Origin of the sequence: Enterobacter cloacae complex sp. 677-3DZ2D5B (assembly GCF_004136695.1) — a bacterium.
Taxonomy (GTDB): Bacteria; Pseudomonadota; Gammaproteobacteria; order Enterobacterales; family Enterobacteriaceae; genus Enterobacter; species Enterobacter hormaechei_C.
The window spans coordinates 229022-285321 of the sequence record NZ_QFLS01000007.1; the positions used below are offsets into that span (position 1 = coordinate 229022).

At 57.7% G+C, this 56300-nt stretch carries 54 protein-coding genes (2 of these 54 running past the window's edge); 19 read left to right on the forward strand and 35 right to left on the reverse strand.

The window, feature by feature from the left end; all coding sequences use genetic code 11:
• Together aldA and DD597_RS12310 are read right to left on the reverse strand one after the other, a co-directional pair.
• Positions 1–995 carry the 5' portion of an aldehyde dehydrogenase gene (aldA, locus tag DD597_RS12305; protein WP_032658358.1) on the reverse strand. It extends 445 nt beyond the left edge of the window, so only the first 995 of its 1440 coding nucleotides appear in the window; it begins with the start codon at positions 993–995; its stop codon lies off the left edge, out of view.
• Positions 996–1194: 199 nt separating this feature from the next.
• Positions 1195–1989 carry a YdcF family protein gene (locus tag DD597_RS12310; RefSeq protein WP_023314110.1) on the reverse strand — a complete coding sequence of 265 codons (795 nt, stop codon included), beginning with the start codon at positions 1987–1989 and terminating at the stop codon, positions 1195–1197.
• A gap of 214 nt (positions 1990–2203) precedes the next feature.
• Here DD597_RS12310 and DD597_RS12315 point away from each other — a divergent pair, with 214 nt between their 5' ends.
• Genes DD597_RS12315 through DD597_RS12325 form a run of 3 tightly spaced genes read left to right on the forward strand, consistent with a single transcriptional unit; the run spans position 2204 to position 6337 of the window.
• The gene (locus tag DD597_RS12315; RefSeq protein WP_003857293.1) at positions 2204–3856 is read left to right on the forward strand and encodes an MFS transporter; all 1653 of its coding nucleotides are present in this window, start codon (positions 2204–2206) and stop codon (positions 3854–3856) included.
• Between the two features lie 22 nt (positions 3857–3878).
• On the forward strand, positions 3879–4961 hold the full coding sequence (locus DD597_RS12320; RefSeq protein WP_003857294.1) for an HlyD family secretion protein: 1083 nt from the start codon (positions 3879–3881) through the stop codon (positions 4959–4961).
• Entirely contained in the window at positions 4958–6337 is a 1380-nt protein-coding gene (locus tag DD597_RS12325) for an efflux transporter outer membrane subunit (RefSeq protein ID WP_023324614.1), read from the forward strand. The genes DD597_RS12320 and DD597_RS12325 overlap by 4 nt, the downstream gene beginning before the upstream one ends.
• A gap of 84 nt (positions 6338–6421) precedes the next feature.
• On the opposite strand, the gene hrpA is transcribed toward DD597_RS12325, so the two are convergent.
• A complete protein-coding gene (gene hrpA, locus DD597_RS12330) occupies positions 6422–10324 on the reverse strand; it encodes an ATP-dependent RNA helicase HrpA (protein ID WP_129256233.1) in 3903 nt (1300 codons plus the stop codon).
• A gap of 203 nt (positions 10325–10527) precedes the next feature.
• Here hrpA and azoR point away from each other — a divergent pair, with 203 nt between their 5' ends.
• Both azoR and DD597_RS12340 read left to right on the forward strand, forming a co-directional pair.
• Entirely contained in the window at positions 10528–11133 is a 606-nt protein-coding gene (azoR, locus tag DD597_RS12335) for an FMN-dependent NADH-azoreductase (protein ID WP_023324612.1), read from the forward strand.
• A 90-nt stretch (positions 11134–11223) separates the two neighbouring features.
• On the forward strand, positions 11224–11910 hold the full coding sequence (locus tag DD597_RS12340) for an RluA family pseudouridine synthase (RefSeq protein WP_003857299.1): 687 nt from the start codon (positions 11224–11226) through the stop codon (positions 11908–11910).
• 7 nt (positions 11911–11917) lie between these two features.
• On the opposite strand, the gene DD597_RS12345 is transcribed toward DD597_RS12340, so the two are convergent.
• The gene (locus DD597_RS12345) at positions 11918–12457 is read right to left on the reverse strand and encodes a DUF2058 domain-containing protein (RefSeq protein WP_129256234.1); all 540 of its coding nucleotides are present in this window, start codon (positions 12455–12457) and stop codon (positions 11918–11920) included.
• A 168-nt stretch (positions 12458–12625) separates the two neighbouring features.
• On the opposite strand from DD597_RS12345, the gene DD597_RS12350 reads away from it, so the two are divergent.
• Positions 12626–13630: a DUF1852 domain-containing protein gene (locus DD597_RS12350; protein ID WP_032610219.1), complete on the forward strand. Its 1005-nt coding sequence runs from the start codon at positions 12626–12628 to the stop codon at positions 13628–13630.
• Complete coding sequence (locus DD597_RS12355) at positions 13627–14655, forward strand: methionine synthase (protein WP_003857302.1); 1029 nt, start codon at positions 13627–13629, stop codon at positions 14653–14655. Before DD597_RS12350 ends, DD597_RS12355 begins: the two co-directional genes overlap by 4 nt.
• 3 nt (positions 14656–14658) lie before the next feature.
• Here the strand turns inward: DD597_RS12355 and DD597_RS12360 are convergent, their stop codons facing one another.
• On the reverse strand, positions 14659–15591 hold the full coding sequence (locus tag DD597_RS12360; RefSeq protein ID WP_003857303.1) for a LysR family transcriptional regulator: 933 nt from the start codon (positions 15589–15591) through the stop codon (positions 14659–14661).
• A gap of 98 nt (positions 15592–15689) precedes the next feature.
• Between DD597_RS12360 and DD597_RS12365 the strand changes: the two genes are divergently transcribed.
• Together DD597_RS12365 and DD597_RS12370 are read left to right on the forward strand one after the other, a co-directional pair.
• Complete coding sequence (locus DD597_RS12365) at positions 15690–16124, forward strand: DMT family transporter (RefSeq protein WP_003857304.1); 435 nt, start codon at positions 15690–15692, stop codon at positions 16122–16124.
• A gap of 4 nt (positions 16125–16128) precedes the next feature.
• Complete coding sequence (locus DD597_RS12370) at positions 16129–16587, forward strand: DMT family transporter (protein WP_023314104.1); 459 nt, start codon at positions 16129–16131, stop codon at positions 16585–16587.
• Here DD597_RS12370 and DD597_RS12375 read toward each other — a convergent pair.
• Genes DD597_RS12375 through DD597_RS12410 form a run of 8 tightly spaced genes read right to left on the reverse strand, consistent with a single transcriptional unit; the run spans position 16584 to position 22464 of the window.
• Positions 16584–17117 (reverse strand): DUF3833 domain-containing protein, encoded by a 534-nt coding sequence (locus tag DD597_RS12375; RefSeq protein ID WP_023314103.1) that lies wholly within the window; start codon positions 17115–17117, stop codon positions 16584–16586. The genes DD597_RS12370 and DD597_RS12375 overlap by 4 nt on opposite strands.
• Positions 17114–17638 (reverse strand): hypothetical protein, encoded by a 525-nt coding sequence (locus DD597_RS12380; protein ID WP_023314102.1) that lies wholly within the window; start codon positions 17636–17638, stop codon positions 17114–17116. Before DD597_RS12380 ends, DD597_RS12375 begins: the two co-directional genes overlap by 4 nt.
• On the reverse strand, positions 17635–18120 hold the full coding sequence (locus DD597_RS12385) for a DUF2878 domain-containing protein (protein WP_003857308.1): 486 nt from the start codon (positions 18118–18120) through the stop codon (positions 17635–17637). The genes DD597_RS12380 and DD597_RS12385 overlap by 4 nt, the downstream gene beginning before the upstream one ends.
• Positions 18117–19337, reverse strand: a complete 1221-nt coding sequence (locus DD597_RS12390) for a cyclopropane-fatty-acyl-phospholipid synthase family protein (protein ID WP_003857310.1) — start codon at positions 19335–19337, stop codon at positions 18117–18119. The genes DD597_RS12385 and DD597_RS12390 overlap by 4 nt, the downstream gene beginning before the upstream one ends.
• Complete coding sequence (locus DD597_RS12395; protein ID WP_129256235.1) at positions 19334–20056, reverse strand: DUF1365 domain-containing protein; 723 nt, start codon at positions 20054–20056, stop codon at positions 19334–19336. Before DD597_RS12395 ends, DD597_RS12390 begins: the two co-directional genes overlap by 4 nt.
• A gap of 1 nt (position 20057) precedes the next feature.
• Positions 20058–21317 carry an NAD(P)/FAD-dependent oxidoreductase gene (locus tag DD597_RS12400; RefSeq protein WP_129256236.1) on the reverse strand — a complete coding sequence of 420 codons (1260 nt, stop codon included), beginning with the start codon at positions 21315–21317 and terminating at the stop codon, positions 20058–20060.
• On the reverse strand, positions 21314–22033 hold the full coding sequence (locus DD597_RS12405; RefSeq protein WP_129256237.1) for an SDR family NAD(P)-dependent oxidoreductase: 720 nt from the start codon (positions 22031–22033) through the stop codon (positions 21314–21316). The genes DD597_RS12400 and DD597_RS12405 overlap by 4 nt, the downstream gene beginning before the upstream one ends.
• A complete protein-coding gene (locus tag DD597_RS12410) occupies positions 22030–22464 on the reverse strand; it encodes a nuclear transport factor 2 family protein (RefSeq protein ID WP_129256238.1) in 435 nt (144 codons plus the stop codon). Before DD597_RS12410 ends, DD597_RS12405 begins: the two co-directional genes overlap by 4 nt.
• 259 nt (positions 22465–22723) lie before the next feature.
• Here DD597_RS12410 and DD597_RS12415 point away from each other — a divergent pair, with 259 nt between their 5' ends.
• Together DD597_RS12415 and DD597_RS12420 are read left to right on the forward strand one after the other, a co-directional pair.
• Positions 22724–22921 carry a hypothetical protein gene (locus DD597_RS12415; RefSeq protein WP_003857318.1) on the forward strand — a complete coding sequence of 66 codons (198 nt, stop codon included), beginning with the start codon at positions 22724–22726 and terminating at the stop codon, positions 22919–22921.
• Position 22922: 1 nt separating this feature from the next.
• Positions 22923–23675, forward strand: coding sequence for a hypothetical protein (locus DD597_RS12420; RefSeq protein ID WP_022651152.1), 753 nt, complete (start codon positions 22923–22925; stop codon positions 23673–23675).
• 56 nt (positions 23676–23731) lie between these two features.
• Here DD597_RS12420 and DD597_RS12425 read toward each other — a convergent pair whose 3' ends face one another.
• Positions 23732–25708 (reverse strand): alkyl/aryl-sulfatase, encoded by a 1977-nt coding sequence (locus DD597_RS12425; protein WP_032658347.1) that lies wholly within the window; start codon positions 25706–25708, stop codon positions 23732–23734.
• A gap of 202 nt (positions 25709–25910) precedes the next feature.
• Here DD597_RS12425 and DD597_RS12430 point away from each other — a divergent pair, with 202 nt between their 5' ends.
• Complete coding sequence (locus DD597_RS12430; protein ID WP_032658346.1) at positions 25911–26546, forward strand: helix-turn-helix domain-containing protein; 636 nt, start codon at positions 25911–25913, stop codon at positions 26544–26546.
• A gap of 42 nt (positions 26547–26588) precedes the next feature.
• Here DD597_RS12430 and paaY read toward each other — a convergent pair whose 3' ends face one another.
• The 13 genes from paaY to paaA form a co-directional block, all read right to left on the reverse strand.
• On the reverse strand, positions 26589–27194 hold the full coding sequence (gene paaY, locus DD597_RS12435; protein ID WP_129256239.1) for a phenylacetic acid degradation protein PaaY: 606 nt from the start codon (positions 27192–27194) through the stop codon (positions 26589–26591).
• Between the two features lie 9 nt (positions 27195–27203).
• Positions 27204–28139, reverse strand: coding sequence for a phenylacetic acid degradation operon negative regulatory protein PaaX (gene paaX, locus DD597_RS12440; RefSeq protein ID WP_003857327.1), 936 nt, complete (start codon positions 28137–28139; stop codon positions 27204–27206).
• Positions 28140–28272: 133 nt separating this feature from the next.
• Positions 28273–29589: a phenylacetate--CoA ligase PaaK gene (gene paaK / locus DD597_RS12445; protein ID WP_022648028.1), complete on the reverse strand. Its 1317-nt coding sequence runs from the start codon at positions 29587–29589 to the stop codon at positions 28273–28275.
• Between the two features lie 26 nt (positions 29590–29615).
• Positions 29616–30821, reverse strand: a complete 1206-nt coding sequence (gene pcaF, locus DD597_RS12450; protein ID WP_023314093.1) for a 3-oxoadipyl-CoA thiolase — start codon at positions 30819–30821, stop codon at positions 29616–29618.
• Complete coding sequence (gene paaI, locus DD597_RS12455) at positions 30821–31243, reverse strand: hydroxyphenylacetyl-CoA thioesterase PaaI (RefSeq protein WP_129256240.1); 423 nt, start codon at positions 31241–31243, stop codon at positions 30821–30823. Before paaI ends, pcaF begins: the two co-directional genes overlap by 1 nt.
• Positions 31233–32657, reverse strand: a complete 1425-nt coding sequence (paaH, locus tag DD597_RS12460; protein ID WP_127675283.1) for a 3-hydroxyacyl-CoA dehydrogenase PaaH — start codon at positions 32655–32657, stop codon at positions 31233–31235. The genes paaI and paaH overlap by 11 nt, the downstream gene beginning before the upstream one ends.
• Before the next feature lies 1 nt (position 32658).
• Positions 32659–33447, reverse strand: a complete 789-nt coding sequence (paaG, locus tag DD597_RS12465; RefSeq protein ID WP_026080707.1) for a 2-(1,2-epoxy-1,2-dihydrophenyl)acetyl-CoA isomerase PaaG — start codon at positions 33445–33447, stop codon at positions 32659–32661.
• Entirely contained in the window at positions 33447–34214 is a 768-nt protein-coding gene (gene paaF, locus DD597_RS12470) for a 2,3-dehydroadipyl-CoA hydratase PaaF (RefSeq protein WP_003857343.1), read from the reverse strand. Before paaF ends, paaG begins: the two co-directional genes overlap by 1 nt.
• Positions 34211–35281: a 1,2-phenylacetyl-CoA epoxidase subunit PaaE gene (paaE, locus tag DD597_RS12475; protein ID WP_003857345.1), complete on the reverse strand. Its 1071-nt coding sequence runs from the start codon at positions 35279–35281 to the stop codon at positions 34211–34213. Before paaE ends, paaF begins: the two co-directional genes overlap by 4 nt.
• A gap of 7 nt (positions 35282–35288) precedes the next feature.
• On the reverse strand, positions 35289–35786 hold the full coding sequence (paaD, locus tag DD597_RS12480; protein ID WP_003857347.1) for a 1,2-phenylacetyl-CoA epoxidase subunit PaaD: 498 nt from the start codon (positions 35784–35786) through the stop codon (positions 35289–35291).
• Between the two features lie 11 nt (positions 35787–35797).
• Positions 35798–36544 (reverse strand): 1,2-phenylacetyl-CoA epoxidase subunit PaaC, encoded by a 747-nt coding sequence (gene paaC / locus DD597_RS12485; RefSeq protein WP_023314089.1) that lies wholly within the window; start codon positions 36542–36544, stop codon positions 35798–35800.
• A gap of 8 nt (positions 36545–36552) precedes the next feature.
• Positions 36553–36840, reverse strand: a complete 288-nt coding sequence (gene paaB, locus DD597_RS12490) for a 1,2-phenylacetyl-CoA epoxidase subunit PaaB (RefSeq protein WP_003857353.1) — start codon at positions 36838–36840, stop codon at positions 36553–36555.
• A 12-nt stretch (positions 36841–36852) separates the two neighbouring features.
• Positions 36853–37782 carry a 1,2-phenylacetyl-CoA epoxidase subunit PaaA gene (gene paaA / locus DD597_RS12495; RefSeq protein ID WP_003857355.1) on the reverse strand — a complete coding sequence of 310 codons (930 nt, stop codon included), beginning with the start codon at positions 37780–37782 and terminating at the stop codon, positions 36853–36855.
• Positions 37783–38067: 285 nt separating this feature from the next.
• Between paaA and paaZ the strand changes: the two genes are divergently transcribed.
• The 3 genes from paaZ to DD597_RS12510 all read left to right on the forward strand — a co-directional run bounded on the left by paaZ (position 38068) and on the right by DD597_RS12510 (position 43807).
• The gene (gene paaZ, locus DD597_RS12500) at positions 38068–40107 is read left to right on the forward strand and encodes a phenylacetic acid degradation bifunctional protein PaaZ (protein WP_129256241.1); all 2040 of its coding nucleotides are present in this window, start codon (positions 38068–38070) and stop codon (positions 40105–40107) included.
• Positions 40108–40303: 196 nt separating this feature from the next.
• On the forward strand, positions 40304–42580 hold the full coding sequence (tynA, locus tag DD597_RS12505) for a primary-amine oxidase (RefSeq protein ID WP_129256242.1): 2277 nt from the start codon (positions 40304–40306) through the stop codon (positions 42578–42580).
• Positions 42581–42700: 120 nt separating this feature from the next.
• Entirely contained in the window at positions 42701–43807 is a 1107-nt protein-coding gene (locus DD597_RS12510) for a GGDEF domain-containing protein (protein WP_129256243.1), read from the forward strand.
• A gap of 39 nt (positions 43808–43846) precedes the next feature.
• Here the strand turns inward: DD597_RS12510 and DD597_RS12515 are convergent, their stop codons facing one another.
• On the reverse strand, positions 43847–45346 hold the full coding sequence (locus tag DD597_RS12515; protein ID WP_022651146.1) for an aldehyde dehydrogenase family protein: 1500 nt from the start codon (positions 45344–45346) through the stop codon (positions 43847–43849).
• Between the two features lie 241 nt (positions 45347–45587).
• Between DD597_RS12515 and feaR the strand changes: the two genes are divergently transcribed.
• A complete protein-coding gene (gene feaR / locus DD597_RS12520) occupies positions 45588–46496 on the forward strand; it encodes a transcriptional regulator FeaR (protein WP_058659954.1) in 909 nt (302 codons plus the stop codon).
• Here feaR and DD597_RS12525 read toward each other — a convergent pair whose 3' ends face one another.
• The 3 genes from DD597_RS12525 to DD597_RS12535 are packed head-to-tail and all read right to left on the reverse strand — an operon-like array spanning position 46497 to position 49649.
• Positions 46497–46814: a YdbL family protein gene (locus DD597_RS12525; RefSeq protein ID WP_023324590.1), complete on the reverse strand. Its 318-nt coding sequence runs from the start codon at positions 46812–46814 to the stop codon at positions 46497–46499.
• A gap of 7 nt (positions 46815–46821) precedes the next feature.
• Entirely contained in the window at positions 46822–47013 is a 192-nt protein-coding gene (locus DD597_RS12530) for a YnbE family lipoprotein (protein ID WP_003857369.1), read from the reverse strand.
• Positions 47010–49649 (reverse strand): YdbH family protein, encoded by a 2640-nt coding sequence (locus DD597_RS12535; RefSeq protein ID WP_045333007.1) that lies wholly within the window; start codon positions 49647–49649, stop codon positions 47010–47012. The genes DD597_RS12530 and DD597_RS12535 overlap by 4 nt, the downstream gene beginning before the upstream one ends.
• Before the next feature lie 210 nt (positions 49650–49859).
• Between DD597_RS12535 and DD597_RS12540 the strand changes: the two genes are divergently transcribed.
• Together DD597_RS12540 and DD597_RS12545 are read left to right on the forward strand one after the other, a co-directional pair.
• Positions 49860–50849 carry a 2-hydroxyacid dehydrogenase gene (locus tag DD597_RS12540; protein ID WP_003857375.1) on the forward strand — a complete coding sequence of 330 codons (990 nt, stop codon included), beginning with the start codon at positions 49860–49862 and terminating at the stop codon, positions 50847–50849.
• Positions 50850–51509: 660 nt separating this feature from the next.
• A complete protein-coding gene (locus tag DD597_RS12545) occupies positions 51510–52346 on the forward strand; it encodes an alpha/beta fold hydrolase (RefSeq protein ID WP_003857377.1) in 837 nt (278 codons plus the stop codon).
• Positions 52347–52433: 87 nt separating this feature from the next.
• Here the strand turns inward: DD597_RS12545 and DD597_RS12550 are convergent, their stop codons facing one another.
• The gene (locus DD597_RS12550; RefSeq protein ID WP_003857379.1) at positions 52434–52607 is read right to left on the reverse strand and encodes a GnsA/GnsB family addiction module toxin; all 174 of its coding nucleotides are present in this window, start codon (positions 52605–52607) and stop codon (positions 52434–52436) included.
• A 308-nt stretch (positions 52608–52915) separates the two neighbouring features.
• Positions 52916–53194, reverse strand: a complete 279-nt coding sequence (locus DD597_RS12555) for a DUF1471 domain-containing protein (RefSeq protein ID WP_003857380.1) — start codon at positions 53192–53194, stop codon at positions 52916–52918.
• A gap of 228 nt (positions 53195–53422) precedes the next feature.
• Here DD597_RS12555 and DD597_RS12560 point away from each other — a divergent pair, with 228 nt between their 5' ends.
• Positions 53423–54013 carry a DUF4142 domain-containing protein gene (locus tag DD597_RS12560; protein WP_045336194.1) on the forward strand — a complete coding sequence of 197 codons (591 nt, stop codon included), beginning with the start codon at positions 53423–53425 and terminating at the stop codon, positions 54011–54013.
• 74 nt (positions 54014–54087) lie between these two features.
• On the opposite strand, the gene DD597_RS12565 is transcribed toward DD597_RS12560, so the two are convergent.
• A complete protein-coding gene (locus DD597_RS12565; RefSeq protein ID WP_023314079.1) occupies positions 54088–56184 on the reverse strand; it encodes a pyrroloquinoline quinone-dependent dehydrogenase in 2097 nt (698 codons plus the stop codon).
• Positions 56185–56194: 10 nt separating this feature from the next.
• Positions 56195–56300, reverse strand: partial view of a hypothetical protein gene (locus DD597_RS12570; protein ID WP_022651139.1) — the 3' end only. 260 nt of this gene lie beyond the right edge of the window; only the last 106 of its 366 coding nucleotides appear in the window; its start codon lies beyond the right edge, outside the window; its stop codon occupies positions 56195–56197.

The following is a 56300-nucleotide window of genomic DNA, read 5'->3' on the forward strand; positions in this document are numbered from 1 at the left end:
GCGGCGTTGATCAGCGGCCCCATGGCAATATCCGTTCGCTCAGCCGGATTGCCAAACTGGACGGCTTTCATTGCCTCGCCCAGACGATTCACAAAGCGGTCGTAGATCCCCTTCTGGACATAGACACGTTCCGCGCAATTACACACCTGCCCGGTATTGATGACGCGTGAATCCACAATGGCCTTCACGGCCAGCTCAAGATCGGCATCGTCCATCACGATGGCCGGGGCTTTACCGCCCAGCTCCAGCCCCACTTTGGTGATGTTTTTCGCAGCCGCAGCCATGATCTTTTCACCTGCCCCGACGCTGCCGGTCATGCTGACCATCGCCACTTTCGGATTCCCGGCCAGCTCCTGTCCGACGGTTTCACCCCGGCCCAGCACCAGGTTAAAGACGCCTTTCGGCAGGCCAATCTCATCGACGATTTTGGCAAACGCAATGGCGTTGTTTGGGGTAAATTCGCTCGGTTTGATAACGATGGTGTTGCCGGTGATCAGCGCGGGAGCAAGCTTACGGGCAATCAGGAAGAATGGAAAGTTCCACGGCAGAATGCCGGTGGTGACGCCAAGGGCACGCTTAAACACCAGAATATTCTCGCCCGGACGGTCGCTCTGAATGATTTCCCCTTCATACCGGCGCGCCCACTCGGCCATATAGTCGATGTAGTCAGCGGTAAAGTTCACTTCCACTTCCGCCAGCTGCTGGATCTTGCCGCCTTCGGCCACAATCAACGCGCTGATTTCACTGACGCGCTCGCGGATCCCGGCGGAAATTTTGCGTAGCCAGCTGGCGCGTTCAATGGCTGGCAGCGCCTCCCAGCCAGCCTGCGCGCGCTCTGCCGCGTCAATGGCTTTGCGGGCGTCCTCGGCGGTGCCGTCGGGAATACGGGAAATGACCTCTTCCGTGGCCGGATTGATCACGTCAATCCATGCATCACCCTGCCAGGCAACAAACTGTCCATCAATATACATAGGATGTTGTACGGGTACTGTCATAACCTGCTCCTGTAATCACACTGTTTTTAACAAGTAAACTTATTGTTAAAAACTATAATTACCGGGGCAATTGCCTACTCTATGAATCTGTTTTTGTGAGATATCTCATAAAAGATACGGGTCAGCCCGTTTCCAAAATCACAAATCGGCAACAAAGGCTGCCCGTTTGCGTAAAAGATGGCGCAAACGGGCAAGAGCATTACAGCAGAGAACGGCTCACCAGCGCGTCGGTGAGAATGACGTCGTTTCGCAGGATCTGCCACGCGGCGTCCACGTCGGCAGGGATATCGACATGGGCAATGAAATCACGTCCCGCCGGACCGTAGCCGTTGATGTCGTCCCTGAGTCGCGGAAATTCACCCAGCACCAGCGACAGGTAACGTTCTACCGGCCATAACCCCTCGGCCGGGCCGCTAAACACCAGACCGTCGTCGCTGTTTTGCAGCACGGGCGTCAGGCCGGGATGACTCACCCATGCGGGCGCTGCGGCCTCGTCGCGGCATACGCGGGCAAACGTAGCCATTGTGCGCCGCTGCATCGTCGGGTCCTGCACCACCAGCACCCGGGCGGCGTTCAGTCCGGATTGTTTCATCAACGCCCGGCTGAAGCGGGCGTTTTCACCACAGTTGGTCGACTGATCCTCAACGTGAAGATGCTCAGCCGGAATGTTCCAGAATTCACGGGCGATGTCGGCCAGAATAGCTGCCTCAGCCCGCCCGGTGGTGGGTATCCTGTTATAGCGGGGGTGTTTCGCAATCGCGGCGTAGAGGAAGGTCGTCGAGTGACCGATCCCGCCGCTGATGATCAGAGGAACACCCTGTTCAGCCGCGTTTTTACAGGCAGCATCAATCGCGGGGACCACCGCATTACCCGCCAGAATCACCAGATCAACGGGCTGATTGTCCTGATAGTCGTCCTGAGCAAGCCACGCCCCAACGGTATTCACGGCGTCGAGGGTTGGGCCAGGCAGACAGGGGAAAAGTGCCATTGTCATCGTTACCTCCTTACAGCATACAGAGCCATCGATTATCCCCCTTTCTGCGCGTCATGCTATGGCATGAATGCTGAAAAAACGGGCTGGAACGTTCTCAAAAAGCACTCACATTTGATTAACTTGAGAAAATCGTATTCACTTGAATTATGATTTGCGTCAGCCTTAGAATCATTAGCCCGCTCACAATTCAACATTTTGAAAGGTAAACCACGTTATGCGCCTGCCCCAACGCGACCCTTATGCTCCTCGCGAGTGGCAGCCACACGAGAAACCCGCCCTGCTGGGTTCCCCTTCCACCCCGGAACATCCAACCCCAAAACGGATCGCCTATGGCGTGGTCGGCCTGCTGGTATGTCTGACCGGGGCGCTGGGTAACGCGGTCGTCACCGCTAATCTGCAAAATCTGCAAGGCACTTTTGGCGCCTGGTCGACTGAAATCGCCTGGTTGCCTGCCGTCTATGTCATGACCAACGTTTCCATCAACCTGCTGCTGGTAAAGTTTCGCCAGCAGTACGGTTTGCGCGCCTTTACGGAAGGCTTCCTGGTGCTGTATGTGCTGGTCACCTTTTTCCACCTGTTTGTGAACGATCTTAGCTCGGCGCTGATGGTAAGGGCGGCACACGGGATGGTCGCCGCCGCGCTCAGCTCGCTCGGCATTTATTACCAGATCCAGGCCTGGCCCGCAAAGCATCGACTGAAGGCGCTGACCATTGGCATTACCGGGTCGTCGCTGGCGATCCCGCTGGCGCGGCTGTTCTCCACCGAGCTGTTACAGCTTGATGAGTGGCGCGGGCTGTACTTCTTCGAGCTGGGTCTGGCCCTGATCTCCCTGGCCTGCGTGATGGTGCTAAAGCTGCCGCCGGGCGATCGGCGCAAAGTCTTCGAGAAGAAAGATTTCATTACCTTTTTTTTGCTTGCGCCCGGCATGGCGCTGCTGTGCGCGGTTCTGTCGTTAGGGCGTCTGGACTGGTGGTTTGAAGCGCCGTGGATCGGCTGGGCGCTGGCCCTCTCGCTGGTGCTGATTGTCTCTGCGATCGTGTTTGAACATAACCGCAGCAACCCGCTGCTTAATACCCGTTGGCTGTCCAGCGGCAGCATCGTACGCCTGGGGCTGATTATGCTGCTGATCCGCATCGTACTGGCGGAGCAGAACACGGGCGTCATCGGCTGGCTGCAATATGTGGGCCTACAGAATGAACAGATGACCCATCTGGCGTGGGCTATTTTCGCCGGGATCGTCTGCGGTATCGTCACCAGCTGTCTGACGATTAAGCCCACTAAACTGGCCTGGCCGATAATCACCTCGCTGGTGCTGATGATCGTCGCCTCGCTGCTGGACAGCCAGTCCAACAACCTGACCCGGCCGGATCAGCTTATTTTCAGCCAGTTCCTGCTGGGCTTCGGCAGCGCTTTCTTCCTCGCGCCTGCGATGCTGGCCGCCATTGGCGGGGTGATCGCCGACCCGCGCAACCTGGTCAGCTTTTCCGTGATGTTTGGCATGAGTCAGAACCTTGGGGGCCTGCTGGGTTCCGCGATCCTCGGCACCTTCCAGACCTGGCGCGAGAAGTACCATTCCAGCCTGCTGGCTGACCAGCTCACCACCCTTAACCCGCTGGTGAACGAACGCATTCAGCTTTACACCCAGATGTACAAAAGCCTGATTGGCGACAGTTCCCTGCTGGGAACCCAGGCCATTACCCAGCTCCAGACGGTGACGGCGCTTGAGGCAAATATTCTGGCTTACAACGATACTTATCTCCTGACGGCGAGCATTGCCACTGCCACGCTGGTCTGGATTTTATGGCGCTTGCTGCGCCTGCGCATCACCGCCCGTATGGCCCTTAAGAACGCCACTGGCAACAAGTAATGACTATTTTTCAGGAGAGGTTATGAGTCAGCAGGATGCCGCCAAAGAGCAGGCCAACACCCGTAAAAACGTGCGCGTCGTGTCCATTTTCACCGCCGCGGCTATCGGCATTGTCGGGGTACTGGTGATCCTTTATGCCTGGCAGCTGCCCCCGTTCACGCGTCATGCCCAGTTTACCGATAACGCCTACGTGCGCGGCCAGACTACGTTCATCAGTCCTCAGGTAAACGGCTACATTACCGAGGTCCATGTTCAGGATTTCGCGCAGGTTAAAAAAGGCGAGCTGCTGTTGCAGATAGATGACCGTATCTATCGCCAGCGCGTCCATCAGGCCGAGGCGCAGCTGGCAATGAAAATTGCAGCTCTTAATAACAACCTGCAACAGCGCAGAAGTGCGGAAGCGGTGATTGCCAAAAACGAGGCGGCGCTGAAAAACGCCCGTGCCCAAAGTCTGAAAACCCAGGCGGATTTGAAACGCGTGAAAGAGCTGACCGCGGACGGCTCCCTTTCCATTCGCGAGCGCGATTCGGCACTGGCCAGTGCCGCCCAGGGGAGCGCCGATATCGACCAGGCGAAAGCAACGCTTGAGATGTCGCGTCAGGATTTACAAACGGTTATCGTCAATCGCGGCTCGCTGGAGGCCGACGTTGAGAATGCAAAAGCCGCGCTGGAGCTGGCGCAGATCGATCTGCAAAACACCCGGATTGTCGCGCCGCGTGATGGTCAGCTCGGGCAGATTGCAGTGCGTCTGGGGGCGTACGTCGCCGCCGGGACGCACCTTACCACGCTGGTCCCGCCGCAGCACTGGGTGATCGCCAATATCAAAGAGACGCAGCTGGCGAATTTACGCGTCGGACAGCCGGTGAAATTCACCGTCGATGCCTTAAACGATAAAGCCTATCAGGGACGCGTGGAGAGCATATCCCCGGCCACAGGCGTCGAGTTCAGCGCTATCACCCCGGATAACGCCACGGGCAACTTTGTTAAAATCGCCCAGCGCATCCCGGTACGCATTGAAGTACTCGGTGAGCCGGAGGCGTACCGGCTGCTGCGCCCTGGCATGTCGGTGCAGGTGACCATCGACACGCGGGAGGCGAAACAATGACGCTTCGCCCGATAGCCGGCCTGCTGATGATGGCTATCCTGGCGGGATGCCAGTCGGTTGACGTTGAGCCCGCCAAATCGTCCCTGCACATACCGGCCCAGTGGCGCGCGACGTCGGGGCCAGCCAGCCCGACAGAGCAGCTCTGGTGGCGAAATTTTCACGACAGCAATCTGAACCGCTATGTGGATCAGGCGCTGAAGAACAACAGCGACGTGCTGATTGCACGCGAGCGGATTAACGAGTACCAGGCCCGGGTGTTCGCCGCCGACGGCAGTCTGTTCCCGTCGCTTGACGCGGGCGTGACCGGGACGCGCGCACGCTCGCAGTCCGCCGCCACGGGGCTTCCGGTATACGGTACGTTGTACAAAGGCAGCCTGACCGCCAGCTACGACGTGGATATCTGGGGCGTAAACCGTAGCACCTCCCGTGCCGCTGAAGCATCGCTGGAGGCACAAAAGGCGGCGGCAGCGGCGGCTGATCTTACCGTCGCATCATCGGTGGCCTCCGGGTATGTCACCCTGCTGTCGCTGGATGAACAGCTTCGCGTTACCCAATCCACGCTGAAGTCGCGTGAAGAGGCGTTCAATCTCGCCAAACGACAATTTGAGACGGGATACAGCTCTCGCCTTGAGCTGATGCAATCGGATTCTGAGCTGCGCGCCACCCGCGCCCAGGTTCCACTGCTTCAGCACCAGATTGCACAGCAGGAAAATGCGCTTAGCCTGCTGCTGGGCAGCAACCCGGGTGACGTTGCGCGCGGTGAAAGCTTTGATGCCCTGACGCCGCTGAAACTGCCCTCCCAGCTGCCGTCGACACTACTCAACCGGCGCCCGGATATCGTTCAGGCGGAACGTCAGCTGATTGCGGCAGACGCGACGCTGGCGGCATCGCGCGCCAGCCTGCTGCCGTCGATCAACCTCACGGCCACGGGATCGGTGCAGGATCGCACGCTGTCGGGATTGCTGGATAACCCCCTACAGCTCTGGAGCGTGGGCGGCAGTATTCTTGCGCCGCTGCTGAACCGTCAGGCGCTGAATGCGCAGGTGGATATCTCCCAGTCCCAGCGGAATCAGGCTCTGTATAGCTACGAAAAAACCGTGCGTAACGCGTTTGCTGAGGTGAATGACAGCCTTGATGCCATCACCCGCTATCAGGAACAGCTTACCGAGCTGCTGGCACAGCAGGCGGTCGCGCAGGAAACGCTGCGGATTGCGCAAAACCGCTACCGCAACGGGTACTCTTCTTATCTGGATGTGCTCGATGCGCAGCGCACGCTGTTCTCGGTGCAGACCAGCGTGGTACAGGTGAAAAACAACCTGTTGCTGGCGCAAATTGATTTGTATAAAGCGCTGGGCGGCGGTTGGAGCAGTGCGTGAAAACATGCCGGGTGGCGCTGCGCCTTACCCGGCCCACATGCTCTCCCGTAGGCCCGGTAAGCGCAGCGCCACCGGGCAACGGTTTTAGCCGGAGATCTGCTCCATCGCCTGCAAGATACGCTTATCCGAAATCGGATACGGCGTACCGAGCTGCTGGGCAAAGAAGCTGACGCGAAGCTCCTCGATCATCCAGCGGATCTCCCGCACGTCGTCGTCATCGCGACGCGCTGGCGGCAGTTTGTTGAGCCACTGCTGCCACGCCTGCTGCACGTTTTCGACTTTCAGCATCTGCGCGCGATCGCGATGCGGATCGACCGCCATTTTCTCCAGACGCTTCTCAATCGCCTGCAAATAACGCAGCGTATCGCCCAGACGCTTAAAGCCGTTGCCGGTCACAAAGCCGCGATACACCAGCCCCGCCATCTGCGCCTTCACGTCCGACAGCCCCAGGGCCATGGTCATATCCACCCGACCCTTCAGGCGCTTGTTGATATTGAACACGGCGGTAAGGATCTGCTCGACCTGTTTGGCAATCTCCACCACGGTGTCGTTCAGCTCCGCGCGCACCTTTTCATGAAGCTGAGCAAAGCCCTCTTCCGTCCAGACCGGACCGCCCGCCTCGTGGATCAGCTTATCCACACCGCAGGAGATGCAGTCGTCGATCAGATCCAGCACCTTACCGTACGGGTTAAAGTAGAGCCCCAGCTTGGCTTTGTTCGGCAGCTTCTCGTGCAGATACTTAATCGGCGACGGGATGTTAAGCAGAAGCAGTCGACGCAGCCCGCGCCACATCATCTGCTGTTGTTCCTGCGGATTGTCAAAGAGCTTAATCGCCACGCTATCGCGCTCGTCCACCAACGCAGGCCAGGCTTTAACCTTATAGTTTCCGCGCTTCTGCTCATAGCTTTCCGGAAGCTGACCAAAGCTCCAGATGTGCAGCCCGCTCTGCTCGATACCGTCGTCCGCCACGGCAGACAGGGTTTCCTGCACTTTGCCCTTCAGGGCGTCCTTCAGTTCCGAAAGCGAGCGGCCTTCCAGCAGCTTTTTGTTTTTATCGTCCACCACGCGGAAGGTGATTTTCAGGTGATCGGGCACCTGATCCCAGTTCCAGTCGTCGCGGTCGATGGTGGTCCCGGTCATGCGTCGGAACTCACGCTCCAGCGCGTCCAGCAGCGGCAGCTCCAGCGGCGTGACGCGGCCCAAAAACGCTTCGGCGTAGTTCGGCGCCGGCACAAAGTTACGCCGCACCGGTTTAGGCAGGGATTTGATTAATGCAATGACAAGCTCGCGGCGCAGGCCGGGAATTTGCCACTCAAACCCGCTCTCGTCGACCTGATTTAAAAGCGGCAGCGGAATATGAACGGTCACGCCGTCCGCGTCGGCCCCTGGCTCAAACTGATAGGTCAGACGCAGCTTGAGGTTGCGCTGATGCCAGAAGTTCGGGTAGTCGAGCTTGCTGACCGACTCCGCGCCCTCTTTGATCAGCATGCTCTTTTCGAAGTTGAGCAGGTCCGGGGTCTCTTTGCTGGCTTTCTTCCACCAGCTGTCGAAATGGCGCGCCGAGATCACATCGTGGCTGATGCGCTGGTCGTAAAACTCAAACAGCGTCTCGTCGTCCACCAGAATGTCGCGGCGGCGGGACTTGTGCTCAAGCTCTTCCACCTCGGCGCGCAGCTTCAGGTTTTCGCGGAAGAACGCATGACGCGTCTGCCAGTCGCCCTCCACCAGCGCATGGCGGATAAACAGCTCGCGACTCAGCGCCGGATCGATCTGGCTGTAGTTAACCTTACGCGCGGCCACCACCGGCAGGCCGTAGACGGTGACTTTTTCCGTCGCCATCACCGCGCCCTGCCCGCGCTCCCAGTGCGGCTCGCTGTATGAGCGTTTCAGCAGGTGCTGCGCCACCGGCTCAACCCACTCCGGATCGATACGCGCGGCGATACGCCCCCACAGACGGCTGGTTTCCACCAGCTCGGCGACCATGGTCCACTTCGGCGGCTTTTTAAACAACCCGGAGCCCGGGAAGATGGAGAAACGCGCGTTGCGTGCGCCGGTAAATTCCTGTTTATCCGCATCCTTCATCCCGATATGGGACAGCAGGCCGGTCAGCAAGGCGATATGAATTTCGCGGTACTCCGCCGGTTCACTGTTGACCGGAATGCCCAGCTCTTTTACCACCTGGCGCAGCTGGGTATAGATATCCTGCCACTCGCGCACGCGCAGGTAGTTGAGGAAATCCACCCGGCACTGACGGCGGAACTGATTTGAAGAGAGCGTTTTTTGCTGCTCGCCCAGGTAGTTCCACAGATTCACAAAGGCCAGGAAATCAGACTCTTTATCGTGGAAGCGACGGTGTTTTTCATCCGACGCCTGCTGTTTGTCCATTGGGCGCTCGCGCGGATCCTGAATGGAGAGCGCCGAGGTGATGATCATCGCCTCGCGCACGCAGCCGTGTTTTTGCGCCTCCAGCACCATGCGCGCCAGACGCGGGTCGACCGGCAACTGGCTAAGCTGGCGGCCCAATGGCGTTAGCTTGTAGGCCGTCGCCTGCTCGTTGGTGGTGATGGCCCCCAGCTCTTCCAGCAGGCGCACCCCGTCCTGAATATTGCGTTTATCCGGCGCTTCCACAAACGGGAAGGCGGCGATATCGCCCAGCCCCAGCGCGGTCATTTGCAGGATAACGGATGCCAGGTTGGTCCGCAGAATTTCCGGATCGGTAAACTCCGGGCGCGACAGGAAATCGTCTTCCGAATAAAGACGAATACAGATCCCTTCCGACACGCGGCCGCAGCGGCCCTTACGCTGATTAGCCGACGCCTGGGAAACCGGCTCAATCGGCAGGCGCTGAACTTTGGTTCGGTAGCTGTAGCGGCTGATGCGCGCCGTACCCGGGTCGATCACGTATTTAATGCCCGGCACGGTGAGCGAGGTTTCGGCCACGTTGGTCGCCAGCACGATGCGGCGTCCGCTGTGCGGCTGGAACACGCGGTTCTGCTCACTGTTCGACAGGCGCGCGTACAGCGGCAGGATCTCGGTATGGCGCAGATCGCGTTTGCTGAGCGCATCGGCGGTATCGCGGATCTCGCGCTCGCCGCTCATGAAGATCAGAATGTCGCCAGAACTCTCGTTGCCCAGCTCGTCGACGGCATCGAAGATGGCCTGAAGCTGGTCGCGCTCGGTATCGTCCGCCTCTTCCACAATCGGGCGATAGCGCACTTCAACCGGGTAGGTTCGGCCTGAGACTTCAATGATCGGCGCATTGTTGAAATGTTTTGAGAAACGCTCCGGGTCAATGGTCGCAGAGGTGATGATGATTTTCAGATCCGGACGCCGGGGCAGCAGCTCTTTCAGGTAGCCGAGCAGGAAGTCGATGTTCAGGCTGCGCTCGTGCGCTTCATCGATGATGATGGTGTCGTACTGCATCAGCAGACGATCCTGCTGGATTTCCGCCAGCAGGATACCGTCGGTCATCAGCTTAACCATGGTGTTATCGCTGACGTGGTCGCTGAATCGCACCTTGTAGCCGATGCAGCCGCCCGGCTCCGTTTGCAGCTCTTCCGCAATACGGTTCGCCACGGTGCGCGCCGCCAGACGACGCGGCTGGGTGTGACCGATCAGCCCTTTCAACCCGCGGCCCAGCTCCATGCAGATTTTCGGCAACTGGGTGGTTTTACCTGAACCGGTTTCCCCCGCGACGATCACCACCTGGTGGTCGCGTACGGCCTCAAGAATGTCCTGTTTCTTCTGGCTGACGGGCAGGTTTTCCGGATAGGTAATCTCCGGGCGTGCGGCTTCACGCAGCACAACTTTCCCTGCCGCCTGTTCAATCTCTTTGGCCATTTCCTGGTAAATGGCCTGTTGTGCATCAGGATTTTTAACCTTCTTAACGCCGTGCAGACGGCGCGCAAACCGCTGTTTATCGCGCAGCATCAGTGAATCAAGCTTTTGCATCAGCATGGAGAAGGTCAATTTTTGGTGTTCTGTCATAGCGTTAACGGGCAGTGCACTGCCGGATAAAATCTCTTTTTAATGATTGCTATAGAGTACCACATCAGCGCTTTGCGCGCCTTATTCAAAAAATTCGAACATAGGCTTCGATATATTGCGCTATCCCTGTGGCAGGATTGTGAATAAAGTGTCAACAAGCAACGGGGCAACCCCCTCAATCAAATACAAAACAGGAATTTCCCATGAGCAAAGTATTAGTGTTGAAATCCAGTATTCTGGCAGGGTATTCACAGTCTGGTCAGCTGTCTGACTATTTCGTTGAACAGTGGCGTGAACAGCACAGCGCGGATGAAATCACCGTGCGTGACCTGGCGGCAAACCCAATTCCTGTGCTGGACGGCGAGCTGGTTGGCGCGCTGCGTCCGAGCGATGCGCCTCTTACCCCGCGTCAGCAGGAAGCCCTGGCGCTCTCCGACGAGCTGATTGCTGAGTTGCAGGCGCACGACGTTATCGTGATCAACGCCCCAATGTACAACTTCAACATTCCTACCCAGCTGAAGAACTACTTCGACCTGGTGGCGCGCGCTGGCGTAACCTTCCGTTACACCGAGAACGGCCCGGAAGGTCTGGTAAAAGGTAAACGCGCTATCGTCCTGACCAGCCGCGGCGGTATTCACAAAGATACCCCAACCGACCTGGTTGCGCCGTACATGACCCTGTTCCTCGGCTTCATCGGCATTACCGACGTGAACTTTGTGTTCGCTGAAGGTATCGCTTACGGCCCGGAAGTGGCTACCAAAGCGCAGTCCGACGCGAAAGCCGCTATCGACAGCCTGGTCGCTGCCTAAGATCTCCCCCTCTCACCGCCCGGTGGGAGGGTTTTTCTTTTCCTGCATATTTCGTTATCATCCGCACCCACTCTCCAGCCGGGCGGCCTGATGTCTGTCATTATCGATACGTTTATTGCACCACCCTGTCACGACGACATTGAGATCCTCTGGCAGGACGAGCATCTGCTGCTGATCAACAAACCTTCCGGCCTGCTCAGCCTGTCCGGGAAAAATCCGCAAAACCGCGATTCCGTCCACTACCGTCTGGTGCAAACCTTTCCCGGCTGCACGCTGGTGCATCGTCTTGATTTTGGCACTTCGGGTCTGATGGTCATTGCGCGTAACAAAGCGATTAACGCCGCGCTTTGCCACCAGTTCAGCCAGCGCGCCGTGAGCAAGGTTTACACCGCCCTGTTGTGCGGACATGTGGAACAGGACGAAGGGACCGTGGATGCCCCGATTGCCAAAGATCCGGCGCTGTTTCCGCTGATGACGATCTGTGCCCGCACAGGTAAGCCCGCTCGCTCCCGCTATCGGGTGATGGAACGTATTTATCAGGATACGACAATGCCATTGACGCGGGTAGAGCTTACCCCGGAGACCGGGCGCACCCACCAGCTGCGCATTCACTGCCAGCAGTTAGGCCACCCGATTCTGGGGTGCGATCTGTATGGTGGTCTGGAATGGCCGGGCGCGGAAGAAACGCCCCGGCTGATGCTGCATGCCAGCGTTCTGAATTTTATTCATCCGCTGAGCGGCGAGACGATAAACGCCTGTCACGCCGCGCCATTCTGAGCGGGGATTACCACATTAAATCGTCAGGGATTTTAAAGTCTGCGTACGGATCGTCTTCGTCCTGCTCTTCCTGACTCAGCGCGCTGTTAAGCACAATGCTGTCCGCATCGCGTTGGGCAATTTTATCCGCCACCACCGCCGGGATAATCGCGTAATCACAGTCGCCCTTCGCATTAATCACCAGTCGGGCAATCGCCAGACGGCCGTTGATCAGCTGGGTTTGCGTATGCTTATCGACCTCGATTTTTTTGATCAGGTTGCCGTCGGTAAAGTTAAAGGTAATGTTGCCCTTCGCCACGGTGATGCGGTTCATCTCAATCAGCTGCTTCACCTGCGCCCTGAACTCTTTTGCCAGCACCGCCTGTTTTTGCTGTTCGCTCAGCTGCTTATCACGCTCCAGCTGGGCTTTCTTGTTCTCTTCAACAGCCTCTCTCGCCTCGCGAGCCTGGACGCGGGATTTTTTCGCCGTGCGCTGGACCTTCGCCATCTTTTTACTGCTGACCAAGCCCGCTTTCAGCATCTGCTCTTGCAGGGTGAGTTTTGTCATGTTCGTTTAAACCGGTTGGAAATGTCGGGGGATTATACCTGAATCGCGCAGTTCATGAAGAACCCTCATGACGCAGTGAAATTAAGTCACTTCCCCTGCGCCAGTGGCTCAGGCATAAATTATGCATTGATAACGTTCCGGCAACATGAACTTAGGATGCATAACCAAATGAGTCAGGCTTTCACATTTACCCTTAAGCGCAGTTGCTTTGATGAAAATTATAACCCGTCAGAAAACACGCGTACCACCACCAACTTCGCCAACCTGGCGCGTGGCGAGAAGCGTCAGGAGAACCTGCGCAACACGCTGGTGATGATCAACAACCGCTTTAACGCGCTGGCGAGCTGGGATAACCCAAAGGCGGACCGCTATGCCGTCGAGCTGGAGATTATTTCAGTCGATATGAATATCGGCGGCGATTTTACCTTCCCGGCCATCGAAATTCTGCAAACGACGATTGTGGATAAAAAAACCCACGAGCGCATCGAAGGCATCGTCGGAAATAACTTCTCATCGTATGTTCGTGACTATGATTTCAGCGTCCTGCTGCTGGAGCATAATAAAGATCAACCCCGTTTTACCCTCCCCGAGAATTTTGGCGAGCTGCACGGCAATATCTTTAAAAGCTTCGTTCATTCTGCGGAATATCAGGCGAACTTCAAAAAAGCGCCGGTGATCTGCCTGAGCGTCTCCAGCAAAGACACCTATCGTCGTACCGGTAACCACCACCCGGTGCTGGGGTATGAGTACCAGCCGGACGGCGAGTCGCTAACGGAACAGTACTTCGCGAAGATGGGCCTGAAGGTTCGCTACTTCATGCCGGAAAACAGCGTCGCGCCTTTCGCCTTCTTCTTCACCGGCGATTTACTGCGTGATTACACCAATCTGGAGCTGATCGGCACCATCAGCACCATGGAGACGTTCCAGAAGATCTATCGACCGGAAATTTACAATGCCAATTCCGCTGCGGGACAGTGCTATCAGCCCGACCTGAATCAGCAGGATCACTCATTAACAAAAATCGTCTATGACCGCGAAGAGCGCAGCCGGCTGGCCATTGAACAGGGGAAATATACCGAAGAGCGGTTTATCAAACCCTACAAAACCCTTCTTGAGCAGTGGTCTCATCACTTCACGCTTTCATTTAATACGGATAAAAGGTTCTTCTCATGAAAACATTGCTCCCGACATCGACGGCTGGCAGCCTGCCGAAACCCACCTGGCTTGCGCAGCCGGAAACGCTCTGGTCGCCGTGGAAACTCCAGGACGAGGAATTACTTGCAGGGAAACAGGATGCGCTGCGTTTGTCTCTGGATGAACAGATTCGCGCCGGGATTGATATCGTCAGCGACGGGGAACAAACTCGCCAGCATTTCGTCACCACCTTTATTGAACATCTCAGCGGCGTGGATTTTGAGAACCGTCAGACGGTACGCATCCGTAACCGTTACGATGCGAGCGTGCCGACCGTGGTAGACGCGGTGGCGCGTCAGAAACCGGTGTTTGTTGACGACGCGAAATACCTGCGCCAGCTGACGGACAAGCCGATCAAGTGGGCGCTGCCCGGCCCGATGACCATGATCGACACGCTATACGATGCTCACTATAAAAGCCGTGAAAAGCTGGCCTGGGAGTTCGCAAAAATCCTTAATCAGGAAGCCCGCGAGCTGGAGGCGGCCGGTGTCGACATTATTCAGTTCGATGAACCTGCCTTTAACGTCTTTTTCGACGAGGTGAATGACTGGGGCATTGCCGCGCTGGAGCGCGCCATTGAAGGACTGAAATGCGAAACCGCGGTACATATCTGTTACGGGTACGGCATCAAAGCCAATACGGACTGGAAAAAGACGCTCGGCTCCGAGTGGCGCCAGTATGAAGAGGCGTTTCCTAAGTTGCAGACCTCAAAGATCGATATTATCTCGCTGGAGTGCCACAACTCACGCGTGCCGATGGATCTACTGGAGCTTATCCGTGGTAAAAAAGTGATGGTCGGGGCAATTGACGTCGCCACCCAGACCATCGAAACGCCTGAAGAGGTCGCCGATACGCTGCGCAAGGCGTTGCAGTTTGTTGATGCAGATAAGCTCTATCCGTCCACCAACTGCGGTATGGCTCCCCTTTCCCGCCAGGTCGCCAACGGTAAGCTGAAGGCGTTAAGCGCCGGGGCTGACATTATCCGTCGCGAGCTTGCCCGCTAACCTTCAGGTTTGCCAGTACAGCGGCGTACCGAATCGCTCAATATAGTAATCAATCACCGCCCTGACGTTCAGGGGCGGATGACGCGCGTTCGGGTAAATCGCCGCAATCGTCAATGGCTCCGTATTAATTGAACACTCCATTTCCGGCAGCAGTGCCACCAGCTCACCGCTTTTGAGTCGTTCGCTCACCATCCAGTCCGGGAAAAGCACAACGCCCATACCGCCCAGCGCCGCAATCAGGAGCGTTTCCGCGTTATTGGAAGTCATCAGCGGTACGATGGGATAGTGAACCCACGCCTCGCCCGGCTGTCGGATCAGCCAGCGGTTAGGCCCGGACGAGCCGCGGTAAACCAGACAGTGGTGAAGGCTGAGATCGTCCGGCCCCTCGGGCGCGCCATGTTTTTGCAGATAGTCCGGCGAGGCCGCCAGATGGTAGAACTGCTGACCAAACACCCGGGCGTGAAACGAGGAGTCCGTCAGCGCGCCGATGCGGAAGATAACGTCTGCGGCGTCACGGTGCGGATCGATAAAATCGTCGGTGAGGGTCAGTTCAATGGAGAGACGAGGGTAACGCGCCAGAAGCCCCGGCAGGCCAGGCGCGATGTGCCTCTGTCCGAAAAAGACCGGGCCATTGATACGCAGCGTGCCCGACGGCTCGCGGGCGCGTTCATCCAGCTCGCGTCGCGCGTCCTCCATATTCCCGGCCATCGCCCGGGCATAGCGCACAAAAAGATGCCCGCTCTCTGTGGGCATAATCGCCCGCGTGTTGCGGTAGAAAAGCTGTTGCCCGAGGGCGTCCTCAAGCTGGTGGATCACGCGTGAGACCTGCGACGCAGAAATCCCTTCCCGCCTCGCCACCACGGAGAAATTCTGCGTTTCATAAACATCGATGAAGATCAGCAGCGCGCGAATGCTGATATGTCCGGCATCTATCATTAATGCATTTCCTGCACAGGTGTTTCCTGCATTATGGCATTTTTCTCAATGATGTTCAGACGTAATCTTCACCGCCTGGAAAAAGGAGAAAAAGCATTATGCACATTATTTTAATTTTACTGGTGATTGCCGGTGGCATGGGGCTGTCCGTGGAAGCCGGGCTGCTGGGGCCGCTGGGCGCAGAGGTGGGCGACCTGTGGGCGGCGTTCAGCATATTTAGCGTGGGAACGGGGCTAACGTTTCTGCTGATGCTGTTTTTCAGCCCCCGCAACAGTCCCTCATTTTTTGCGCAGCCTTCATGGCACCTGTTGGGCGGCGTGCTCGGCCCGGTTTACGTCATCATTCTCACCATTGCCACGCCTGCGATCGGCATTGCCATGACGATGATCGGCATTCTGGCAGGCCAGGTTTTTAAAAGCCTGATTATTGACCACTATGGCCTGCTGGGTACGCCGCACCGCAGGATCGATACAAAACGCATTATTGCGCTGGGATTTATCATCGCCGCGCTCATTCTCGTGGCGCAGGGGTAACGTTATGACAGTGATTATGATTATTCTGGCGGTGATTGGCGGCGCAACGCTGAGCATTCAGGCTGCCATCAACGGGCAATTAGGCAGCAGCGTGGGGGTATTCAAAAGTGCGTTTCTGACGTTTTCCGTCGGCGCGCTGGTGACCGCCCTGCTGATCTTCTTTTTTGAGCCGAAACAGGCGGTCAGCCTGATGGATGTACCCAAATGGCAGCTTCTGGGCGCCCTGTGCGGCGTGCCCTATATCGTGATTATGGTGCTCGCGGTGCAGCGCATCGGGACCGCTGTTGCCACGGTAGCGGTTATCCTGGGCCAGCTGGCCATGAGCATGCTGATTGATAACTTTGGCTGGCTGAACAATGAAGCCATTCCGTTTTCAGTGAGCCGTTTCGGGGCCGTCGTCTGCCTGAGTATTGCGCTCTTCTTCATTTACTCAAGCAGTAAACTTCAGCCCGAAGAGAATTAACCGCCCTCTTTGCGGGTAAAGAACAGCGTCACCGTGGCGACGGTGACGCCAAATTTCTTCATCTCCGTTTTATTGAACAGACGGGTACTGTCCTGCAAATACATCCAGTCATCAAAGTGCAGCAGCCAGGTTTTGCCGTCCGCCTTCACGTTCATGCTGTAGCGCCAGTTAAGGGCATTGCCCGCCGCCTGGCCTGTCGCGACACCTTCTATGTCACCCGCCGTGCCTTCATAGCGATTCTGCCCAACGCGGCGGATATGCCAGACGCGCTGCTGCTTTTCGCCGTCATCGTAGACAAAATGCTCGTTCAGGGTCAGCGTATCGCCGATAACATCCCCGGCGATCTCGACGTGAAAACGGCGGATCTGCTTACCGCTGCGATCCTGCACCATCCCCCACGCCTCGGTTTTCCCCTGGAAGTAAGTAAAAATATCAAGCCGTGGCTGCTGCTGACGATACTCTGTCACCTCGGTGCTACATCCGGCCACCAGCATCGTCAGGGCAAGCGCCACTAGCAAGAAACGTTTCATTGTGCTCCTCCAGTTAACTGCTGACGCAGTTCAGGATATTCGGTGCGGGGATCGAGCCATATCGCCAGAAAGCGTGAGCTAAACGCTGCCGTCTGGCGTGGCCCGAGTGGCGTAAATTTTTTCTGCGACGCCGTGGGGCGATACCAGAATTGTCCCTGGCCGTTATTAACCACAAACGCGAGCTGCGTGCCGGGCGTGACGTCGGGCCAGAGCGTGGACAGCATGCGTAGCCAGGCTTCACTCTGCGGCTCCTGCTGCAAAATGCCCTGCGCCTGCCACTGGTCGCGGGTCGCCTCGACCAGGTCGTCACCATCGATGTCCCGGGCATAGGTGATAATCAGCGCATTATCGCCGTCTAATCCTGTATAGCTGCCGTCGGGCGTCAGAAGCTGAGAGGTATAGACGGTAAACGGCCCCCAGGTGAGGGTGGCGTCACCCACCTTGCGCCAGCTCAGCCAGTCTGCCGCCTGCACGGTACAGGTGAAGACGGATAACGCGAGCATCAGTACCAGATTTCTCATTGTTGTCTCCCCATCAACAGGTGGAAAAACAGCATCAGCACCAGCCAGCCGGGGAACATCCAGCTGACGACGATAAAGGTCGGCTCCTGAAACGTAATGGCCCCAAGATGCTCGCCGATCAGGTAGGCTACCGGTCCGCCCAGAGTCGCCAGCACCGTCAGCAACCATCCTGGCAAGGTGGTCGTGCGGGTCAGGTGCGTCCAGACGGTGGCAAACATTAGCCACAGCGCCACCATCCATAGCGGCATCAGGGACGCGCCTGTGAACGCAATCAGCCCCGTCAGCGCCCAGAGGGCGTCCAGCAGCGCACCCGACGCCGCCAGCACAAGGGCGTATACCCGGTGTGATGGCGGTAATAACAGCCAGGCAAGCACCGCCAGCGCGATCCAGATGACCAGCCCCTGCTCGCGAAACAGCACCACCAGCGTCCAGTAGAGATCAAAACCGATGGCCAACAGAAATACCTGCCCGTAACGCTTCATACGCGTTCCGCAGTCAACTGCACCACGCTGATGGTGCGGGCATTAAACCCGGCTTCACAGTAGCCGAGGTAGTACAGCCACATCCGCCGGAAACGGTCATCAAACCCGAGCTTTTCAATCTCCTGCCAGGCGTGAACGAAACGCTGACGCCAGTGCGCCAACGTGCGGGCGTAGTCCGGCCCCATATCGAAGAGATTACGCACCACAAAATCGGTATGGCGGGTCATCAGTTCATTCATGGCGGTGATGCTGGGCAAAAAGCCGCCGGGGAAGATGTAGCGCTGAATAAAATCGACGCTTTTGCTGTAGTCGCGATAGCGTTGATCCTGAATGGTGATGGCCTGAATCGCCATCCGCCCGCCTGGACGCAGACGCGCCTGACAGGTACGGAAAAACGTTGGCAGGTAGCGTTGGCCGACGGCTTCGATCATCTCAACCGAGACCAGTTTGTCGTAAACCCCGGTCAGATCGCGGTAGTCGCAAAGCAGCACCTCAACGCGATCCTGCAACCCTGCCCGGGCGATCCGCGCGGTGGCCCAGTGGTACTGCTCCTGCGACAGCGTGGTGGTGGTCACCCGACAGCCGTAGTGACGGGCGGCGTACTCCGCCATCGCCCCCCAGCCGGTGCCAATCTCCAGCAGATGATCGTTTGCCGTGAGCGCCAGCTGGTCGCACAGCCTGGCCATTTTCGCCTGCTGAGCCGCGTTCAAATCCTGCTCGTCCCCGTTAAACAGCGCGCTGGAGTACAGCAGGTCTTCATCAAGGAAATGGGCGTAGAAGGCGTTGCCCAGATCGTAATGGGCGGCAATATTTTCACGCGCCTGAGCGCGGGAGTTGCGCCGCATCCAGTGCCGTAGCCGCTCCACCGGTTTCCCGAGCAGGCGAAACCCTTTTTCCAGTTGCCCGAGGATTTGGCTATTACGTGCAATCAGCTCCAGCAGCGGCGTCAGATGGGGCGTCTCCCAGTCGCCATCCATCCACGCTTGTGCCGCGGCGAGGCTGCCCCCGGTTAAAATGCGCCAGTAGACGCCCGGAGCAAGTACCTGCACCTCAGCATGAAGCGCGGCGGAGGCGTCGCCGAACTGGAACGTCTGCGCGCCTTCACGCAGCGTCAGCGAGCCACCGCGCAGACCGTTCAGCAGGCGGAAGAGCAACCATCGCGCGACGCGGACGTTGCGCGGGATATCGGGTTCAAGCGCAAAGACGGGATCGGTCATGAGCGTTCACTCCTGCTGAGGGGATGGTTATGCAGCGGCACGCGCTTCAGCCACAGCCTGAGCGCCTGCCAGTAAATGGCGAAAACGGTTTTGAGGGTCATCAACGGGATCCGCGCCAGCAGCGAACGCAGCGCTGCGCGCGTCAGCGGCGCCCGGCGTAGCGTCAGGGTGGCATCAAACACCTTCGTCTCCTGATGGTTTTCGATATGCATGCGCAGCGTGCTGTCCGGGCTGTTGAAGCGCCAGTGGTAAACCATATCCATCGGATTAAAGGGCGAGACGTGAAACGCTTTCTGCGTCGGCGGGGCGTCCCGCCCCGCTACCGCGTAGTAATGTCGTTCATTCCACGGCGTGTTACGCACTTCGGCGAGAACCCAGCGCAGAGTGTCTTCGCCGTCATAGCAGTAGTAAAAATTGACCGGGTTGAAATGAAAACCGAAATAGCGCAGCTGAGTCAGAAGCATGACCCGCCCCGCCGGACGCTCGCCGGTCAGCTTTTCCAGACGCTCAAGGACGCGCTTTTTGAGCGGCGTGCCCAGCGGGTAGTCCGCATCATAAAATGCCGCGGGCGCAACGCGGTTACGACGCACGCCGACAGAGGGCAGCGCGTCCAGCTCATCGAGATCGAGCCACGCCATAAACACGCTATAGGTAAAATGGTGCGTTTTCGGCGCAAGCCGACGATGGCGCAATGTACCGTGGTAAAGGCAGCTGTTCATCTCAGTTGCCCTCCCCGGCCGCGATAGCGTTGACCACGTCCAGCGCACTGCGCACGCCATCTTCGTGGAAGCCGTTGTACCAGTACGCGCCGCAGAACCAGCTCCGATGGCGACCATTTATTTCGCCGCGCCGGGCCTGAGCTTGCCAGCTTTGCGGGTTAAAAAGCGGATGCTCATAGACAAAGCGGCGCAGCACATAGCGTTCTTCCACCGGCGTTTCCGGGTTGAGGGTGACGCAAAACAGCGGGCTACCCGGCGGCAGTCCCTGCAAGATATTCATGTTGTAGGTGACACAGGCGCTGGCCCGATCCTGCTCGCTGAGGCGGTAGTTCCAGCTGGCCCACGCGCGTTCGCGCACCGGCAGCCAGCGCGGATCGCGGTGAAGCACCACCTCGTTACGCTGCCAGCCGATATCACCCAGCACCTCACGTTCAGCCTGCGTTGGGCTGGCGAGCATCGCCAGCGCCTGAGCAGAGTGACAGGCGAAGATCACCTGATCGAAGGTATGAGTGACGCCTTCCCGCTCAATATCGACGCCACGATCGTGGCGAACAACCTTCTGAACCGGCGCGTTGAGGTGCAGCGTCAGGCGATCGCCAAGCTTGTCCATCATCGCGCGGATATACTCCCGGGAGCCGCCTGGCACGACGTACCACTGCGGACGATGGGTAATGTCCAGCAGACCGTGGTTTTCAAAAAAGCGTAAAAAGAGCGGCAGCGGAAAGCGTTTCATCTCCTGTATCGACGACGACCAGATAGCCGCCCCCATTGGCAGGATGTAGTGGCGCGCGAAAAAGGGCGTAAAGCGGTGCTGGCGCAGGAACGTTTCCAGCGTGGCGGATCCATCGACTTCGCCCCGGAGCGTCTGTTTCGCCAGCCGGTTAAAGCGCACGATCTCCTTCAGTAGCGTCCAGAAGGCAGGGTTCAGCAGATTACGACGCTGGGCGAACAGCGACGTCAGCGTGTGCCCGTTATACTCCAGCCCGCTCTGCGGGTTCTGCACCGAAAAGCTCATCTGCGTTTTTTGCCCGCTGATGCCCAGTTCGCTGAGCAGCCCCATGAAGCGCGGATAGGTGCGGTCGTTGTAGACGATAAAACCGGTATCGATGGCAAAGGTACCCTGGGGCGTGTCGACATCTACCGTTGCAGTATGGCCGCCCGGGGTGGCCTGCGCCTCAAACACCGTGATCTGATGATGTCCGGCGAGCCGCCAGGCACAGGTTAACCCGGCGATGCCGCTGCCGATAATTGCGATTTTCATGGTCGCACCATCCTGCGCAGCAGTGCGCGCTGAAGTACATCGGGCAGGCCGGAAAGCAGGCGCAGCGCCAGGCTGAACCCGGCGGGAAACGCGATGTGATCCTTCCCTTTTGCCAGACCGCGACGAATGGCGTGGACGGCGTCCCCCACGCTGACCCGGCCCGGCATCGGGAAATCGTTTTTGCGGGTCAGCGGCGTGTCGACAAAACCGGGTGAAACGACCGTGACGGCAATCCCTTTCGGTTCCCAGTCGAGGCGCAGCGTGTCGGCAAACCAGGTTAACGCCGCTTTAGAGGCCCCATAGGCTTCGGCTCGCGGGAAGTGAAGCCAGTGCGCCATCGAACTGACCAGCACCACGCGGTTGCCGGATACCAGTTGCGGCTGCAACGCCGCAAGGCAGTTTACCGGCCCCATGAAATTGGTGGTCATGACCCGCGCCACCAGCCCGGCATCCACCTCGCCGCGGTCGAGATACTCGCAGGTTCCGGCGCAGAGAATCACCGTGTCGGCAGCACAGTCCGCCAGCGCCTGGCGACAGGCGTCCCTGTCTGTCATATCGAACAGGCGCACCGTGATGTTGGGGCTGTGCTGATGCACAGCGGCCAGACGTTGCGCATCGCGCCCGCAGGCAATCACCCGGTAACCATCGTCGGCAAAAGATTTCGCCAGCCCCGCCCCGATGCCCGAGCTTGCGCCGGTGATCAGAACCGTTTTCATGATTTCACTCTCCGCTTCACGCCGCGTACGGCCCAGCCGAGTATCGGGAGATGTTCGTAAATCATCTCTCCGGCATCGTAGTAATCCCGCTGGCGAACAATGCGATCGTCGCGCATGCCTACCACGGAGCAGCCCGGCAGCTGTCGCACTGCACCCCGGGCAATACGCGGGTGCGACCAGTGCATCATCCAGGTGACCACAAAGCGATCGCCCTGCTGCAACGGCGCATCAACGGTAAAGCGACAGTGCTGGACGTTAGCCAGCAAGTGGGTGAAATAGCGCTGGATCGCGAACACCCCGCTATGTTCGCCAAAGGGATCGATAAGCGTGGCATCGGCGCGATAAATCCCCGCCAGCGCCGAAGGTGGCTGGGTATCCAGCGTGGCGTAGTAATCAACGAACCGACTGATGACGGACGGCAACGTGCTCATGGGTCACATCCTGGGTGTAAACAACGTAGCGAAATCGCATAATTTAAACTTACACAATTAACGTTATTTGTCCAAGTTTGCGCAGGTATATTTTTTATTCTTATTATTTTTCAAAGACCTGAAATGTTACCTCGCGCAACCATTTTGTGCATAAAGTTTAATTTCGCCGCCAGGCTGCCGTTTTTTTAGGGATAACCTTAAGGCAAAGGTGCCATTTATCTTCCAGACTTATCCTTTTAATTCATAAGGATGTCACGCGATGAAACATTTACTGATGACGCTCTTTTCCAGCCCGGAATCCTTGTTGCAGGTCATGAGTCACCAGGAAATTATCGAAGCCGTAGAGGATGGCGACCGCATCATCATCGATCAGGATGGAAACGCCTCGGTTAACTACAAAAGCCACGAGGTGCGGCAGGACTTTCTGCGCCATGTCAACGCGCTGAAGAGGGCCTGAAATGGGAACGGCAATATTCATGGTATTGATGGTATGCGGGTACTGGTACACCAGCCGCGACCTCTCAACACGGTTTAAAATCAAGCGCTCCTTTGGCTGGGACGTCTATTTTCTTGTGGCGCTGTATGGCTGTATTTTTGTTCTTCAGGGAGTGATCGCCACCGGCCTGTTGTGGCTGCTGTTGTTCGCCCTCTCCGCCGCCGATAACACGTTCCATTTCACGTCTGCAAAATATGCCGACTGGCAAATTGATTTTATGAACTGGAGCTTCCTGGGGATTCAGGCCCCGGTGGTGGTAATGCTGACCTTCGCGATCCTGTTCTGTCTCTACCGCTCGAACTGGGCCGGGAGCGCGCGGCTGGACGGCGAAGGCCGAAAAAAGCTCTACAAGCGGCTGGCGCAATCGAGCGGGATTGAACAGCTGCTCTATCAGTGCATGGAGGAAGGTGAACTGGCGCACGTCACGCTGAAATCGCGGCGGATCTATATTGGGATGATCCATACCGCCACGCTGGAGTATGAAAAAACGGCCAATATCGTGCTTATTCCGATGCTGAGCGGCTACCGTGACGGGAAAAACATGCAGCTCTGTATCGAACATAACTACAGCAAATGGTATGCCGAGCATGACATTACGCTCGATTCAGAGCCCAAAAGCGCCATGGATTTTCGCAAAGTGATCATGCTGGATCAGATCGAGAGTATTTCGCTGTTCGATCCGGCAAGCGCCAGCGCGCTGGCAATGCGTGAATAAAAAAATGGCGCCTTATCGCAACAAGGCGCCAGGATTAACCAGGATGAACGCTAAACTTATGGCGTCACAATATTGAACCAGAAGTCAAATGTGTCCATGTAGCTCAGCATCTCTTCCAGCTTCGCCCCGTTTCCGCTCACCTTCACGTCACCCTTATCCATCGCCTGCTTCAGCGTCTCTTTCTTAAGGATGATGTTGTTCAGCGTGGTACGGTCCAGCGTGATGGTTGCGTCAGCATCCTTCGCCTGCGCGTTGGCGGTATGGTTCAGCACGCCGTTTTCCAGCTCCAGCTTGTATTTGCCGCCATCCTTACCGAGATCGACATTGAAGATCGCCTTCGCGTTACCGGCCCGCACCCCGTTGATGTGCACACCCAGGTAGTCGAAGAACATTTCCGGGGTCATCGCCCGCACGGTATCCGGGCTGGCGGTGTTCGGCGTCGGTAGCTTCTTCACGCCATTACGCAGTTCTTGCGCGCCGGTCAGGTAGAAGTTACGCCAGGTGCCCGCTTCCGCCTGGTAACCTAACTGCTCCAGCGCGTCGGCTTCCAGATTACGGGCAGCCTGGTTGTTAGGATCGGCAAAGACCACTTTGCTTACCACCTGAGCAACCCAACGGTAATTACCCTGCTGATAATCCGCTTTGGCTTTCTGCATGATGGCATCAGCGCCGCCCATGTACTGCACGAACTTCTTCGCAGCCAGTTCAGGCGGCAGCTCGTCGAGGGTTGCCGGGTTGCCGTCGAACCAGCCGAGATAAAACACGTAGGTGGCTTTGACGTCGTGGCTAACGGAGCCGTAGTAACCGCGGCTTGCCCACTGTTTTTCCAGCGATTCCGGCAGTTTAAACTCGGCGGCGATCTCGTCGCGGGTGAGCCCCTTGTTTGCCATACGAAGGGTCTGGTCGTTGATGTAGCGGTACATATCGCGCTGACCTTTCATCAGCTTGACGATATTCTCGTTACCCCAGGTCGGCCAGTGGTGCTGCGCAATAATCACTTCCGCGTCCGCGCCCCAGCGCTCAATGGCGGCGTTAATGTACTTAGACCAGGCCAGCGGGTCGCGGATTTTCGCGCCGCGCAGGGAGTAGGTGTTGTGCAGAGTATGGGTCACGTCCTCTGCGGCCTCGATCATTTTCTTCTCTTTGACATACCACAGCATCTCCGACGGAGCTTCTGAACCCGGCGCCATCATAAAGTCGTAGGTCAAACCGTCGATCACTTCTTCCTGACCGGTATGGGTAATGTAGTCGGTCGGCGGGATGAGGGTGACAGTACCCGCAGAGGTGGTGGTGCCAAGGCCTGCACCCACCTGGCCTTTTGCATCCGGCTTCAGCAGGTTGCCGTACATATAGCTCGCACGGCGGCTCATCGCGTTTCCGGCCATAATGTTTTCGGAAACCGCCTCTTTCATAAAGCCATCCGGCGCGTAGATTTTCACTTTGCCAGACTTGACGTCAGCTTCGTCAACCACGCCGCGCAGGCCGCCATAGTGGTCAACGTGGCTGTGGGTGATCACCACAGCGACGACCGGTTTCTTGCCGCGGTTTGCATAGTAGAGATCCAGCGCTTCTTTCGCCGGTTCAGCGCTTAACAGCGGGTCGATAACGGTAATGCCCTTCTCGCCCTCAATGATGGTCATGTTGGAGAGATCGAGATTACGGATCTGATACACGCCGTCGGTGACCTTAAACAGCCCGCCAATGTTGATCAACTGTGACTGACGCCACAGGCTCGGGTTTACCGTATCCGGGGCTTTCTCACCCTCTTTCACGAAATCATATTTCGCCGGGTTCCAGATAACGTTCCCCTGCTCGCCTTTAATCATGTTTTGTGGCAGCGGGGCGATAAAACCTTTATGGGCGTTCTCAAAGTCGGTTTTATCGGCAAACGGTAATTTGTTATACAGGGCGTTATTTACCTGCCGGGTCGTGGCAGTGGCATCCTGCGGCTGCACTTCCGCAAACGCGGAAAGCGACAGCGACGTCAACACACCGGCAAGCGCCAGATGTTTAGCAATTAGGGTTAATTTCATTGAATGGCCTCATAGATTAATTGCGCCGCCTGGATATTTACTGTTGGCGGATAATTTTAATGCGAACTCATTGACGACCATTCTAAACAGAATACCTTTCCATCATAGTCCCATATGGGACTGGTTATTTATGGGTTCGTAATTCGGGGCCTATTGCTGCTATACTCGCTACCACGGCAAACGTTGCGGGGAGAGGCTTAGCGTGAATTTTCAGGATATCCATACCTATTATCAGCAACTCAATATTGGGCAATTTTTTCCGCACATGCTTTGTAAAGGCGAGACCTTAACCGTTGCCGCAAATAAAAAACTCACCGTCGAGCATGGCTATATCTATTTTTGCACTGAAGGGTCGCTGACGATATTAATGCCTGATGATGGCCTTAATATTGGCAATACTATCGAGTATATGCCGATAGGGTTAATGGAAAGGTATTGTCCACTGGCGAAGTATGAATATCGCAGCAGTGCGAAGGTGAAGCTGGTGAGAATATCCTGGGTCGACTTCGACCAGATATTTTTCCAGGGCGGGCCTGAGCGCATGCAGGCGCTGGCCACCATACTGACCTACATGTCCATATTTACCATCGACCTGCACAATGAACGCAGGCAGGTCACCAGCTACCAGACCATCAAACCAATGCTGTACCGCTATCTCTATCGGCAGGAGACCCACACGGGAGAGAATGAGGGCCTGGCGCTGTTTATCATCAAGCGCACTAACCTGTCACGAACGCATGTCTTTCGCGTGCTGGCAGATCTTAAAGCCGGGGGATATATCACCATGAAGCGCGGAAAGCTGGTGTCGATTGACCGGCCCCTGCCGGATGCGTATTGAGCTCATTTTCACGCCTTGATCAACGTGCGGGAGCGAACAGCCTTATTTATCCCGGCCAGCCGACTTGGGCCGTAAATTCTCATCGAAGACCAGCCGTTTGCGTCCTGGCTCTTCTTCCCGCAGCGGCTCCACCTGGTGCAGCGTCTGCTTACAACGGTCCACCAGCACCTGATACTCCCGCGTGCCCTGCTTTTCCCACTCTATTTCCTGCGCACTTAGCTCACGAATCGCTTTCGCCGGACTGCCAAGAATTAAGTGATTCGCAGGCATTTCCGCTTTGGCCTTCACAAACGCCGCCGCCCCAACGATGCTGTTTTCGCCGATCGTCGCCCCGTCCATCACGACCGCATTCATCCCCACCAGCGCATTACGGCGGATAATGCAGCCGTGCAGGATCGCGCTGTGGCCGATATGCCCGTCCTCTTCCACCACCGTGTCCTGCTCCGGAAAACCGTGCATCACGCAGTTATCCTGGATGTTCGCGCCGTCTTTCACCACGATCCGGCCAAAATCGCCGCGCAGGCTGGCGTTGGGCCCCACGTAAACGCCTTTGCCGAGGATCACGTCGCCAATCAGCACCGCGGTCGGGTGAACATAGCTCTCTTCAGGCACGACCGGCGTCAGACCATCAATTTGATAAACAGGCATACCCTCTCCTTATGTGATATTCAGACCACCAAAACGCTGGTGATAAAGCGTGCCGGGAGCGGGCAGCTCGCCCACGGAGGTTTCCCCCTTCTCACTGACAAACGCCAGGGCTCCCGCCGCCACGCGCTGGTAGATGTTAATGCACAGCTGTCGCGCGCTCTGTCCCGCCCAGTGCGCAGGAAGTAACTCCTCCGGCAACAGCGGATCTTTCAGCACCACGCGACGATAAAAATGAATGAGTAACAGCTGGATCTGGAAGCAGCGTTCCGGGGTCAAATCCTCAGGCGGCGCTTCTTTCAGCAGCGGCAACAGCGGACGGAACGAGCTGATAAACGTTTCGTACATCGCGTTTTGTTCGGTCAACTGCCAGCACTCTTCCACGCGGGCTCGTAACGCCGCACGTGATAAGGCCAGCGGTGAATGGGCCTCAAAGAAAATGACGTTTTCCGCCACGCCCGCGTCATGCAGCAGAGACTGCACGTCCGCCAGGTTCTGCGACGGCGAGGCCATCAGGCTCGGCGCCAGCGTGCCGAACCCTTGCCAGATGAGCTGTTTTTTCACGTCCGCGAGGGTGGTTTTATCCAGCCCCTCGGAGAGCAGCAGCAGCCATTTACCATCCCACGCCGGCAGTTCCGCACGGTAGATTTTATTTTCCGCGCGGCGGGTCAAACGCAGCCCCTTGTCGCTGAGACGGTAAAAGCTGCGGCGGCCAATGCGGGACACGTCCAGCCAGCCCTCTTTGTTGAGGCGAAACAGCGCGGTGCGCACAAAGCGCTCGCCAAATCCCATCCCTTCCAGCAGGGCCGCCAGGCTGCCGAGCCAGATCTCTCCGCCGCGGTGCGAAAGCGCGTCGCCATACAGTGAGGAGATAAGCGACGTTCCGCTGACGGGAACAGAGCTGACTGCATGCTGGATAAAGGCATCAAGTTTATTCATGTGATTCATTCTGTTGTTATTTTTTTCCTGGATGAATCATAGCATACGAATCTGGAGTGTACCCTCACCCTAACCCTCTCCCAAAGGGAGAGGGAAATTAATACACCCTCTCCCATGTGGGAGAGGGCTGGGGTGAGGGAATTCAACCGTTGGCTGCCACTTTACGCAAATCAAACACCCGGCAAGCTTTACCCTCGGAGCGCGGTATGCTGCCACAGTTAACGATCATCACGTCGGTCGAGATCCCCACCATCGATTTAATCCGATGACGCAGCTGATGGCAGACCTGACAGCGCTGCTCATGGGTCAGCGTTAAGCTGCTCTGTTTCAGCTCGACCTTCACCGAAAGTGAATCAAGATGCCCGCGGCGGTTCACCTCCAGCTGATAGTGTGGCGAAAGATGTTCGAACTTAACGATCTCCTCTTCCAGCTGTGACGGGAAGACGTTCACGCCGCGAATGATGAGCATGTCGTCGCTGCGCCCGCTGATGCGATCCATCCGGCGCATGGTGCGTGCAGTGCCCGGCAGCAGGCGCGTCAGGTCGCGGGTGCGGTAGCGGATCACCGGCAGCGCCTCTTTGGTCAGGGTGGTGAACAGCAGTTCGCCCTGCTCGCCGTCGGCCAGCGGCGTGCCGTCATTCGGGTTGACGATCTCCGGGTAGAAGTGATCTTCCCAGATGGTCGGGCCGTCAGCGGTTTCAAGACACTCCATCGCCACGCCCGGCCCCATCACTTCGGAGAGACCATAGATATCCAGCGCGGTAATGCCCAGCCGTTTTTCAATTTCGCGGCGCATCGCCTGCGTCCACGGCTCGGCGCCAAACACGCCGACACGCAGGGAACAGGCGCTGGCGTCACCGCCCATCTGACGCTCCAGCTCTTCAATTAAATTCAGGCAGTATGAGGGCGTCACCATGATCATATCCGGCTGAAAATCGCGGATCAGCTGCGCCTGCTTCTCCGTCTGGCCGCCGGACATCGGGATCACCGTCGCACCCAGACGCTCGGCACCGTAGTGCGCCCCCAGCCCGCCGGTGAATAGCCCGTAGCCGTAGGCCACGTGAATTTTATCCTTCGCGCTGCCCCCGGCGGCGCGCAGGGAACGGGCAACTATATTGGCCCAGTTGTCGATATCATTCTGGGTATATCCCACCACGGTCGGCTTTCCGGTGGTGCCCGACGAGGCGTGGATGCGCACCACCTGCTCCATCGGCACCGCAAAGGTATCGAACGGGTAGTTGTCGCGCAGATCCTGCTTGGTGGTGCACGGGAATTTTTGCAGGTCCGCCAGCTCGTTAAAATCGTCAGGGTGAACGCCCGCGGCGTCAAACTTGCGTTTGTACATCGGAACGTTGTTGTAGGCGTGGTTCAGCGTCCACTTCAGGCGCGCGGTCTGCAACGCCTGCAATTCATCAATGGACGCGGTTTCGATCGGATCAAGCTTTGTTGTATTTATCATCGCAGGGTACTCACATTATTGTTCGCTCAAACACGCTCAAGGATCATGGCAATGCCCTGACCCACACCGATGCACATCGTACACAGCGCGTAGCGCCCGCCGCGTCGGTGCAATTCATTGCTCGCGGCCAGCGCCAGTCTGGCACCGCTCATTCCCAGCGGATGACCTAACGCGATCGCCCCGCCATTCGGGTTCACATGCTCCGCGTCATCCGGCAAACCCAGCTGACGCAGCACGCCCAGCGCCTGTGCGGCGAAGGCTTCGTTAAGCTCAATGACGTCCATATCGGTGATACTGAGTCCGGCACGTTCCAGCACCTTACGGGTGGCGGGAACCGGGCCTAATCCCATCAGACGCGGCTCGACGCCCGCGGTCGCCATGGCCACAATGCGGGTGCGCGGGGTTAACCCCTGGGCAAGCGCCATCGGCTCGCTGGCGATAATCAGCGCCGCCGCCCCGTCGTTCACGCCAGAGGCGTTCCCCGCCGTCACCACACCGTTCTTGCGGAACGGAGCTTTCAGCGCGGCAAGCTGTTCAAGGGTGGTTTCGGCGCGCGGATGCTCGTCCACGCTCACTTCCGTTACGGCACCTTTTTTCCCCGCCACCTGTACCGGGATAATCTCCTGCGCCAGAACGCCATTCTGCTGCGCCCGCGCGGTGCGCTGCTGGCTGCGCAGGGCAAATGCATCCTGATCGGCACGGCTTATATTTAACAATTCCGCTACATTCTCTGCCGTTTCCGGCATGCTGTCAGTTCCGTATTGCTGATGCATGAGCGGATTCACAAATCGCCAGCCGATGGTGGTGTCGAAGATCTCCGCCTGACGCTGAAACGCCGCGGTGGCTTTGCCCATCACGAACGGCGCACGGGACATGGATTCGACGCCACCGGCGATCAGCAGATCGCCATCCCCGGCCCTGATGGCGCGCGCCGCGAAGCCAAGGGCATCCAGACCGGAGCCGCACAGGCGGTTAATGGTGGTACCGGAAACGGTCTGCGGCAGCCCGGCCAGCAGCGATGACATGCGCGCTACGTTGCGGTTATCCTCTCCGGCCTGATTTGCGCAGCCGAAGATCACATCATCTATGCGCTCCAGATCGAGCTGCGGGTAACGCGCCAGCAGCGCACGCAGCGGCACGGCCCCTAAGTCATCGGCACGCACGCTGGATAATCCTCCACCGTAGCGACCGACCGGGGTACGCACACCCTCACAAATAAATGCGTCACGCATCAGGCTTCTCCTGTCACACTGCCGCCAGTGCGGTGCGATTTCCCGCGAAAAAGAGCGACGGTTTTCTGGTGTTGGTTCTGAATTTCAATGTCGTATACGCCGGTCAGTTTGCCCTGATGCTTCACCCGCGCGGTAGCGGTCAGCTTATCGCCGGCAAAGCCCGGACGCAGAAAATCGATGGCGCAGCCTGAGGCCACCGCCGCCAGCCCCTGACTGTTGCAGGCGTAGGCAAAGGCGGTATCGGCCAGCGAGAACAGCTGTCCGCCGTGGCAGGTTTTATGCCCGTTGAGCATCTGCGGGGTGATGGTCATGGTCACCACCGCGTAGCCCTCGCCCATGTCGAGAATGTCCATCCCCATCGCCTGCGCGCAGGCGTCCCGGTCGTACATCGCGCGGGCGTTATGCCAGGCGTTATGACTCATAGCTACTCTCCAGAAGCGCACGCTGGCGCAGCAGTGAACAGGGGCGATAGCGTTCCTCGCCGTAGTGACGTTGCAGGTTCTCCAGCAGCGTTAACAGACGCTGCCAACCAAGGCGCTCGCCCCAGGCGATGGGCCCGCAGGGATAGTTGACCCCTAAGCGCATGGCGGTATCGATGTCTTGCTCGCTGGCGACCCCTTTTTGCAGGGCGTCCAGCGCTTCGTTGGCAATCATCGCTACCGTGCGCCAGACCAGCAGACCGGGGTAATCGGCAATCTGTACCACCCGTTTCTGCTGGTGCTGCAACCAGTAAATGGCTTTCTGCGTGGCGGCGTGCGGGTTGCCGGGTGCGGCGGCTATCACGGCCACATCCCGCTCGATGCGGTCGACCACCACCACCGGGCAGCCGTGGCGCAGCGCCAGCGACTGCGCGGTTTCACCCTGCGTTTCGATCAGCAACAGATCGTCAATTTCCGTGACACCGTCACTTCTTCGCTGTACGCGCATGGGGTTGAAGCTGTCGCTGACCGGGGCGAGCCAGCTGACGGTGGGTTTGTCCTCCAGCCAGCGGTAAACGCCCTGCCCGCTTTTCTTACCCAGACGCCCCGCCAGCACCAGCTCCTGCTGCACCAGCGACGGCAGAAAACGACGCTCCTGCCAGAAGGCATTAAACACGGAGCAGGTCACGGCAAAGTTGACGTCCTGACCAATCATGTCCGTCAGCTCAAGCGGCCCCATCGGGAAGCCTCCGCCGTCTCGCAGGGCGGCGTCAATCACCTCGGGCGTTGCCACCTGCTCTTCCAGCGCGCGCCAGGCTTCCGAGTAGAACGGGCGCGCCACGCGGTTGACGATAAACCCCGGCGTGGACTGGCAGCGTACCGGCTGCTTTCCCCAGCTCAGCGCCAGCTCGCACAGCGCATCGGCCACTTCTGGTGAAGTCGCCAGCCCGCTGACCACCTCCACCAGCTTCATCACCGGGGCAGGATTGAAGAAGTGCAGCCCGGCGACGCGTTCAGGGTGGTTTATCTCCGCCGCAATCGCGGTAACGGAAATGGACGAGGTATTGCTGGCGAGCAGCGTCTGCGGCGGGCAAACCTCTGCCAGCTGGGTAAACAGCGCCTTTTTCACTTCAAGCCGCTCGGAGGCCGCCTCGATCACCAGATCGGCTTTCGCCAGAGCACTGATATTCGTCACCGGCGTCAGGCGGGCGAGGATCTGCTCCCCGGCGTCGGCAGAGAGTTTTCCACGCGCAACGCGTGAGGACAGCCGCTGGCGAATGCCGTCGACGGCGCGGGAAATCGCCGCTGCGTCAATGTCGTACACCAGAACCGGATGACCGTGGCTGGCTGCCACTTCGGCAATCCCGGCGCCCATGGTGCCGCTGCCAATGACGGCGACCGTATGGATATTCACCATCTTATTTCCCCGTAAAGTTCGGCGCGCGTTTTGCCAGGAACGCGCTGACGCCTTCCCGGTAGTCGTCGCTGCGTCCGGCCAGGCGTTGATAGTCGCGCTCCAGATCAAGCTGGGCGTCGAGGGTGTTGGTTTCGGCGGCGTTGATCGCCTGCTTGATCAAGCCCAGGCCAAAGGTCGGCTGCGAGGCAAAATGCAGCGCCATCTGCTGTGCGGTGGCGGAGAGCTGCTCGTCGTCCACCACCTGCCAGATCATTCCCCAGGCCTGTGCCTGCTCAGCGCTGAGCTTATCGCCCAGCAATGCCAGCCCCATGGCGCGGGCGCGTCCGGCCACGCGCGGCAGCAGCCAGGTGCCGCCGCAGTCCGGGACGAGGCCGAGCTTGCTGAAGGCCATCACAAAACTGGCGGAGCGCGCCGCAATCACCATGTCGCAGCCGAGGGCCAGCGTCGCCCCCGCGCCCGCCGCCACGCCGTTAACCGCGCAAATCACCGGCTTCGGCAGTTTTGCCAGGCGGCGCACCAGCGGGTTGTAAAAAGTCTCAACGGACATGCCCAGATCGGGCGCCGGGCCGTTCGGGTCGACGTTACGGTCGTTGAGATCCTGCCCGGCGCAGAAACCGCGTCCTGCCCCGGTGATAAGCAGGCAGCGGATGGCGTCATCGCGCTCGGCCTGCTTCAGGCATTCGGAAAGCTGCTGGTGCATGACGTCGTTAAAGCTGTTCAGGCGCTCCGGGCGGTTCAGCGTAATGGTCATTACGCCCTGCTCAACATGGCTCAGAATAGATTCCACAATTAGCGTCCTTTAAAGTCTGGGGTGCGTTTTTGTAAAAAGGCGTTGATCCCTTCCCGGCGATCGTCGGTGGCCGCGAGCAGCGCAAACAGCTGACGCTCCTGCGCCAGCCCGGCCTGAAGCGGGACTTCCTGCGACTGGCGAAGCGCCTGCTTCGCCGCCTGTAGCGCCAGCGGCGAATGGCGCGCCATCAGCGCTGCCTGCTTCAGGGCGTACTCCAGCGTCAGCGAGGCCGGATAGACGTCGCTGACCAGCCCGGCGCTGTGCGCCTGCACCGCCGTGATGCTTTCGCCCGTCAGCACCATTTTGCTGGCCAGCGATTTGCCTACGCTGCGGATCAGCCGCTGGGTGCCGCCTGCGCCCGGCATGATCCCGAGGGTGATTTCCGGCAGGCCAAAACGGGCGTTATCGCCAGCAATCACGACATCGCAGAGCAGCGCCAGCTCACAGCCTGCCCCCAGCGCGAAGCCGTTTACGGCGGCAATCAGCGGTTTGGTGAAGGCGTTGATCCGCGCCCACAGCTGCGGACGGATATCGTTCAGGGTGGCGGGCAGGTCTTTCTCCGCCATTTCGTTGAGATCGGCCCCGGCGGCAAAGCAGCGTTCGTTGCCGTACATCACGCAGACGGCGATCTCAGCATCCGCGGCGGCGGCCTCAAGCTGCTCCGCGATTTGCAGGAGCAGCGCATTGTTGAGCGCGTTGCGCGCCGCCGGACGGTTAAGCGTTAGCTGCAACACGCGGCCATGACGGGTAACAATCAGTTCGCTCATGCCATCCCCTTCGCATCAAAATCGACGATAACGTCGGCGGTTAACGGCAGCGCCTGACAGCTCAGCACATAGCCTGCGGCCAGCTCGTCCGGCTCCAGGCTGTAGTTGGTCGCCATATCGACTTTCCCACGCAGCACTTTGCATTTGCAGGTGGCGCATACGCCGCCCTTGCAGGCGTAAGGCAGATCCGCCCCCTGACGCAGGGCCGCGTCAAGAATGCTCTCGTCGTCCGCCGTCAGGGTGATCTCCCTGTCGCGCCCGTCCTGACGGACGGTGACCTTCTGGCCATCGGCCTGCACGCTGGCAGTCCGTTTAACGGCGGTACCCGGCGTGTTAAAGCGCTCAAGATGGATCGCTTTTTCCGGCATACCCAGCGCTTGCAGCGCCGCTTCGGCCTCATCCATCATCGCCGACGGGCCGCAGATGAAGGCTTCATCGTACTGACGGAAATTCACCAGCGTTTTTGCCAGCGCCTGGAGCTTTTCCCCGTCAATGCGGCCATGGAGCAGATCGCTGTCGAGCGTCTCCTGGCTGAAGATGGCGATCAGCTGCAAACGCTGCGGGTATTTATCTTTCAGGTCCGCCAGCGCCCGGCGGAACATCATGCTCTGGCTGCTGCGGTTGCCGTAAATCAGGGTGAAGTGGCTGTGGGCTTCAGTGGCCAGCGTAGCGGACATAATCGCCAGCATCGGGGTGATCCCGGACCCGGCGGCAATCGCCAGATAATGGCCTTCGCGTTCGGCCTGCGGCTGGTAGCCAAAATGCCCCTGGGGCACCATCACCTCCAGCGCCATGCCCGGTTTGATCTCGTCCCGGGCATAGCGGGAAAAACGTCCGCCCTCGATGGCTTTGACCGCCACGCTGATCTCACCGCACGCGGTGCTCCGGCAGATGGAGTAGCAGCGGCGCAGTTCATCCCCGCCAGGGCTGGCTTTCAGGGTCAGATGCTGACCGGGACGGAAGCGGTACGCCTCCTGTAACGCCTGCGGCACCGCGAAGGTAATGGTCACCGCGTCGCGGGTTTCGGGCTCCACTTTTGCCACTGTTAATGAATGAAACGTTGTCATGGCAGCCTCAAATACATTTGAAATAGTCGAAGGGCTCACGGCAGGTATTGCAGCGGTAGAGCGCTTTGCAGGCCGTGGATCCAAATTCACTGATAAGCGAGGTATCGGTGCTCGCACAGCGCGGGCAGCTCACCTCCGCGGGAACGTGGGCATGGCAGCTATGGCCGACAGGCGGGCTGATGCCATATTCACGGAGGCGCCTGCGGGCATCGTCGGTCATCCAGTCGGTGGTCCAGGCGGGCTCCAGTTGCAGCACAATATGTACCGGGCTAAAGCCGTTTCCGGTCAGGGTTTCGCGGATCGCCCCCAGCAGATGCTCCGTTGCCGGACAGCCCGAATAGGTTGGCGTGAAGCCGATGACCCAGCCTTCCCCCTGTGCCTTCACGCTGCGCACCATGCCCAGGTCGGTGATGGTCAGCACCGGCACTTCCGGGTCGGGGATCTGGCTTAACAGCGCCCAAATCTGCGGGATTTGTGCAGGCGCGATGTCGACGAGGCGTTGCATGGCGTCCTCCTTTACCACTGCTGGCCGGGGTAAACGCGCTGGAGATACTGCATCTCTGCCAGCATCGGCCCGAGGTGTTCGGTATGTAGCCCCTTCTTACCGCCCGTGCGATACGCCACCTCTTCGGGCACGCGGAGGGTGGCTTCCGCCAGGCCAGCAAACACTTCGCGCTCCCACGGGTCCCGCAGGTCGCGCGGATCAACCGCCACGCCGTCATCAATTAGCGCCAGCTCGACCTCGTCAGCGTCGAACAGTTCAGCCGTAAAGCGCCACAGGCTATCCACCGCCTGCTGCATTTTTTGTGCGGAGGTTTCTGTTCCGTCCCCCAGCCGCACCAGCCAGCCGCGGCTAAAGCGCAGGTGATAGCGCGCCTCCTTAATGGCTTTTGCCGCGATGGCGGCAAGCTGACTGTCGCTGCTGTGGATCAGCCGCTCGTAGAGCGCCACGTTCCACGCATCCATCAGATACTGACGGGCAATGGTGTCGGCGAAGCTGCCGTTTGGCTGTTCCACCAGCAGCAAATTGCGGAACTGACGCTCATCGCGGCCATAGGCCAGGGTATCTTCATCACCCTTACCTTCCCGTTCAGCGGCGTAGGTCAGGAAATTGCGCGCCTGCCCGAGCAGATCAAGGCCGATATTGGCGAGCGCCAGGTCAATTTCCAGCTCCGGCGCGTGGCCGCACCAGGCGCCCAGACGCTGTGAGAGCACCAGACCGTTGTCGCCCAGACGCAGGGCATAAGCAGATACGTTGTTCATCCCCAACCTCACATATGCTCGATACCATCAGGGATGGTGTAAAACGTCGGATGGCGGTAGACCTTGCTTTCCGCCGGATCGAAAAACTCCCCGCTCTCTTCCGGCTGGGAAGCGACGATTTCACTCGCCTTCACCACCCAGATGGAACAGCCTTCGCTGCGGCGGGTATAGGCATCGCGCGCGTTTTCCAGCGCCATGCGGTCGTCGGCAGCGTGAAGGCTGCCCACATGCCGGTGCGACAGCCCCTGCTTCGAACGGACAAAAACTTCGTATAACGGCCAGTAAACGTTGCTCATGGTTGATTCCTCTTATGCGGCCTGGCGGGCGCGTTGTTTTTCCGCGTGGGCCAGAGCGGCTTCACGCACCCATGCGCCGTCGTCCCAGGCTTTACGTTTTGCGGCCAGACGTTCGTGGTTGCAGATCCCGCGCCCGTTGATCACCTCGTCAAATTCCTGCCAGTCGATTTCGCCGAAGCGGTAGTGACCGCTCTCTTCATCGAAACGCAGGTCGGGATCCGGCACGGTCATGCCGAGCATCTCCACCTGAGGCACCGTGTTGTCCACGAAGCGCTGGCGAAGCTCATCGTTGCCAAAGCGTTTGATCTTCCAGGCCAGACTGCGGGCGCTGTTTGGGGAGTTGTCGTCGTTGGGTCCGAACATCATCAGCGCGGGCCACCAGAAGCGGTTGATGGCGTCCTGCAACATCTGCCGCTGGGCTTCGCTACCCTGCGCCAGCGCCATGCAGGCCTCAAAACCCTGACGCTGGTGAAAGCTCTCTTCTTTACAAATCTTCACCATCGCCCGGGCATACGGGCCGTAAGACGTACGGCACAGCGCCACCTGGTTCACAATGGCCGCCCCGTCCACCAGCCAGCCAATGACCCCGATATCGGCCCAGCTCAGGGTTGGATAGTTGAAGATGGAGGAGTATTTCATCTTGCCGTCGAGCATCTTTTGATAGATGTCCTCCCGGGCGCAGCCCAGCGTTTCCGCCGCGCTGTAAAGGTACAGGCCATGTCCGGCTTCATCCTGCACCTTCGCCAGCAGAATGGCTTTCCGGCGCAGCGTCGGTGCGCGGGTGATCCAGTTCCCTTCCGGCAGCATGCCGACAATCTCAGAGTGGGCGTGCTGTCCAATCTGGCGGATCAGCGTCTTGCGGTAGGCATCCGGCATCCAGTCCTGCGGCTCGATGGCCGTCTCCTGTGCGATGCGTTGCTCAAAGCGTTGTTCTTGCGTCACATAACCACCTTTGTGATTCGTTAAATCACCACAAATAGCAAAATGGTGAATCATTTGGTTTCTTAAAAGTTACACAAAGGTTAAATATAACCCCAAGAAGCGTTTGTTTATTTTGTGACGACGCTCGCAAGCCTTTTCATGAAAGGCCGATGGCGCAAGGCTTTCTGTTGGTCAGGCCAAGCAATACAGATCACAACGTTAACAATTCATTAAAACTCAGCTTGATTTTTATGATTCGAGATCAAACTATTTATAGTGAAATCACGAAACATCTGGAGAGAAGAAATGCAGCAGTTAGCCAGCTTCTTGTCCGGCATCTGGCAATCAGGCCGGGGCCGCGAGCGCACCATCACCCACGCCATCAGCGGGGAAACGCTATATCAAGTCACCAGCGAAGGGCTGGATATGGCGGCCGCGCGCCGTTACGCCATTGAACACGGCGGAGAAGCGCTCCGCGCAATGAGCTTTATCGAGCGCGCCGCCATGCTGAAGGCGGTGGCCAAACATCTGCTGAGCCAGAAGGATCGGTTTTATGCCCTGTCAGCCCAGACCGGCGCGACGAAGGCTGACAGCTGGGTGGATATTGAAGGCGGTATCGGCACCCTCTTCACCTACGCAAGCCTCGGCAGCCGTGAGCTGCCGGACGATACCCTGTGGCCGGAGGATGAGCTGATCCCACTGTCGAAGGAAGGCGGCTTTGCGGCACGTCACGTGTTAACGTCGAAATCCGGCGTGGCGGTGCATATCAACGCGTTCAACTTCCCGTGCTGGGGGATGCTGGAAAAGCTCGCGCCCACCTGGCTTGCCGGGATGCCCGCCATCATCAAGCCCGCCACCGCCACCGCGCAGGTGACTCAGGCGATGGTGAAAGCGATCGTGGAGAGCGGACTGGTGCCGGACGGCGCCATCAGCCTGATCTGCGGTGGCGCGGGCGATCTGCTGAACCACCTCGACAGCCAGGACGTGGTGACGTTTACCGGGTCGGCCAGCACCGGGCAGAGCCTGCGCGTCCACCCGAATATCGTCGCACATTCCATTCCGTTTACCATGGAAGCAGATTCTCTTAACTGCTGCGTGCTGGGTGAGGACGTGACGCCGGAACAGCCGGAATTTACGCTGTTTATCCGCGAAGTGGTGCGCGAGATGACCGCCAAAGCCGGGCAAAAATGTACCGCCATCCGCCGCATCATCGTGCCGGAAGCGCAGGTTGAAGCCGTCAGCCAGGCGCTGATTGCGCGGCTGGAGAACGTGGTCGTCGGCGATCCGGCCCAGGAAGGGGTGAAGATGGGGCCCCTCGTCAACAGTGAGCAACGTGCTGACGTGCAGGATAAAGTCGATCATCTGCTGGCCTCGGGCTGCCAGATCCGTCTGGGTGGTAAAGCTGATTTGCAGGCGCCTGGCGCATTCTTCCCACCCACCCTGCTGTTCTGCCCGCAGCCGGACGAAACCCCGGCCGTTCACGCCACCGAAGCCTTTGGCCCCGTCGCAACCCTGATGCCCTGCCGTAACACCGAGCACGCCATGCAGCTGGCGCGGGCGGGCGGCGGCAGCCTGGCGGGAACGCTGGTTACGGCAGATACCCGCGTGGCGCGGCAGTTTATTGCTGGTGCCGCGCGCGCCCACGGACGCATTCAGATCCTCAACCAGGAATCCTCGAAAGAATCTACCGGCCACGGTTCACCGTTGCCGCAGCTGGTGCACGGTGGTCCGGGACGTGCGGGCGGCGGCGAAGAGCTGGGCGGCCTGCGCGCTGTGAAGCACTATCTTCAGCGCACGGCTATTCAGGGCAGCCCGTCCATGCTCGCCGCGATCGGTAAACAGTGGGTCCGTGGCGCGGAGGTGCAGGAAGATCGCGTTCATCCGTTCCGTAAATACTTCGAGGAGTTACAGCCGGGCGACAGCCTGCTGACCCCGCGTCGTACCCTGACGGAAGCGGATATCGTGAATTTTGCCTGCCTGAGCGGGGATCATTTCTACGCCCATATGGACAAAATTGGCGCGGCGGAGTCGATTTTTGGTGAGCGCGTGGTACACGGTTATTTCCTGATTTCCGCCGCGGCGGGGCTGTTTGTCGATGCCGGGGTTGGGCCGGTTATTGCCAACTATGGCATGGAAAACCTGCGCTTTATCGAGCCGGTCAAGCCGGGTGATACCATTCAGGTGCGCCTGACCTGTAAACGTAAAACGCTGAAGAAACAGCGCACTGCCGAGGAAAAACCCACCGGCGTGGTGGAATGGGCTGTGGAGATCTTCAACCAGCACCAGCAGGCCGTGGCGCTCTACTCCATCCTGACGCTGGTGGCGCGCCAGCAGGGTGACTTCTGACACACCTCTTTCTTGCCGGGTGTCGCTCCGCTTACCCGGCCTACAACTACCTGACCGGGGGTGTGATGCACCCCCGCTCTTTTTTAACCTGGCAAGACTGACAAACAACCTGGCAGATGCAGGCAAACGCTTTTCGTGCGCGCCTGTCAGGATAACGCTGACACAACACAATAAACACAACAAGATGAGGTCTGCGATGGGAAGCAATTCTTCTTTTTCTGCCCGTAGAACGGCACTGGCCATGGCCGTTGCGCTCTGTTGCGCCTGGCAATCCCCTGTTTACGCTCACGGCAGCGAGGCGCATATGGTCCCGATGGACAAAACGCTTCAGGCGTTTGGCGCGGACGTGCAGTGGGATGATTACGCCCAGATGTTCACCATCGTCAAAGACGGTGCCTTTGTGAAGGTCAAACCCGGCGCAAATACCGCCATCGTTAACGGCAAACCGCTGACGCTCCAGGTGCCCGTGGTGATGAAGAACAATAAGGCGTTTATCCCGGAGACCTTTATCAACGATGTCTTTCAGTCCGGTCTTGATCAGACATTCCAGGTTGAAAAAAGCCCCCACCCGTTAAACGCGCTGACGGCTGATGGAATCAACCAGGCCGTAGCAATCGTGAAAGCCTCAGCGGATTTTAAACCCAATACCCGCTTTACCCAGATTGCGCTGGCGGAGCCAGAAAAGGCCAAAGTCTGGGACTTTGTGCTTAACGGCACGGCGGTGGATGCGCCCCGCCAGGCCAATATCATCATGCTTGATGGTAAACACATCATCGAAAGCCGGGTGGATCTGAAGGAGAAAAAGATCCTCCGCTGGGAGCCGATCAACGACGCGCACGGCATGGTGCTGCTGGATGACTTCAATACCGTGCAGCAGATCATCAATGAAAGCCCGGAGTTTGCCGCCGTGCTGAAAAAGCGCGGCATTACCGACCCGAAGAAAGTGATCACCACCCCGCTTACCGTCGGCTTTTTTGACGGCAAGGATGGGCTGAAACAGGAAGACCGCCTGCTGAAAGTGATCAGCTATCTCGACGTGGGCGACGGTAACTACTGGGCGCACCCGATCGAAAACCTGGTTGCGGTGGTGGATCTCGAGCAGAAGAAAATCCAGAAGATTGAGGAAGGCCCGGTCGTGCCGGTGCCGCTCACGCCGCGCCCTTATGATGGCCGTGACCGCGTTGAAACGGTGAAAAAACCGCTGGAGATTATCGAGCCGGAAGGCAAGAACTACACCATCACCGGGGATAGGGTGCACTGGCAGAACTGGGATTTTCATCTGAGCCTGGACTCACGCGTCGGCCCGATAATCTCCACCGTGACCTATAACGACAACGGCAAAAAGCGACAGGTGATGTATCAGGGGTCGCTCGGCGGCATGATTGTGCCGTACGGCGACCCGGATATCGGCTGGTACTTTAAAGCCTACCTGGACTCCGGCGATTACGGCATGGGTACCCTGACCTCCCCGCTCGTGCGCGGCAAGGATGTTCCGTCTAACGCCGTGATGCTCAACGAAACCATCCCGGATTACACCGGCGCGCCAATGGAGATCCCCCGGGCGATCGCCATTTTCGAGCGTTACGCCGGGCCGGAATATAAGCATCAGGAATTAGGAAAACCCAACGTCAGCACCGAACGCCGCGAGCTGGTGGTGCGCTGGGTCAGCACCGTGGGTAACTACGATTACATCTTCGACTGGGTATTCCACGAAAACGGCACTATCGGCATTGATGCAGGGGCTACGGGCATTGAAGCGGTGAAAGGCGTGCAGACGAAAACCATGCATGATGTCACCGCGAAGGATGACACCCGATACGGAACGCTGATCGACCATAATATTGTCGGTACCACCCACCAGCACATCTACAACTTCCGTCTGGATATGGACGTGGACGGCATCAACAATAAGCTGGTGGCCATGGATCCGGACGTCAAACCGAACACCGCTGGCGGACCGCGCACCAGCACCATGCAGGTTAATCAGTATGATATTGATACCGAACAGCAGGCGGCGCAGAAGTTTGACCCGGGCACCATCCGCCTGCTGAGCAATACCAGCAAAGAGAACCGCATGGGCAACCCGGTCTCATATCAGATCATCCCTTACGCGGGCGGTACACACCCGGTAGCGTCCGGCGCGAAGTTTGCCCCGGACGAGTGGATTTATCACCGCCTGAGCTTTATGGATAAACAACTGTGGGTAACGCGTTACCATCCCGACGAGATGTACCCGGAGGGAAAATACCCGAACCGTTCCACGCACGATACCGGCCTCGGCCAGTACAGCAAAGATAACGAGTCGCTGAACGACCAGGATAACGTCATCTGGATGACCACCGGCACCACCCATGTCGCCCGTGCCGAGGAGTGGCCAATAATGCCGACGGAATGGGTGCACACGTTGCTCAAGCCGTGGAATTTCTTTGACGAGACGCCAACGCTCGGCAAGAAAAAAGCCGAGCAAAAATAAGCAAACGCCGGGCGCAATGCCCGGTTTTTTTGTGCAAACATTTGAGGAATAATCGAGCCTGCTTATAGTTAATACTACCTGGCTTTAGCGAGCTATCCACCGGACGGGAAGAAAACCATAATGGAAAAAAAACACAACGCAACGCCAGAACCTGCGACATGGCCTACCCGTAAATCAATGGTTGTTCACGGGCTGGCCGTGAACCTGCCGTGGCTCGCCTTTGTGAATGCCAGCTTTGCCCTTATGGTCCTGCTGCGCAATTCGCTTTTCGGCCATATCGATGCCCTCCTGCATATCAGCCCGCCTCTGCGGCAGATGATAGACGCCTCCATGCTGGGGGTAGTCATCCTTTCCGTGGCGCTGGTAATAATGGCCTGGCGCCACATCCGCGGCGTCAGCGCGGTGCTGTTAATGTGTAGCCTGCTATGGTCGATAAGTTGTTACTGGTTTATCAACGTGATACAGCTTCCTCATCCCTGGCCGATATTCGTTACCCTGCTGATGGCCGGTATGACCGCGCTCTATTTTCACCCGGTGGCACTGCTCTGCTTCACCGTTCCGCTATGGATAAGCCTGCCCGTTGCCAGCATGCTGCTGAATCAGGAAATTAATTATCGCTTCGCCGGGCTGTGGGTGGTGTTCACCTTCATTCTCGTGTGCGGGCGCTATATCCTGTTGAGCTGGTTTGAAGAGGCGTGGCGTCGCAACCAGCAGAATCAGCGTTTAATTTCGCGGCTGGATGCGCTGGCTCATCAGGATCCGCTGACGAAAACGGCCAACCGGCGGGCGATGGAGCTGGTGCTGGAAAACGCCGTGGAGCAAGGCAAACGCTTCGCGGTGCTGATGCTGGATGTCGATTACTTCAAACTGTATAACGACACCTATGGTCACCAGGCGGGAGACGCGTGTCTCGCGAGGGTGGCAGAGGTGCTGAACACCTCGGTGCGCACGCCAGAGGATGTGGTTTCGCGCTACGGTGGTGAGGAGTTTGTGGTGATCCTCTTTGACTGCGAAGAAAGCGTTGCTGAGAAAGTCGCCGCGCGGATCCAGGCTGGCCTGCGCACCGCAGCCATTCCGCACAGCGCGTCGAAGGTGAGTGAATGTGTGACGGCGAGTATGGGCATTGCAGGCTATACCCCAGGACTGGCCGGCCCGGAAATCATCGCCCGCGCCGATGCGGCGCTGTATCGGGCGAAGGAGGCCGGGCGGGATCGGTGGTCGCGTTAAATAATGCCGGGTGGCGGCTACGCCTTACCCGGCGTTTTATTAATACCGCACACACACCGACTTAGTTTCACACCAGCCATCCAGCCAGTCGGGGCCGAAATCGCGCCCGGTGCCAGACTGCTTCATGCCGCCGAACGGCAGGTTGGCGTCTATCAGCGTGTGGCTGTTCACCCACACGGTTCCGGCCTGTAACCTGTCGGTATACGCCAGCGCTTTACTGATGTTCTGCGTCCAGACGCTGGCCGTTAAGCCATATTCAGTGTCGTTCGCCAGCTGAAGCGCCTCTTCCCCGTCGTCCACACGAACCAGGTTCACCACCGGCCCGAAGACCTCTTCACGCGTCAGGCGCAGATGATTATCCGGGTTGACCACCAGCGTTGGCGAAACGTAATAGCCTTTACCGTCTGGCCCCCGGTTCCCGGCGATCAGCTCCGCATTGTGCGCCTTCGCCTCATCCAGGAACGCCTGAACCTTATCGCAATGGGCGCGCGACACCAGCGGGTTGATAAACGCATCCGGCGACATGCCCGGCCCGACGCTCAGAGATTTCACGGCCTGTTCAAAGCCGCTGACCAGCGTGTCGAACAGCGGAGCCTCAATATAAATACGCGAGCTGGCCGCGCAGACCTGCCCCTGATTCAGGAAGCTGCCGGTCATCAGCCCTTCAATTACCCACGCCGGATCGGCGTCTTTCAGCACGATGGCCGGGTTTTTGCCGCCCAGCTCCAGCGTCACGCCCGTTAGCGTATCCGCAGCCACGCGGGCAATCTGCTTGCCCGTCGCCGTCGAACCGGTAAAGCTTACTTTGGCAATGCGCGGGTGCGAGGTTAGCGCCGCGCCACAGACGGCGCCACTACCGGTCACCACGTTGAACACGCCATCCGGGATCCCCGCCTCGCTCGCCAGTTCCGCCACCCGTAACAGGGTGAGCGGCGTGGTTTCCGAGGGTTTGATCACGATGGAGCAACCTGCCGCCAGCGCGGGCATTACTTTCCACATGCCAATCATCAGCGGGAAGTTCCACGGCACAATCCCCGCCACGACTCCCACCGGCTCTTTACGCGTCCACGCCTGATAACGCGCGCCCTGCGGCAGTGGAATCGAGAGATCGAGGGTTTTACCGGCAATTTTGGTGGTCAACCCTGCCGTGTAGCGCATCCAGTTCAGGGTGCATCCCACCTCGAAGGCGCGGGAGATGTTAATGGATTTCCCCTGCTCCAGGGTTTCGAGCTGTGCCAGCTCTTCGCCATGCTGTTCCACCAAATCGGCAAACCGCAGCAGGATGCGTTCCCGCTCTGCCGGCAGACGCCCTGCCCAGCTTCGGGCGACAAAGGCGCGCCAGCCAGACATCACCGCACGATCGACATCATCGACGCTGGCATCGGCGGTGGAGGCAATAACCTCTCCGGTCGCCGGGTTGTAGACGTTCAGGCGCTTTTCGCTGTCGGATGCCGCCTGACGCCCTTCAATCCACAGGCCGTGCTGGCGATCTAAAAACTGCTGCACGCCTGGCAGGATGGCGACGTGTGATTCGGACATAGGATACTCCTTCGTTATGCTTCGCAGGGTGTGTATGCAGTCTAAGAGGGGAATCGCATTCCTGCTTTTGTCTGTGTGACATTCGCTTTGTCAGCTGTGACAGGCTCCGCAAATCGTGATAATTCCCGCTTATATCGCTATAACCGTTGAGTGTTCTTTCCTATAGTCAGCCTCGTAGCCCTGACAAAATGCAACATAAATGCAACAATGCGAAAACAGTGACGGTGCAGCGAGAACATCAATGGCGTGTGCAAGCGAACAGGACAATTTTCAGCAGTGGCTGGCGCAAATTAACCAGGTTTGTGGGCGCTTTGCGGCACGTCCGTTAGAGGGGGCGTTTCTCGGCGAACTGGAAACCAGCTATACCCAAAGTCTGAAGCTGAGCACGGTGACCGCCGCAGGCGTTAACCTTTTTCGCACCCGTCAGGAGATCAAAAACGGCAACGACGCCTGGTTCTACACCGTGTTTCAGCTGGAAGGCAGCGCCGGAATCGAACAGGACAACCAGCGCGCGATGCTGAAAGCCGGGGATATCACGCTGATTGACGCCTCCCGCCCGTGCTCCATTTACTGGCAGGAGCGTTCCCGCCAGATTTCGCTGCTGCTCCCGCGACAAATCATTGAGCAACACGCGCGTTTTCAGGAAGTGAGGTGCGCGCTGCCCCTCTCCAGCAGTCTGCCTACCGTACAGCTGAGCTACCGACTGCTACAGGAGAGCATGGGCAATGCCGATCTCAGCGCCAGCGAAAGCGAAGCGGCGCTGGAGGCGATGGTGTGTCTGCTGCGTCCGGCCTTCCAGCAGCAACACGAGGTGCTGCCGCGCAAGGAGCGTCAGTTCCGCCACGTTCTGTCCCTGATTGATGATCATATTCAGTCAGAGGCGTTAAGACCGGAGTGGATAGCTTCAGAGAGCGGCATGTCCGTGCGGAGCTTGTACCGCATGTTTGCCGGGAAAGGGCTGGTGGTGGCGCAGTATATTAAGAACCGTCGCCTCGATTTATGCGCTCAGGCGCTGCGTTCCATCAGCGATGACGAAAAGCTCGCGGGCATTGGCTACAGCTGGGGCTTTACCGACCATAGCCATTTTTCCACCGCCTTTAAGCAGCGTTTCGGGGTTTCGCCGGGCGAATACCGTAAGCGTTACCGCTAGTTACTTTTTTAGCCACTTGCCGTTAATCCCCTTCACGTATTCACCCGGCTGGGCGCGCGCCACCAGCTTTTGTCCCGCCATTTTCGCCACTTCGTCGACGGGCAAATTATTGCTGTCAGCTAACTGCTGGTAACTTTCCGTGCGTGCGGCGTTGATACGGCTCACCAGCGCCAGGGTTTCAGCGTCGTGCTGAACGGGCGCAAGATAGCCGCTCAGGGTTTCCCCTACGCGCCCCTGGACACGTGCATCGTTGAGCGTAAGCGTGGCGGCGTGAACGTTCATCCCCAGCGCCAGTAACATCAGAGCTAATCGTTTCATGGCATCCTCAGAACAGATCGCTGCGGGATTTCAGCAGGGCTTCAACGTCTTTATCCACCTTGATATGGATTTCATGCTCAATTTTCACGTTCATGTTGATAGTGATCGGCTCTTTGGGCGCCGCCACTTCAATGCGCGGCGTGCAGCCTGACAGCAGCGCGACGACGGCCACGGTGAGTACACCAGCCCTCTTTTTCATTGTTGTTCCTCACTTTCCTTGCCTGTCGAACCGCGGAGAAGGGGTATCGCCGCATGTTGCTCAAACCATGTTTGCAGATTGTCCCCAAAGCGCAGGCTGCGCCAGAGGGTAAAAATGTTCTCTTCATGGGTGTAATTCAGGTTTACGAAACTGCTTTTGCCCTCGACGCGGCTGGTGCCTTTAATGGCCGCCTGCATGGTTAACACGCCCAGATTATCCACATTGAGTTTTGTCCACGACTGCGAAATTTCCATATAGCGGAGCCAGTTGATCGCCGCCCCGGCAACCACGTTGTCTTTCACAATGGCATCCGCCGTGTCCTGGTCGATGCGCAGCGTCATCGGCCCCGGGTTGGTCAGCCAGCCATCTTTAATGATCCATTTTTCATTGTCCAGCCAGAACGGCAGCGCGCCGCTCACCGGGCCGGACATGGCAAACTGCTTCGGATTCACCGCGCTTATCAGTTCGCTGGAGGAAATATTATCCACGCGTAGTAAAGCCGGATCGTGCTGCGGCATTCTCAACTGCTGCATGGTGATTTTCCCGCCGAGCGCTTCCACCTTCACGTTGGTGAGCAGGAGCGGGTTCGCTTCGGTCCAGGGATAATCGCCCTGGAGATCCGCGGTGATATTTCGGGCTGTGACCAGGTTTTTTACCTCGTCGATTCGTAACGTTACCGGCCCGCGCGTGCCCAGCGACCAGGTACCCTGGCTTAAGCGGAACGGCAGAACAAAATCAACGCCGTTGATTTCGTTATCCGGCATCCACGCGCTGCCCGCTTTCAGCACCCCGTGCCCCCCGGCCTCAAACCCCTGATCGGAGGCCGCTGAGAAAGCCACCTGTGCGTACATTTCGCCGCCGCGCAGGGTCAGTTTCCAGTCTGGCGGGATCAGCGGCTGGAACACCGTAAGAGACTGTTTTGGCCACCAGGCCTGACCGCGAAGGCGTTCGCCATCCCAGCGTCCATTCACCTGGACCGGGCCGATGTCGTCCGCATGCAGGTTCCCTTTAAACTGGAACACCGTCGGGTCTGTCCCGTCAACGCTGAAGGTCAAAACGGACGGCGGCAGCACGCTTCCGCCCGAGAAGCTTGTTTGCCCGGCATTGAGCGCGAGCGCGCCGCTAAAGGTGGGGTTATCCGGGTCCCGCGACCAGCGCACCGGGTGATCCAGCACCAGGCGCGGCTTGCTGACCAGCATCGTACCGTACTGCAATTTGTCGAACCCCGTGGAAAGATCGGTCAGTTCGATAACGTTGTCGCGCCACTCCCCGGTTCCCCGGACATCCCAGCGCGCATTCATCGGCGTGAAATTCCCTTTACCCCAGTAGCGCCACTGCCACAAACCGTTGTCCGGTAAAAAGTCGTTAGCCTGGCCGTCCAGATGCAGCTCAAAATCGCCCATCTCGTTTTCATGCGCCCGCAGAATGGCTTGCAGGCGGCCGTCCACGCCCTTCTGCGTGAGCTTCACGCCTGCCAGCGGCCAGCGGATCTCATCGATATCCAGCGAGTCGATGATGCGCCCGCGCGAGCGCAATAATGCGCCGGGTTCAAACGTAAGCTGCGGATCGTAAAGGCTGCCGGTCAGCTTCGCCGGGAGTCTGGCATACAGGATCAGATCGTTTTGCTTGGCTTCCCCGCTCAGGTGCAACGGCATAGCGCTGTTTTCCATACTGAGCGAGCCGGGACCGATATTCAGCACCGCGTTGCCCTTCCCCGCATCCCCCTGGGTCAGCACGTTGAGCCGCCCCGTGAAGGTGGCTTTCTCCAGCCCCTGCTGCCAGTTATCCACTTTTAGCCCGACGCGACCGCTCATCGGCATACCGGAGGCTGACCAGTTCCAGCGTCCGTCGCTGATGGTTAACTGCTGAGCGGTGATCTGCCACGGTAAATCGAGCAGTGGATCGGGGTTGTCCCGCGCCATGACCACCAGCTGGCCCTGATTGTCCTCCCAGTCCAGATCGGCATCGACCAGCGAGGATAACTGTGGCACGTTAAAGGTCGCGACCGTATGCCCTTTCACCGGCACGCCGTCCGGTACCAACGGCAGGGTAAATTCACCGATCAGCTTCACGGGCTGCGGCTGATCCGGCAGTTGCACATCGAACTGGCTGATGGAGAGCGTCTGGCCGCGCAACTGCCCCTTAATGCTCACCTGCTCGCCGTTATAAGTGATGTCCTGGCGGGCTGGCGTGAGTGAAGCATGCAGCTCACCCTCCCACTGCTGCCAGGGAGAAAGGGTAAAGCGGTGGATGGTCAGCCAGGTGTTGGGCAGGATGGCCTGCCACTGCGCCAGCGTTTTCGGCGCCACCGTTGAGGACGCTGACTGCGGTAATTTGCTCAGGCAGACAGAGTTAAGTTCAAGTGCGCCAATATCAAGATCCCAACGGCTGGGGTGTGACAGGGTCACGTTTTCCACACGGGCAATTTCGCACTCTTCTACCAGATAGCGGAGATCGGGGATGATCAGGGCGTGGCGCGTGAGCCGTGGGCTTTCTTCAAACGCGATGCGTGTTCCAACAGGGAGCCAGATCCCGGCGAGCGTGGGTACCCACTGGGCGAGCGTCATCAGCAGCGTCAGCGGCACGAGTAATAGCAGCAGTAATAGCGCGATTGCGGCTTTGTATTTACCCTTCATGGGCAGTTAATATCCTGATTTTGCGAAAAAAATAAGCCGTTCTTGCCGCTCATTGTCGCATGTTTAGCCAGTCAGTTGAAGGTAATGCCATTTTTAAGAGTAGATGCTCTACAATAATTCATAGAACTTATTGATTTCAATGAATTTTGAAAAATTGTAAGATAATTTTAAACATGCTAACGTGGTTCCAAAATCACTGGAGAAAGTCTTATGAAACTCGCGGTATATAGCACAAAGCAGTACGACAAAAAGTATCTGCAACATGTTAACGAGACGTACGGTTTCGATCTTGAATTTTTCGACTTTCTGCTGACTGAAAAGACGGCTAAAACCGCTCACGGCTGCGAAGGCGTGTGTATCTTCGTTAACGACGACGGTAGCCGACCGGTGCTGGAAGAGTTGAAAAAACAGGGCGTGAAATACATTGCCCTGCGCTGCGCGGGCTTTAACAACGTCGATCTCGATGCCGCCAAAGAGCTGGGTCTGAAGGTCGTTCGCGTCCCAGCCTATTCTCCGGAAGCCGTGGCTGAACATGCCGTCGGGATGATGATGTCGCTCAACCGTCGTATTCACCGTGCCTATCAGCGCACCCGTGATGCTAACTTCTCTCTGGAAGGGCTGACCGGCTTTACCATGTACGGTAAAACCGCAGGCGTGATCGGTACCGGCAAAATTGGTGTGGCCGCCCTACGCATCCTGAAAGGATTTGGCATGCGCCTGCTGGCGTTTGATCCGTACCCTAGCGCCGCTGCGCTGGAGCTGGGCGTGGAGTATGTCGATCTGAAAACGCTCTTCTCGCAGTCTGATGTTATCTCCCTGCACTGTCCGTTGACCCCGGAAAACTATCACCTGCTTAACCAGTCGGCGTTCGACCAGATGAAAGACGGCGTGATGATCATCAATACCAGCCGCGGTGGACTGATCGACTCTCAGGCCGCTATCGAAGCGCTGAAAACGCAAAAAATTGGCGCGTTGGGTATGGATGTGTATGAGAACGAACGCGACCTGTTCTTTGAGGATAAATCTAACGACGTGATTCAGGATGACGTGTTCCGTCGCCTGTCGGCCTGCCACAACGTGTTGTTCACCGGCCACCAGGCGTTTTTGACCGCCGAAGCGCTGATCAGTATATCGGAAACCACGCTGGGGAATTTACAGCAGCTTGATAAGGGCGAAGCGTGCCCTAACGCGATCGTTTAAGACCGTCAGGCCGGGTGGCGGTAACCTCTGCCCGGCCAATAACAAGCCCATCAGAAAAATAAGCACAGGTTAACTATTAAGACGGGTAACGTTCACCGTAAATATAACAATCAAGGATATGACTGTTCCGGTGTGACCATATCAGAATGAGACTCTGATGAAGGCTGCGTGATTTGCTGCACTATCGTAACCAGTTGTTCAAAAACAGCTCTCATTTGCGTCGGGTAGGTTAAAGACAACCAGGTTGCCAGCACTGCTCCAGCCAAAAAGCCCAACTTCATACACCATCCCTAATAAATTCAGCGAGATACAAGCTTTAACGTATGTGTGGTGCCGGGTGCCTCCCGGTGAGTCGTTGGCCAGCCACCTTGACCCGCTACTGATTGCCTAAGCTACACGTGCTGTTTAGCCCCTCCGCACAGGGGGATTCACCACGCGAGAAAAATAACACAGTGCCCCGGCTGGTTTAGGGGATATTTCGTTTAAAAATAAATAATGACCATACAAATTTAATCTATAACTGTTTTCAGGAACCCTTCTACACTTTAAGCGGATATATCAGTAATAAGATTAATATAAGTCAGTTTTATTACGTCCCTAAATGCTGGGCTATTTACTTAGCCTTCACACGTTTTTGCCATTAGCAGAGGAGTCTGAAATATGGCATTCGTAACAACGAAAGATGGTGTCAGTATTTATTACAAAGACTGGGGTCCGAAGGATGCGCAGCCGATCGTTTTCCATCACGGCTGGCCGCTGAGCGCCGATGACTGGGATAACCAGATGCTCTTTTTCCTTGCAGAAGGCTTCCGCGTCATCGCCCTCGACCGTCGTGGTCATGGTCGTTCCGATCAGGTAAGTGAAGGTCATGATATGGATCATTATGCCTCCGACGCATCGGCCGTGGTCGAAAGCCTTGATTTGCGTAATGCAGTGCACGTCGGCCACTCCACCGGCGGGGGCCAGGTCGCCAGGTACGTTGCGAAGTACGGCCAGCCTCAGGGGCGAGTGGCCAAAGCGGTACTGGTCAGCGCCGTTCCTCCGCTGATGGTAAAATCAGACACGAACCCCGGCGGAACGCCCATTGAGGTGTTTGACGGCTTCCGCCAGGCGCTGGCCGCTAACCGCGCCCAGTTTTACCTCGACGTCGCCAGCGGTCCTTTCTATGGATTTAACCGAGACGGAGCAGAGGTTTCGCAGGGCACAATCCAGAACTGGTGGCGTCAGGGAATGATCGGTAGCGCCAAAGCCCACTATGAAGGCATTAAGGCGTTTTCAGAGACCGACCAGACGGACGATCTTAAAGCCATTACGGTTCCCGTCCTTGTGTTGCAGGGTGATGACGATCAGGTTGTCCCCTATAAAAATGCCGCCCTTCTACAGGATAAGCTGCTCGCAAACAGCGAACTCAAAATTTATCCAGGCTTCCCGCATGGGATGCATACCACGCATGCAGATACCATAAACGCCGATATACTGACATTTATTCGCTCATAAAGACGATGATTATCCATAATACAACCGGGCATCACGCCCGGTTCTCTTTTGCGGCAAGAATTGAGCGACCATTTCAGGAAGAAACGCTTACAGGAGTTTGATTTTTACTTCATACCCCTCGAGGCCCGTCATGGCCTCACGAGCGATAAACTCTATTTCAGAAACTTCCTGCCCTGTTTTTTTTCGTAACTCTGCAATTTTTTTGGCTATAAGCGCTGAAATCTCTTCCTCTGCCTTTTGTGTCAGTGCGTCAACTTTCATCTTTACCTCTTACGACCGTTAACTGTATCCATTCTCTAAATGGTTTTAACCATAACCCTTTGTAAAGCGTAGACTATCTACGTTACGTATGCTGCATTAACCTTAAGATGAGCAGCATGATGGAGCCGTCACATTTAAACATGCATTTATGTTGCATTATTTGAACAAGCTGTTATTGTCCCAAAGCCTTAGAGCACATAAACATAAGAAAAGTTTTGACTTAAACTCGCCCCGCATCAGGGGCATTTTTTTGGCTGTCTGTAAACAAAAAACCCGCCAGAAGCGGGTTTTTGTGGTATTCGAGAAAATTATTTAAAGACTTCTGCGACGGCCTGGAAGTTAGGGCCATGCTCGCGGGCAGCGATAATGACGTAGTATTTCCCGCCCTTCTCGTCTGCCAGTTTTGAGAGTTTTTGATGAAGATCTGAAGGTGAAGAAATTTGTCCACCTGAAGCCCCTACAGATACATTACCAAGGTATTCAAGTTTGAAGTGGTGCGCTTCATCCTTGGAAATCATATCTGCCGCAGATGCGCCGAAGCTTGCTACTGTTAAAGCCAATACACTCCCTAATAGTGCTTTTTTCATATCATTCCTCCTGTTGATGAATCTATATATTTAACATTAGCACCAAATATGTAAATGATCCGTATCAATATTGTAGAAGGATTGAGCATCACGACCAGCCATCACTGACCTGAACAGCGGGTGCAGCAGTTTCATCTACTATACTGACCCTTGTAGTGAGCATTTATCTGTCCGGTTGCGCCTGAAGCAACCGAAACTTACCTGTACCATGACCATCAGGAGAACAATATGCACACGAGTAAAACCCTGAAAAGGCTGCTAGCCGTATCAGCAGTTGCAGCAATGTTCAGCACCGTTGGCGTACAAGCCCAGACGACAAGCGCCGCACAAACTCAAACTGCGGGCAAGGCTCAACCGGACGCCAAACTCAGCTCCGGCGACGAGAAAGCGTTGAAGGACATGGCGCAGGCCAATATCAACGAAGTCGCCGCCGCCAGGCTCGCCCTGGACAAGGCCCAAAGCAGTGAAGTGAAAACATTCGCTCAGAAAATGGTCGACGATCACGGCGCCGCGCTGACCAAAGTCCAGACCGTTGCCCAGAAAAAGGGCGTGGAGCTGCCGACCGAACCAGACGCCGCGCATAAAGCCCTGAACTCAAGGCTGGAAAACCAGCGTGGTGACGCTTTTGACAAAATGTATATGGAATATGCTGGCGTGAAGGACCACGAGAAGGTGCTGTCGAAGCTTAAGAGCGACGCCAGTAAAATCGACGATCCGGATGTGAAGGCTCTGGCCAACGAGCACACGCCGGTCGTTGAGCAGCATCTGAAGTCCGCCGAGCAGATGTCAACCCACTCCGGCGCATCAGCCGATAAATAACGCGTCGGTAAAACGACAATTGCAAAACAAAGTGGGGCCCGCAGGCCCCACGCTTATTTCCCCTTCCTGATGAATTATTCCGGCAAGGCGTAGACCACCACCTGATCGCCCACCTGATCCTTCAGGATCGTATTCCCGCCTGCCACGAAGGCCACATACTGGCGACCTTTATATTCATAGACTGACGGGTTCGCTACTGCCGGCGCTTCTGCCTGATCGGACCACAGCTCTTCACCGCTCTCGACCGAGTAGGCACGCACTTTGGCATCCATTGAAGCACCGATGAAGATCACGCCGCCCGCCGTCACTGCCGGGCCACCAATGGTAGGTGAACCCCAGCTCTCCGGCATGAAGAAGCCATACTGCTGGGAGGCGCCAACCGGACGACGCCATTTCACATCGCCCGTATGCATGTCCAGCGCCACGATTTCGCCAAACGGCGGCTGCCAGCACGGCATGCCCAGCCAGTTGCTCGCCACCAGCAGACGCATACCGTACGGGGCGCCTTCCTGTGGGGCAAAGCCGCTTTCGTTACCGGAGTCTTTGTCTGCGTTATCGTAATCTTCGCGGCTGTAGAGCTTCACGTACTGGACGATATGCGAGGTGTTGACGATGGCGATCTGTTTTTGCGGATCGAACGCCACCCCACCCCACTGTACGCCGCCAGCGCTATCAGGATAGGTTAGCGTGCCTTCGCCCTTTGTGGTCGGCGGAGTATACATTCCCTCATAGGTCAGGTTATCCCACAGACGAGAGCACTGGCCGCCACCGACGATATCCGCCAGCTTCCAGATTTCCGGTTTTTTCGACTGGTCGAGCAGCGGTGCGGGTTTGGTCGGGAACGGCTGCGTGGGCGAGAGAACTTCACCCTGAACCGAACCATCACCCTGCGGAACCGGACGTTCTTCGATTGGCCATACGTCCTCCCCCGTCAGGCGGTTAACCACGAACAGGAAACCCTGCTTGGTGGCCTGAATCAGCGCCGGGATCTGCTTGCCGTCTACGGTGATGTCCATCAGCGTCGGGGCGGAGTTAATATCGTAATCCCAGACGTCGTGGTGTACCCATTGACGGGACCAGACCACTTTACCGGTGTTGATGTCCAGCGCGGTGGTCGAGGTGCCAAGCGGAATAGCGTCCACGCGGTTGCCGCCCCAATAGTTGGGAGATGGCGATGAAACCGGGAGATAGACCAGCCCGTTGGCCTCATCGGCGGACATGTGCGTCCAGACGTTGGCGGTACCGGTACGCTTGCGAATCTCTGCCGGGATCGCCTCAAAGGTCCATTCAAGCTTACCGGTCTGGGCGTTGACTGAAAATACGGTGCCCGGAGGGGCTTCGGCATAGGCCCAGTCCTTCCCGGCCCAGCCCACCAGCAGATGGTTGCCGACAACGGTTGGCGGTTGCAGGACAGAGAGCGGATACTTCGCGTTAACGGTATTCCACTGGTTCAGATCCAACACGCCGTTATTCGCAAAGCCGCTGCAAGGTTTGCCTGAATCGGCGTCCAGCGCAAAGAGCTTGCCGTCAACGGTGCCCATATAAACCATCTTCTGGCATGCCTCTCCGCTCACCGGATTTTTGGCCTGCCAGTAGGAAACGCCGCGGTTTTTCAGCACTGGCTGGGTCAGCGCCTTGCGCGACGATTTCGTGTCATAATGCCACTTCTCTTTACCCGTACCCGGATCCAGCGCAATCAGGCGATCGAATGGCGTGCCAATGTAGAGCGTATCGTTGGCGAAAATGGGCGTTGCGGACCAGACGGTAGCTGGCGTATCGCCTTTACCATCCGAGACGTCGCCGGTATGGAATTCCCAGACTTTCGTTAATTTCCCGACATTATCCGCCGTAATTTGGGTCAGGGGGCTGTATTTCTGCGCGTTAAGCTGGCCGTGGAAGCTGTCCCAGGTGGGCGTGCCGGGCACCAGCGGCGTCGCGGGCTGGCTGGCCGAGGCGACTTTCTTTCCGTCACCGCTGCCGGTTGAGGCATCGTCGGTGGTTTTTGTGGTTCCGGGTGCCTGCTGATCGGCGGCATCAATGTTAAGCGATTCCTGGGTCCCCTGAGAGGCCTCAGTGGCCTTATCCTGCGCCTGTAGCGCGAGCGGAGCGACCAGCAGCGCCAGCGCCGTCATGCTGACTTTTATGAAGGGATAATGCTTATCGTTGTGCACGGGCGGCTCCTCAGCTTCTGACGCGATGGTTGTAACGGGCGGAATGGCTGCTCAGCATAATCAGACCTATCAGGCCGACCACCATGGCTGCCGTTATGATGTACTGGTGCAGCAGC

What these genes read in the sequence shown, in the direction of transcription:
- hrpA (WP_129256233.1), bottom strand. Translation starts at nt 10,324, where the DNA reads ATGACAGAACACCAAAAATTGACCTTCTCCATGCTGATGCAAAAGCTT.
- DD597_RS12535 (WP_045333007.1), bottom strand. Translation starts at nt 49,649, where the DNA reads ATGAAGGGTAAATACAAAGCCGCAATCGCGCTATTACTGCTGCTATTA.
- DD597_RS12410 (WP_129256238.1), bottom strand. Translation starts at nt 22,464, where the DNA reads ATGAGCACGTTGCCGTCCGTCATCAGTCGGTTCGTTGATTACTACGCC.
- paaD (WP_003857347.1), bottom strand. Translation starts at nt 35,786, where the DNA reads ATGCAACGCCTCGTCGACATCGCGCCTGCACAAATCCCGCAGATTTGG.
- DD597_RS12355 (WP_003857302.1), top strand. Translation starts at nt 13,627, where the DNA reads ATGAAAACATTGCTCCCGACATCGACGGCTGGCAGCCTGCCGAAACCC.
- DD597_RS12425 (WP_032658347.1), bottom strand. Translation starts at nt 25,708, where the DNA reads ATGAAATTAACCCTAATTGCTAAACATCTGGCGCTTGCCGGTGTGTTG.
- DD597_RS12320 (WP_003857294.1), top strand. Translation starts at nt 3,879, where the DNA reads ATGAGTCAGCAGGATGCCGCCAAAGAGCAGGCCAACACCCGTAAAAAC.
- pcaF (WP_023314093.1), bottom strand. Translation starts at nt 30,821, where the DNA reads ATGCGTGACGCATTTATTTGTGAGGGTGTGCGTACCCCGGTCGGTCGC.
- paaF (WP_003857343.1), bottom strand. Translation starts at nt 34,214, where the DNA reads ATGAGCGAACTGATTGTTACCCGTCATGGCCGCGTGTTGCAGCTAACG.
- DD597_RS12370 (WP_023314104.1), top strand. Translation starts at nt 16,129, where the DNA reads ATGACAGTGATTATGATTATTCTGGCGGTGATTGGCGGCGCAACGCTG.
- DD597_RS12545 (WP_003857377.1), top strand. Translation starts at nt 51,510, where the DNA reads ATGGCATTCGTAACAACGAAAGATGGTGTCAGTATTTATTACAAAGAC.
- DD597_RS12525 (WP_023324590.1), bottom strand. Translation starts at nt 46,814, where the DNA reads ATGAAACGATTAGCTCTGATGTTACTGGCGCTGGGGATGAACGTTCAC.
- DD597_RS12385 (WP_003857308.1), bottom strand. Translation starts at nt 18,120, where the DNA reads ATGAAGCGTTACGGGCAGGTATTTCTGTTGGCCATCGGTTTTGATCTC.
- DD597_RS12360 (WP_003857303.1), bottom strand. Translation starts at nt 15,591, where the DNA reads ATGATAGATGCCGGACATATCAGCATTCGCGCGCTGCTGATCTTCATC.
- DD597_RS12390 (WP_003857310.1), bottom strand. Translation starts at nt 19,337, where the DNA reads ATGACCGATCCCGTCTTTGCGCTTGAACCCGATATCCCGCGCAACGTC.
- DD597_RS12340 (WP_003857299.1), top strand. Translation starts at nt 11,224, where the DNA reads ATGTCTGTCATTATCGATACGTTTATTGCACCACCCTGTCACGACGAC.
- azoR (WP_023324612.1), top strand. Translation starts at nt 10,528, where the DNA reads ATGAGCAAAGTATTAGTGTTGAAATCCAGTATTCTGGCAGGGTATTCA.
- DD597_RS12405 (WP_129256237.1), bottom strand. Translation starts at nt 22,033, where the DNA reads ATGAAAACGGTTCTGATCACCGGCGCAAGCTCGGGCATCGGGGCGGGG.
- paaY (WP_129256239.1), bottom strand. Translation starts at nt 27,194, where the DNA reads ATGCCTGTTTATCAAATTGATGGTCTGACGCCGGTCGTGCCTGAAGAG.
- paaK (WP_022648028.1), bottom strand. Translation starts at nt 29,589, where the DNA reads ATGATAAATACAACAAAGCTTGATCCGATCGAAACCGCGTCCATTGAT.
- DD597_RS12540 (WP_003857375.1), top strand. Translation starts at nt 49,860, where the DNA reads ATGAAACTCGCGGTATATAGCACAAAGCAGTACGACAAAAAGTATCTG.
- tynA (WP_129256242.1), top strand. Translation starts at nt 40,304, where the DNA reads ATGGGAAGCAATTCTTCTTTTTCTGCCCGTAGAACGGCACTGGCCATG.
- paaE (WP_003857345.1), bottom strand. Translation starts at nt 35,281, where the DNA reads ATGACAACGTTTCATTCATTAACAGTGGCAAAAGTGGAGCCCGAAACC.
- paaZ (WP_129256241.1), top strand. Translation starts at nt 38,068, where the DNA reads ATGCAGCAGTTAGCCAGCTTCTTGTCCGGCATCTGGCAATCAGGCCGG.
- paaB (WP_003857353.1), bottom strand. Translation starts at nt 36,840, where the DNA reads ATGAGCAACGTTTACTGGCCGTTATACGAAGTTTTTGTCCGTTCGAAG.
- DD597_RS12350 (WP_032610219.1), top strand. Translation starts at nt 12,626, where the DNA reads ATGAGTCAGGCTTTCACATTTACCCTTAAGCGCAGTTGCTTTGATGAA.
- paaC (WP_023314089.1), bottom strand. Translation starts at nt 36,544, where the DNA reads ATGAACAACGTATCTGCTTATGCCCTGCGTCTGGGCGACAACGGTCTG.
- DD597_RS12510 (WP_129256243.1), top strand. Translation starts at nt 42,701, where the DNA reads ATGGAAAAAAAACACAACGCAACGCCAGAACCTGCGACATGGCCTACC.
- DD597_RS12345 (WP_129256234.1), bottom strand. Translation starts at nt 12,457, where the DNA reads ATGACAAAACTCACCCTGCAAGAGCAGATGCTGAAAGCGGGCTTGGTC.
- DD597_RS12530 (WP_003857369.1), bottom strand. Translation starts at nt 47,013, where the DNA reads ATGAAAAAGAGGGCTGGTGTACTCACCGTGGCCGTCGTCGCGCTGCTG.
- DD597_RS12365 (WP_003857304.1), top strand. Translation starts at nt 15,690, where the DNA reads ATGCACATTATTTTAATTTTACTGGTGATTGCCGGTGGCATGGGGCTG.
- DD597_RS12315 (WP_003857293.1), top strand. Translation starts at nt 2,204, where the DNA reads ATGCGCCTGCCCCAACGCGACCCTTATGCTCCTCGCGAGTGGCAGCCA.
- feaR (WP_058659954.1), top strand. Translation starts at nt 45,588, where the DNA reads ATGGCGTGTGCAAGCGAACAGGACAATTTTCAGCAGTGGCTGGCGCAA.
- DD597_RS12515 (WP_022651146.1), bottom strand. Translation starts at nt 45,346, where the DNA reads ATGTCCGAATCACACGTCGCCATCCTGCCAGGCGTGCAGCAGTTTTTA.
- DD597_RS12420 (WP_022651152.1), top strand. Translation starts at nt 22,923, where the DNA reads ATGGGAACGGCAATATTCATGGTATTGATGGTATGCGGGTACTGGTAC.
- DD597_RS12400 (WP_129256236.1), bottom strand. Translation starts at nt 21,317, where the DNA reads ATGAAAATCGCAATTATCGGCAGCGGCATCGCCGGGTTAACCTGTGCC.
- DD597_RS12380 (WP_023314102.1), bottom strand. Translation starts at nt 17,638, where the DNA reads ATGAGAAATCTGGTACTGATGCTCGCGTTATCCGTCTTCACCTGTACC.
- paaI (WP_129256240.1), bottom strand. Translation starts at nt 31,243, where the DNA reads ATGAGTCATAACGCCTGGCATAACGCCCGCGCGATGTACGACCGGGAC.
- DD597_RS12415 (WP_003857318.1), top strand. Translation starts at nt 22,724, where the DNA reads ATGAAACATTTACTGATGACGCTCTTTTCCAGCCCGGAATCCTTGTTG.
- paaH (WP_127675283.1), bottom strand. Translation starts at nt 32,657, where the DNA reads ATGGTGAATATCCATACGGTCGCCGTCATTGGCAGCGGCACCATGGGC.
- DD597_RS12395 (WP_129256235.1), bottom strand. Translation starts at nt 20,056, where the DNA reads ATGAACAGCTGCCTTTACCACGGTACATTGCGCCATCGTCGGCTTGCG.
- DD597_RS12560 (WP_045336194.1), top strand. Translation starts at nt 53,423, where the DNA reads ATGCACACGAGTAAAACCCTGAAAAGGCTGCTAGCCGTATCAGCAGTT.
- paaX (WP_003857327.1), bottom strand. Translation starts at nt 28,139, where the DNA reads ATGAATCACATGAATAAACTTGATGCCTTTATCCAGCATGCAGTCAGC.
- DD597_RS12325 (WP_023324614.1), top strand. Translation starts at nt 4,958, where the DNA reads ATGACGCTTCGCCCGATAGCCGGCCTGCTGATGATGGCTATCCTGGCG.
- DD597_RS12375 (WP_023314103.1), bottom strand. Translation starts at nt 17,117, where the DNA reads ATGAAACGTTTCTTGCTAGTGGCGCTTGCCCTGACGATGCTGGTGGCC.
- DD597_RS12555 (WP_003857380.1), bottom strand. Translation starts at nt 53,194, where the DNA reads ATGAAAAAAGCACTATTAGGGAGTGTATTGGCTTTAACAGTAGCAAGC.
- DD597_RS12550 (WP_003857379.1), bottom strand. Translation starts at nt 52,607, where the DNA reads ATGAAAGTTGACGCACTGACACAAAAGGCAGAGGAAGAGATTTCAGCG.
- DD597_RS12310 (WP_023314110.1), bottom strand. Translation starts at nt 1,989, where the DNA reads ATGACAATGGCACTTTTCCCCTGTCTGCCTGGCCCAACCCTCGACGCC.